General features: G+C 46.1%; 51 protein-coding genes, 1 tRNA gene and 1 pseudogene (1 of these 53 running past the window's edge). 32 read left to right on the top strand and 21 right to left on the bottom strand.

Features of this window, described 5'->3' with window-relative positions; genetic code table 11:
- Positions 1 to 589: 589 nt before the first annotated feature.
- From ACFI32_RS11870 to ACFI32_RS11880, 3 genes are all read right to left on the bottom strand, one after another.
- Positions 590 to 1,237: an anthranilate synthase component II gene (locus ACFI32_RS11870; protein WP_462626807.1), complete on the bottom strand. Its 648-nt coding sequence runs from the start codon at positions 1,235 to 1,237 to the stop codon at positions 590 to 592.
- A 56-nt stretch (positions 1,238 to 1,293) separates the two neighbouring features.
- The gene (locus ACFI32_RS11875) at positions 1,294 to 2,712 is read right to left on the bottom strand and encodes an anthranilate synthase component I family protein (RefSeq protein ID WP_462626808.1); all 1,419 of its coding nucleotides are present in this window, start codon (positions 2,710 to 2,712) and stop codon (positions 1,294 to 1,296) included.
- A gap of 83 nt (positions 2,713 to 2,795) precedes the next feature.
- Positions 2,796 to 3,071, bottom strand: coding sequence for a Trp family transcriptional regulator (locus ACFI32_RS11880; protein ID WP_462626809.1), 276 nt, complete (start codon positions 3,069 to 3,071; stop codon positions 2,796 to 2,798).
- 371 nt (positions 3,072 to 3,442) lie between these two features.
- On the opposite strand from ACFI32_RS11880, the gene ACFI32_RS11885 reads away from it, so the two are divergent.
- From ACFI32_RS11885 to ACFI32_RS11900, 4 genes are all read left to right on the top strand, one after another.
- Positions 3,443 to 4,705, top strand: coding sequence for a PepSY-associated TM helix domain-containing protein (locus ACFI32_RS11885; RefSeq protein ID WP_462626810.1), 1,263 nt, complete (start codon positions 3,443 to 3,445; stop codon positions 4,703 to 4,705).
- A 322-nt stretch (positions 4,706 to 5,027) separates the two neighbouring features.
- Positions 5,028 to 6,002, top strand: coding sequence for an energy transducer TonB (locus ACFI32_RS11890; protein WP_462626811.1), 975 nt, complete (start codon positions 5,028 to 5,030; stop codon positions 6,000 to 6,002).
- A gap of 109 nt (positions 6,003 to 6,111) precedes the next feature.
- Positions 6,112 to 6,792, top strand: coding sequence for a MotA/TolQ/ExbB proton channel family protein (locus ACFI32_RS11895; protein WP_462626812.1), 681 nt, complete (start codon positions 6,112 to 6,114; stop codon positions 6,790 to 6,792).
- A 61-nt stretch (positions 6,793 to 6,853) separates the two neighbouring features.
- Positions 6,854 to 7,255 carry an ExbD/TolR family protein gene (locus tag ACFI32_RS11900; protein ID WP_462626813.1) on the top strand — a complete coding sequence of 134 codons (402 nt, stop codon included), beginning with the start codon at positions 6,854 to 6,856 and terminating at the stop codon, positions 7,253 to 7,255.
- A 220-nt stretch (positions 7,256 to 7,475) separates the two neighbouring features.
- Here the strand turns inward: ACFI32_RS11900 and ACFI32_RS11905 are convergent, their stop codons facing one another.
- Positions 7,476 to 7,985: a DUF2799 domain-containing protein gene (locus tag ACFI32_RS11905; RefSeq protein ID WP_462626814.1), complete on the bottom strand. Its 510-nt coding sequence runs from the start codon at positions 7,983 to 7,985 to the stop codon at positions 7,476 to 7,478.
- 230 nt (positions 7,986 to 8,215) lie between these two features.
- On the opposite strand from ACFI32_RS11905, the gene ACFI32_RS11910 reads away from it, so the two are divergent.
- A complete protein-coding gene (locus ACFI32_RS11910; RefSeq protein WP_462626815.1) occupies positions 8,216 to 8,770 on the top strand; it encodes a hypothetical protein in 555 nt (184 codons plus the stop codon).
- Between the two features lie 287 nt (positions 8,771 to 9,057).
- Entirely contained in the window at positions 9,058 to 11,709 is a 2,652-nt protein-coding gene (gene topA, locus ACFI32_RS11915; protein ID WP_462626816.1) for a type I DNA topoisomerase, read from the top strand.
- Positions 11,710 to 11,839: 130 nt separating this feature from the next.
- Here topA and ACFI32_RS11920 read toward each other — a convergent pair whose 3' ends face one another.
- From ACFI32_RS11920 to lon, 4 genes are all read right to left on the bottom strand, one after another.
- Complete coding sequence (locus ACFI32_RS11920; RefSeq protein ID WP_462626817.1) at positions 11,840 to 12,400, bottom strand: superoxide dismutase family protein; 561 nt, start codon at positions 12,398 to 12,400, stop codon at positions 11,840 to 11,842.
- Positions 12,401 to 12,605: 205 nt separating this feature from the next.
- Positions 12,606 to 13,688 (bottom strand): hypothetical protein, encoded by a 1,083-nt coding sequence (locus ACFI32_RS11925; RefSeq protein WP_462626818.1) that lies wholly within the window; start codon positions 13,686 to 13,688, stop codon positions 12,606 to 12,608.
- Positions 13,689 to 13,700: 12 nt separating this feature from the next.
- A complete protein-coding gene (locus ACFI32_RS11930) occupies positions 13,701 to 14,762 on the bottom strand; it encodes an META domain-containing protein (RefSeq protein WP_462626819.1) in 1,062 nt (353 codons plus the stop codon).
- A 395-nt stretch (positions 14,763 to 15,157) separates the two neighbouring features.
- Positions 15,158 to 17,653 (bottom strand): endopeptidase La, encoded by a 2,496-nt coding sequence (gene lon / locus ACFI32_RS11935; RefSeq protein WP_462626820.1) that lies wholly within the window; start codon positions 17,651 to 17,653, stop codon positions 15,158 to 15,160.
- Between the two features lie 391 nt (positions 17,654 to 18,044).
- Here lon and ACFI32_RS11940 point away from each other — a divergent pair, with 391 nt between their 5' ends.
- Positions 18,045 to 19,406, top strand: a complete 1,362-nt coding sequence (locus ACFI32_RS11940) for a Na+/H+ antiporter family protein (RefSeq protein WP_462626821.1) — start codon at positions 18,045 to 18,047, stop codon at positions 19,404 to 19,406.
- A gap of 77 nt (positions 19,407 to 19,483) precedes the next feature.
- Here ACFI32_RS11940 and ACFI32_RS11945 read toward each other — a convergent pair whose 3' ends face one another.
- Positions 19,484 to 19,738: a hypothetical protein gene (locus tag ACFI32_RS11945; RefSeq protein WP_462626822.1), complete on the bottom strand. Its 255-nt coding sequence runs from the start codon at positions 19,736 to 19,738 to the stop codon at positions 19,484 to 19,486.
- Positions 19,738 to 20,418, bottom strand: a complete 681-nt coding sequence (locus ACFI32_RS11950; RefSeq protein ID WP_462626823.1) for a 5-formyltetrahydrofolate cyclo-ligase — start codon at positions 20,416 to 20,418, stop codon at positions 19,738 to 19,740. The genes ACFI32_RS11945 and ACFI32_RS11950 overlap by 1 nt, the downstream gene beginning before the upstream one ends.
- 143 nt (positions 20,419 to 20,561) lie before the next feature.
- On the opposite strand from ACFI32_RS11950, the gene fumC reads away from it, so the two are divergent.
- From fumC to ACFI32_RS11975, 5 genes and pseudogenes are all read left to right on the top strand, one after another.
- Complete coding sequence (fumC, locus tag ACFI32_RS11955; RefSeq protein WP_462626824.1) at positions 20,562 to 21,965, top strand: class II fumarate hydratase; 1,404 nt, start codon at positions 20,562 to 20,564, stop codon at positions 21,963 to 21,965.
- A gap of 363 nt (positions 21,966 to 22,328) precedes the next feature.
- Positions 22,329 to 23,255, top strand: coding sequence for a DUF1311 domain-containing protein (locus ACFI32_RS11960; RefSeq protein WP_462626825.1), 927 nt, complete (start codon positions 22,329 to 22,331; stop codon positions 23,253 to 23,255).
- Between the two features lie 187 nt (positions 23,256 to 23,442).
- The gene (locus ACFI32_RS11965) at positions 23,443 to 23,679 is read left to right on the top strand and encodes a hypothetical protein (protein ID WP_462626826.1); all 237 of its coding nucleotides are present in this window, start codon (positions 23,443 to 23,445) and stop codon (positions 23,677 to 23,679) included.
- 153 nt (positions 23,680 to 23,832) lie between these two features.
- Positions 23,833 to 23,988: pseudogene (locus ACFI32_RS11970) on the top strand (transposase); the annotation flags it as partial.
- Positions 23,989 to 24,061: 73 nt separating this feature from the next.
- Complete coding sequence (locus ACFI32_RS11975; protein ID WP_462626827.1) at positions 24,062 to 25,516, top strand: lytic murein transglycosylase; 1,455 nt, start codon at positions 24,062 to 24,064, stop codon at positions 25,514 to 25,516.
- Positions 25,517 to 25,625: 109 nt separating this feature from the next.
- Here the strand turns inward: ACFI32_RS11975 and ACFI32_RS11980 are convergent, their stop codons facing one another.
- The 3 genes from ACFI32_RS11980 to ACFI32_RS11990 all read right to left on the bottom strand — a co-directional run bounded on the left by ACFI32_RS11980 (position 25,626) and on the right by ACFI32_RS11990 (position 28,171).
- Positions 25,626 to 26,693 (bottom strand): hypothetical protein, encoded by a 1,068-nt coding sequence (locus tag ACFI32_RS11980; protein WP_462626828.1) that lies wholly within the window; start codon positions 26,691 to 26,693, stop codon positions 25,626 to 25,628.
- Positions 26,694 to 26,867: 174 nt separating this feature from the next.
- Entirely contained in the window at positions 26,868 to 27,287 is a 420-nt protein-coding gene (locus tag ACFI32_RS11985) for a hypothetical protein (protein WP_462626829.1), read from the bottom strand.
- A gap of 71 nt (positions 27,288 to 27,358) precedes the next feature.
- The gene (locus ACFI32_RS11990; protein ID WP_462626830.1) at positions 27,359 to 28,171 is read right to left on the bottom strand and encodes an alpha/beta fold hydrolase; all 813 of its coding nucleotides are present in this window, start codon (positions 28,169 to 28,171) and stop codon (positions 27,359 to 27,361) included.
- Positions 28,172 to 28,348: 177 nt separating this feature from the next.
- On the opposite strand from ACFI32_RS11990, the gene ACFI32_RS11995 reads away from it, so the two are divergent.
- Complete coding sequence (locus ACFI32_RS11995; protein ID WP_462626831.1) at positions 28,349 to 28,858, top strand: winged helix-turn-helix transcriptional regulator; 510 nt, start codon at positions 28,349 to 28,351, stop codon at positions 28,856 to 28,858.
- Between the two features lie 176 nt (positions 28,859 to 29,034).
- Here ACFI32_RS11995 and ACFI32_RS12000 read toward each other — a convergent pair whose 3' ends face one another.
- The 4 genes from ACFI32_RS12000 to ACFI32_RS12015 all read right to left on the bottom strand — a co-directional run bounded on the left by ACFI32_RS12000 (position 29,035) and on the right by ACFI32_RS12015 (position 32,473).
- The gene (locus ACFI32_RS12000; protein ID WP_462626832.1) at positions 29,035 to 29,841 is read right to left on the bottom strand and encodes a MipA/OmpV family protein; all 807 of its coding nucleotides are present in this window, start codon (positions 29,839 to 29,841) and stop codon (positions 29,035 to 29,037) included.
- Positions 29,842 to 29,897: 56 nt separating this feature from the next.
- A complete protein-coding gene (locus ACFI32_RS12005) occupies positions 29,898 to 30,812 on the bottom strand; it encodes a rhomboid family intramembrane serine protease (protein ID WP_462626833.1) in 915 nt (304 codons plus the stop codon).
- A gap of 124 nt (positions 30,813 to 30,936) precedes the next feature.
- Complete coding sequence (locus ACFI32_RS12010; protein ID WP_462626834.1) at positions 30,937 to 32,145, bottom strand: alpha-hydroxy acid oxidase; 1,209 nt, start codon at positions 32,143 to 32,145, stop codon at positions 30,937 to 30,939.
- Between the two features lie 7 nt (positions 32,146 to 32,152).
- Positions 32,153 to 32,473, bottom strand: coding sequence for a glutaredoxin family protein (locus ACFI32_RS12015; protein WP_462626835.1), 321 nt, complete (start codon positions 32,471 to 32,473; stop codon positions 32,153 to 32,155).
- Between the two features lie 283 nt (positions 32,474 to 32,756).
- Between ACFI32_RS12015 and mtgA the strand changes: the two genes are divergently transcribed.
- From mtgA to ACFI32_RS12045, 6 genes are all read left to right on the top strand, one after another.
- The gene (mtgA, locus tag ACFI32_RS12020) at positions 32,757 to 33,455 is read left to right on the top strand and encodes a monofunctional biosynthetic peptidoglycan transglycosylase (protein ID WP_462626836.1); all 699 of its coding nucleotides are present in this window, start codon (positions 32,757 to 32,759) and stop codon (positions 33,453 to 33,455) included.
- Positions 33,456 to 33,823: 368 nt separating this feature from the next.
- Entirely contained in the window at positions 33,824 to 35,971 is a 2,148-nt protein-coding gene (gene ppk1 / locus ACFI32_RS12025; protein WP_462626870.1) for a polyphosphate kinase 1, read from the top strand.
- A 283-nt stretch (positions 35,972 to 36,254) separates the two neighbouring features.
- Positions 36,255 to 36,425, top strand: coding sequence for a hypothetical protein (locus ACFI32_RS12030; protein ID WP_462626837.1), 171 nt, complete (start codon positions 36,255 to 36,257; stop codon positions 36,423 to 36,425).
- An 84-nt stretch (positions 36,426 to 36,509) separates the two neighbouring features.
- Entirely contained in the window at positions 36,510 to 36,752 is a 243-nt protein-coding gene (locus ACFI32_RS12035; RefSeq protein ID WP_462626838.1) for a hypothetical protein, read from the top strand.
- Between the two features lie 161 nt (positions 36,753 to 36,913).
- Complete coding sequence (locus tag ACFI32_RS12040) at positions 36,914 to 37,309, top strand: hypothetical protein (protein WP_462626839.1); 396 nt, start codon at positions 36,914 to 36,916, stop codon at positions 37,307 to 37,309.
- Between the two features lie 152 nt (positions 37,310 to 37,461).
- Positions 37,462 to 37,659: a hypothetical protein gene (locus tag ACFI32_RS12045; RefSeq protein ID WP_462626840.1), complete on the top strand. Its 198-nt coding sequence runs from the start codon at positions 37,462 to 37,464 to the stop codon at positions 37,657 to 37,659.
- Positions 37,660 to 37,765: 106 nt separating this feature from the next.
- Here ACFI32_RS12045 and ACFI32_RS12050 read toward each other — a convergent pair whose 3' ends face one another.
- A complete protein-coding gene (locus ACFI32_RS12050) occupies positions 37,766 to 38,443 on the bottom strand; it encodes a MiaE family protein (protein WP_462626871.1) in 678 nt (225 codons plus the stop codon).
- A gap of 505 nt (positions 38,444 to 38,948) precedes the next feature.
- Here ACFI32_RS12050 and ACFI32_RS12055 point away from each other — a divergent pair.
- The 12 genes from ACFI32_RS12055 to ACFI32_RS12110 all read left to right on the top strand — a co-directional run bounded on the left by ACFI32_RS12055 (position 38,949) and on the right by ACFI32_RS12110 (position 53,997).
- A complete protein-coding gene (locus ACFI32_RS12055; RefSeq protein WP_462626841.1) occupies positions 38,949 to 41,147 on the top strand; it encodes a malate synthase G in 2,199 nt (732 codons plus the stop codon).
- Positions 41,148 to 41,644: 497 nt separating this feature from the next.
- On the top strand, positions 41,645 to 42,703 hold the full coding sequence (locus tag ACFI32_RS12060) for a porin (RefSeq protein ID WP_462626842.1): 1,059 nt from the start codon (positions 41,645 to 41,647) through the stop codon (positions 42,701 to 42,703).
- Positions 42,704 to 42,949: 246 nt separating this feature from the next.
- Positions 42,950 to 43,969 (top strand): porin, encoded by a 1,020-nt coding sequence (locus tag ACFI32_RS12065; RefSeq protein WP_462626843.1) that lies wholly within the window; start codon positions 42,950 to 42,952, stop codon positions 43,967 to 43,969.
- Positions 43,970 to 44,187: 218 nt separating this feature from the next.
- The gene (locus tag ACFI32_RS12070) at positions 44,188 to 45,822 is read left to right on the top strand and encodes a CTP synthase (RefSeq protein ID WP_462626844.1); all 1,635 of its coding nucleotides are present in this window, start codon (positions 44,188 to 44,190) and stop codon (positions 45,820 to 45,822) included.
- A gap of 322 nt (positions 45,823 to 46,144) precedes the next feature.
- Positions 46,145 to 47,005: a 3-deoxy-8-phosphooctulonate synthase gene (kdsA, locus tag ACFI32_RS12075; RefSeq protein WP_462626845.1), complete on the top strand. Its 861-nt coding sequence runs from the start codon at positions 46,145 to 46,147 to the stop codon at positions 47,003 to 47,005.
- A gap of 74 nt (positions 47,006 to 47,079) precedes the next feature.
- Complete coding sequence (locus ACFI32_RS12080) at positions 47,080 to 47,328, top strand: hypothetical protein (protein ID WP_462626846.1); 249 nt, start codon at positions 47,080 to 47,082, stop codon at positions 47,326 to 47,328.
- A gap of 64 nt (positions 47,329 to 47,392) precedes the next feature.
- Positions 47,393 to 47,617 (top strand): heavy-metal-associated domain-containing protein, encoded by a 225-nt coding sequence (locus ACFI32_RS12085; protein WP_462626847.1) that lies wholly within the window; start codon positions 47,393 to 47,395, stop codon positions 47,615 to 47,617.
- 277 nt (positions 47,618 to 47,894) lie between these two features.
- Positions 47,895 to 50,231, top strand: coding sequence for a heavy metal translocating P-type ATPase (locus tag ACFI32_RS12090; protein WP_462626848.1), 2,337 nt, complete (start codon positions 47,895 to 47,897; stop codon positions 50,229 to 50,231).
- Positions 50,232 to 50,453: 222 nt separating this feature from the next.
- Complete coding sequence (eno, locus tag ACFI32_RS12095; protein WP_462626849.1) at positions 50,454 to 51,770, top strand: phosphopyruvate hydratase; 1,317 nt, start codon at positions 50,454 to 50,456, stop codon at positions 51,768 to 51,770.
- 174 nt (positions 51,771 to 51,944) lie between these two features.
- Entirely contained in the window at positions 51,945 to 52,253 is a 309-nt protein-coding gene (locus tag ACFI32_RS12100; protein WP_462626850.1) for an FtsB family cell division protein, read from the top strand.
- 6 nt (positions 52,254 to 52,259) lie between these two features.
- The gene (gene ispD, locus ACFI32_RS12105; RefSeq protein ID WP_462626851.1) at positions 52,260 to 52,994 is read left to right on the top strand and encodes a 2-C-methyl-D-erythritol 4-phosphate cytidylyltransferase; all 735 of its coding nucleotides are present in this window, start codon (positions 52,260 to 52,262) and stop codon (positions 52,992 to 52,994) included.
- Positions 52,995 to 53,373: 379 nt separating this feature from the next.
- Entirely contained in the window at positions 53,374 to 53,997 is a 624-nt protein-coding gene (locus ACFI32_RS12110) for a BLUF domain-containing protein (RefSeq protein WP_462626852.1), read from the top strand.
- A 190-nt stretch (positions 53,998 to 54,187) separates the two neighbouring features.
- Here ACFI32_RS12110 and ACFI32_RS12115 read toward each other — a convergent pair.
- From ACFI32_RS12115 to pyrC, 3 genes are all read right to left on the bottom strand, one after another.
- Positions 54,188 to 54,263: transfer RNA gene (locus tag ACFI32_RS12115), tRNA-Glu, on the bottom strand.
- Between the two features lie 550 nt (positions 54,264 to 54,813).
- Positions 54,814 to 55,521: a ribonuclease T gene (gene rnt / locus ACFI32_RS12120; RefSeq protein ID WP_462626853.1), complete on the bottom strand. Its 708-nt coding sequence runs from the start codon at positions 55,519 to 55,521 to the stop codon at positions 54,814 to 54,816.
- 85 nt (positions 55,522 to 55,606) lie between these two features.
- Complete coding sequence (gene pyrC / locus ACFI32_RS12125) at positions 55,607 to 56,686, bottom strand: dihydroorotase (protein WP_462626854.1); 1,080 nt, start codon at positions 56,684 to 56,686, stop codon at positions 55,607 to 55,609.
- 489 nt (positions 56,687 to 57,175) lie between these two features.
- On the opposite strand from pyrC, the gene ACFI32_RS12130 reads away from it, so the two are divergent.
- Positions 57,176 to 57,671, top strand: partial view of an argininosuccinate synthase gene (locus tag ACFI32_RS12130; protein ID WP_462626855.1) — the beginning only. It continues 743 nt past the right edge of the window; the window shows 496 of its 1,239 coding nt (coding positions 1-496); it begins with the start codon at positions 57,176 to 57,178; its stop codon lies beyond the right edge, outside the window.

Genomic DNA, 57,671 nt, shown 5'->3' on the forward strand with positions numbered 1-57,671 from the left:
GTACATATGACTTGAAAATTAGATTAAAGCTTTAAGTGGTTATTAACAGGTGATCCTATTCAACGACGTTTTGTTGATCTCGCAACACTTAACTACAGCCCTATATTAAAAGACTCTAACACTACCTTAGATTGTTTAAGATGGTATTTCTAAAATATTTCCTTCTCAATCACCTACTAATAATAATCGGATAAGAAACAACCCGTGACCGAGGTGGTGGCGCAGTTCGCACTAACTCGGTCACGGGCTTATCTGTCGCTTTGTTCTTAATCCAAAAGTCAACATAGCTGTCTCTACCAAACCATGGCGTACCAATATCAGTAGCGAAGTCTAGCTGATAGTTAGTGTTTGCTTTGTTATAGTCAATCCACTATAAAAGTGTTACAGCGTTAACCTCGCTTGAAGTATGACGTATACATCTGCACTCGGTTGCCTTGTACCACTCTTAAATTGGATCAACTATATTAAAGGTAATCTTGGTCGGCAAAAACCATGATAAAGACGATACGAGAAAAGCACAGGTTGTAGTCTGTGCTTTTCTTTTACCTCGCTATCATTCATCACTGACAATTGGCATAAAACGCAAATCTTACACCTGCAATAAAAAATTACTTAGCAACCGCTTAGCGCCTTCAGTGGCAAACGACTCAGGGTGAAATTGCACGCCTTGAATCGGATAGTCTTTGTGCGCCAGTCCCATAATCTCATCGCCCGTCAGCGCAGACTCATCAAAGCTCAGATCAGCACGGCTCTCATTGGCGACGACTGAGGTAATCGTTAGGCAGCTTGGGATCGTATCGGCTTTTACTACCAGTGAGTGATAGCGCATGATCTCAAGCTCTTGTGGCAAGCCCTGATAGATACCCTTGCCATCATGGCGAATAGAGGATACTTTGCCATGCATCGGCACACTGGCACGTACCACATCACCGCCAAACACATGCGCGATGCCCTGCATACCAAGACAGACGCCGAGCAGCGGAATGGTTTTGCCTAATTTCTCAATGACCTCGCTACAGATACCAAAATACGCGGGATCATCAGGGGAGCCAGGGCCTGGTGAGATGATGATTCTATCCAGATTCATCGCTTCTACGTCAGCTAGGGTAATCTCATTATTGCGCTTTACGGTGACGCGGCTCTGTGTCTCATCACCCAATGTTTGCAAAATCTCGCCCACGTATTGGTAGAGATTGAAGGTAAACGAGTCGTAGTTATCAATAATTAAAACATTCATGGTGTATAAGCTCTTTAATAAAATAGGGTCAGTTGGCGTATGACGTTTCGTATAAATTACGGCATCATAAAGCTGTCTAATACGACTTTCATCGCTGACAGTTTGCGCTGAATCTCTAGATACTCATCCGCTGGGTTTGAGTCATAGACATTGCCGCCGCAGGTTTGAGCGTAGGCTGACTCGCCGCTGATAAATAGGCTGCGAATAGGAATGGCAAAGATACAATCACCGTTAAAATTAAAGGAGCCCAGCGCGCCACCATAAGCACCGCGACCATCTGGTTCTAGCTCATTGATGACTTTAATGGCTTCCACTTTGGGTGCACCTGATAGCGTACCTGCGGGAAAGTTGCTGGCAAGTGCACTGAACATATCTTCGTCAGGGTGCAAGATACCAACGATTTCAGAGGAGATATGCTGCACATGTGAGAAGCGTTTGATGTCCATCAAACTACGCACTTTTACGGTGCCAAATCGTGCCACGCGGCCGATATCGTTGCGATGCAGATCGACCAACATGTTGTGCTCGGCAATTTCTTTGTCATCGTTGAGTAGGGCGCGAGCAAGCTTACGATCTTCGACCACATCGACGCCGCGCTTGGCCGTCCCTGCGAGTGGGTAAGTTTCCATCTCTCCCTGACGCAAGCGGAATAGCAGCTCAGGAGACGCGCCAATGATGCACTGCTGGGCAAATTTCATAAAATACATATGCGGCGATGGATTGACCGAGCGCAGTTTTTCGTAGATGGGCATTTTGTCGCCAGCAATACGATATTTGGACTTAAACCCAACCTCGCACTGAAAGATGCGACCAGAGATGATGTCTTCTTTGACCTGCATCACTACATTGGCATGTTCTTTTTGACTCATGCCATCACCCAAAAATTCAACGTCAGGTGCTTCATAACTTGGAATAGGTTCATCAAGTAGCGCTTTGATTTGCTCAATGCGATTGTCTTGCTCGGCAGTGGGGTAGTAAAAATAAAAAATCTCACCCGTCATTTTATCGAGTGTCAAACCATCCAAATACACGCCAAACTTAAACGGCTCAAAGTCGTCACTGGCTTTGGCCTCCAAACTTGGCTCAAAGAAATTCACACAGTCATAGCCCAAATAGCCGACTAGGCCGCCGCTTTGATCACGGGCGATGACATGCTGCGGCGTGATGGCGCGCAGTAGCTCATAAGGGTTATCGGTTTGATAATGGGCGGTTTCAGCCGTTTTATTATCCGTGATAGCGAGCGTGTTGCGGTCAATAGCGGTGATCGTCGTCACAGGGTCAAAACCAATGGCATGATGGCGTGAGATGTGGCTGTCTTCGCCCAACGATTCGAGCAAATAACAGGTATCAAACACGCGCTCGATGCGTTTGAATAGCGCAAAAAAATCAATATCTTGCGTCAGTTTGATGCGCTGCGGTTTACTCGGGATATCGATTGGCGCAGGTTGATTATTTATAGGCGTACTAGCAGTCATAACAGAGTCCAAAATGATTCAAATATAGGTCAATAGATAAAGGAGAGAATAGATAAAAGGATCAAAATATACGGCGTTCAGGCTTAAGAGCGTCGCCAATGGGTGGCAAGGAGGGCGCTGACATCGTGATGCTGCGCGGCTCTAGCGCCGCGAGAGACGGTAGCGATACCAACGCCTAATTGTTCGGAGATTTCACGCTGTGTGATACCGCGATCAAGCAAGTCAAAGATACGAATACGATTGGCAATGTCGTGCTGCTCTTTATCCGTCAGCAGGGCACTGAGCAACTTTTCAATCTCTGAGCTGTCGGTACAGTTTGCCAGATGTATTAGTAAACTGTGATAAGGATCGGTACTCATAATTTATCGTCTTATAATCAGTCGTCTTAATCAAAAATAGTCAGGGTAGCCATGATACTTTTGGCTTGTATCAGTATTCTAGTACAGTAGTACAAAAAACACAAGTATCAGCAGATATTGATGTCTTTCATAGTAATGATTGCCAAACTATCGATACTCCTTTATCATGCGCCTCACTTATCAAATGATAACTATTATCGTTTATAAAATTGTATCAATAATAATTTTACCGTTATTACATCTAAATGTTTTAAAGGGAAGGGTCATAAAGCCTAAGCAAAAAATAACAGCCAAGCAATACAAAGACTGTGTCAGTCACAATGATGACCCAAAAAATCAATAGTCAATAAATCAACAAAGAACCAAAACCAATGATGACATTCACTCCTCGCCAAGCCTGCCTATGGATTCATCGCTATACTGGGCTCGCTATGGCGGGATTTTTATTGCTCGCTGGCCTAACAGGGGCGCTGCTCGCTTTTCACGATGAGTTGGACGATATCTTTAACCAGCGTTTGGCAACTGTAGAGGTGCAAAACGTGCCCATGCTGAGCATCGCTACATTAAACGATAGTGCGATCAGAGCCTATCCACAATACAGCTTTTCAAGCCTACCGACGTCTATTGAGGCTGGCAAGTCAGCAGTATTTGAAGTGGACAGATGGCGTGGTAGCGAGCGGGTCATACCTGAGCCTATTTTTAACGAAGTCTATATCAATCCTTACAATGGCGCGATTGTCGGTACTCGTAATAAAGATACTTGGGCATGGCACAACACCATGTGGAAAGTGTTTTGGCTGCACCGCGACTTATTGCTGGGCAATATTGGCAAATGGATATTGGGCATTGTCTCCTTGGTATGGACGATTAATTGCTTTATCGGCTTTTATTTAACCTTTCCGCGTGCTACCAAAAAACGCGCTTCGGTGTCGCCAGTCAAGAAAAAACGCGCGTCTTTTTGGAAGCGTTGGCTACCTGCATGGAAAATCCGTACCAAGACTAATACCTTTAAACTCAACTATGACTTGCATCATGCGTTTGGGCTATGGTTATGGGCGATGCTGTTTGTGATTGCGTGGTCGAGCGTTGGGTTTAATCTAAAGTCCGTTTACCAACCTGTGATGCAGGCGGTGGTTGGGCTTGAAGCACCAAAGTTTCGCCCTAGCAATAATCAAGGTCAAGCTAGTGCGGTGCAAGACGGTCAAGGATATGCGGTGACCAAGGCCAATAGTATTGATTACCTAAGCGCTCAAGCCGATATTGCTGCTCAGCAAAATGGCGTGGCTGTACAGCAACTATTGGGGATTCGCTGGGTTGCAGAAGATAAGCAGTGGCAGATGCGTTTTAAAACCGACAAAGACATCGGTACGCATGGCGGTGCCTCGTCGATTACGGTTGATGCGGTAACTGGTAAGGTCAAGCGCGTTCATTTTGGTTATCAAAGCAGTTTTGGCAATCAAGTAGACCAATGGCTGTCCACCTTACATATGGGGCATATCAGTTATGGCTGGGGTCACCGATTGTACCAAATCTTTTTGGCGATGATAGGCTTGGCGGCGGTCATCTTATCGGTGACTGGCGTATATTTGTGGTGGAAAGGGCGACAACAGCGCTCAGAGCGACGGAATGATTGAAGTTTACCAACAGTAAAAATTATTAATTTTTTATGTCAAAAAAATAATGATGATGCTAACAAGGATACTGTGAAATGTCAGCCGATAAACAGACTGGTAAATAAAATAAAATATTGATTTTGTTTGTGATTTTGGGTGTATTATTAGGAATGATGGCTGGGGTTGGCAGTGGTTTATCTGGCAATACAAAAGTGGTCAATACAGTGTTAATAGCGTTCTAGCCATCAATAATAATAAAATGATTTATTGATAATGGTTATCGTTTGTATTAATATTAAACCTAATTTTGCTCACCGCTATTGATGCTATCGATGATAAAGGTATGACCGCTTTGACCAACATAACCGCCCTGTCGCGAAAACTGATACTGATTATAATAGGGCTGGTCGTGGGTGTGCACTTGCTGACAGGGGGTGCGTTATCGCAGATCGCACCAGCCATCCCGCCACAGCCAGATTTGCCAAAGCCAAAGCCGATCGAAATTGAACTCATCACGCGTGCGCCTATCGAAAAAAAAGAACCTGAGCCTGAAGTTATCAAGCAAAAAGAATCCGAAACTGTGGTACGCCGTGCCTCTGCGCCAAAGGTAGTCAAAAAACCGCCGACCAGTACGCGGCAAGCGCCAAAACCACGACCAAAAACGCAAACACAGCGGCAGTCAAAGGCAGAAAAATATCAGCCTCCTAAGAAGGTAAAAAAAACGCAGCAAGCAACCACCACCAATCCCGTGACAACAAAGCCGACAACAACGGTTGTCAATGAGCGAACCATCACTACTACAGATACCAATGTTAGTGATACAGCGCCTGCATCCGCAACGAATCAAGGTAAGGTCACTGATAACAGTGCTGCTCAATTAAAGGCGCAACAAGAGGCCGCAGCACAAGAAGCACGAGAGGCAGAAGAAAGAAAAAAACAAGAAGCGATTCAGGCTGAAGAAGATAGACGTGCCGCAGCAGCAATTGCCCAAGCAGAAAAAGATGCCGACGCAACAGCTGCGAAGAAAGCTGCCGACGATGCGGCTGCCAATCAAGGCCCTGTTGCTTTTAGTATTAATGATGCGCGTTGGATAAAAGCGCCTAATTTTGATGGCTTAAGTGATGAAAAGGGTACATTAAATATAGGGTTTACAGTCACCAAACAAGGTAAGATCAAGGATATCAGCGTCAGCGGTGTAAAAAGAAAAGAAATAAATAAATTTGAAAAAAGAATAAGAAGAGCCAAGATTAAACCATTTATAAAAGATGGTTCACCTGTTGTAGGTACCGTGAATTTTTCTATCGACTTGAATCTTTAAAAATGACATGTCTATACTAAAAATTGATTTTGCCTTTCGTTAAGCATGATATATCAACTGAATGGATCACGGTTACCTAAATACATACAATATCTTTAAGGACATAACTATGGACTTTGCAAGTTACTGGCAATACAGCGATTTGGTGACCAAAAGCCTGTTTTTTATACTACTGCTGCTGTCGCTACTGTCATGGGTCACGGGTATTATTCGCGTGCTCCAAAGCCGCAAGTTGGCAAGCAGTGTGGCAAGTGATATTGAGCAGGCGGTTCACAGCAAGCAAGCAGGACTGTCTGCCGCCGATGCCGCTTCTCGCCGCATGGTTATTGAGCAGGCGCTACTACAAAACATCGGTCGCTATCGTTATGCCAGTGAGCGCGGCTTACCGATTCTGGGTACGACCGCGGCGATTGCCCCATTTATTGGTCTGTTTGGTACAGTGTGGGGCATCTTCCATGCGCTGCATAATATTGGTACTTCAGGACAAGCAGGGCTTGGTCAAGTGGCGGCACCTGTCGGTGAGGCGCTGATTATGACAGGCTTAGGTATCGCTGTGGCGATTCCTGCGGTGGTGTTTTATAACCTTGCGGTGCGTATTAACCGCCGCGTCATGTACCATGCCAATGACAAAGCCCATGACCTGCTCGCGCAGTCCATCAGCCGCGAGGACGATTCTGTATCTGGTTCGGTTATAGGGACACCGAGTGGTACTGTACGTGGCTCAAAAGCAGCCAAGACCAGTGCCGATGACCATAACAGCCGCTATGTTGCCTCTACGTCCTCCCGGTAAAGACGACTCGCAGCGCCAGTGGCAATAACCCATAGACATACAAGACACGGTTGACAGAATTATGGCATTTCAATTAGGTGACGATGACGGCCAAAGTATGAATGAGATGAACCTCATTCCGCTTATCGACATCATGCTGGTGTTGATGATTATCTTTTTATTGACGGCAACGGTGCTCAATCCCACTGTGCCCCTAGAGCTGCCAAAGACAGCGGCAACGGTCAGTGAACAGCCGCCTGAGGTGATTCAGATCAGTATTGATAAAGACGCAAGGATTTTTTGGGACAGTGATCCCATTAGCCTTGAGACACTAAATGCGCGTCTGGCCGAGCAGGGCGCTAGCGGTGAAGACCCTACCATCCAGCTGCGCGCGGATAAGGACAGCAAATATGACACGGTTGCGCAAGTATTGGCCGCAGCCAGCCAAGCGGGAATGAGCAAAATTGCTTTTGTAAACGAATAAGCGGCAACGCAATAGGCGACCACGCACCGTGACCAGCTGGCGTTTTTGCCTAAGCTATATCACATAACAATAACAATAATCATAATAATAACATAGCATTGTAGCGGTTTTCTCTGGCCTCGTTTGGGCAACTAAGCGGGGTTTTTTTATTCAATAAATATCGTGTCCCAAGGACTGAGGTGAGAAAAAATCGCCAAGGTGACCTATATTGTGATGGTCGTTACCACGGATAACCAAAGCGGCCGTAGCCAAAAGGATACGGCGAGCTTAGATAGTTTAAGTCACGATGGCGCAAATAATAGTAGCGTCCTTGTGCGTAGGCCTCTTCGAGCTTATCGATACCCTCAAGTGGACATACTGGCTGCCAGTCATAACCCTCGCGCCCAAGCTTATAAGCATTGAGCGGAGTACAGTATTTGCCAAGGCCTGCTTGCCGTCCCGCCTCCCAGCGCACGCGGCTGGGTACAGCGGTACCGACAGTGGCGCAGCGGCTCATATAATGACCAAAATAAGCGCCAGAGCGGCCGCGCAGGCCATCTTGATAACCGACCTCATGCCAATTGCTGGCTTGGCATTGTGCAGGCGTCAAGCTTTGAGTGGTTACGCAGCCTGAGAGCAGCAGTAGGGCGGCACTGACGGCAGACGGTATAAGTAGGGGACGCAGTCGATTGACTATCGGTTTAGATGACAAGGTCGCCATTATGGCCTGTGGCTTTAGAAGATAAGTCATAATAAACCTGCGCGCGTTTAAAATTATGGTTTATCATAGCACCTTTTTGACGCCGTGGTCTGCAGGCTAACATGGATTTGATTTATTTTATGGTGGCTAACGCTTTGATATCACTGTATAAATAGTCAAGCAATATGAGCAAGCGTTAGCGCTGTGCTTGATTTTTCATGGTTTGCGCTCATTATGAGTACGTGCTGTCATTTTTTATTCATCGATAAGGCCAAGTGACTATGGGATTATGGATCGTCATTGCCATTGTACTATTCGTATTAGGGAGTATGATGGCGCTCAAACCCAGCGGTATTGATCTGCGCTTGGACAAACTGCGCATGACGGCACGCCGTTTACAGCTCAATCCCAAACTGGTGGCTTGTCCTGACTGGATCAAAGGCAAAGACAACGAATATGGTCACGGCATGCTGGGTCAATATGGCTTGGTACTGGAAAACAAGCAACTACCGCATGCCCGTTATCAAGTGATTGATGGCCAGTGGCGGGCGATGACAGCGACAGAAGGCGCGACTGCGGCTGGCAATATATCAGCAGACTTTCGGCTAGACAATGTACCTTTAGAGCTGCCAGCGACCATTGAACCATTTGTCAAAGGCTTACTGATTAAGGCCAATAGCATTATCATTTATTGGGAAGACATCGCTTATGTCCGCCCTGCAACCAACCCCAGTTATCAGGTCAGCGATATTGAGCCTGACTTATTGGCACTTAAGGCAAGTCTTGAGGCTTGGACGCTACAAATGCAACAAAAGCCCAGCAAAAACATTGAGTGAGATGGTGCTGATACGTCATGATATTCATACAAATAACAGGTATAAACTTGAATCAATGAGCCGCCATATCGGGTTTGAGCGCGCTTTTACAGTTGACAGCCCAGCCGCTAGCAGTGTAACGTCGGGATAGGTTGACATCTGGGAAATGGCATATTGTCAGCCTTTTTATTTCGCAGGTATGGACGTACGCATGGTGAATATTGTTACCAATAGCAGTCAACGCATGCAGTAATCACATTGCTGGACCCTTATTTATAATCAATCAGTTTATTATGGTGTCGTCACATATGACAAAAACCGCAAGTACAACCAACGCTACCGCAACCTCTGACAGCAGCAAGGGCAAATCCTTGGTCATTGTCGAGTCGCCTGCCAAGGCAAAAACAATCAACAAATATCTTGGCAATGACTTTATCGTACGCTCAAGTATCGGGCACGTGCGCGACCTGCCTGTGGGTGCCAGTAAAAGCAACAAAAAGACCACCAGCAAAAAAGACGAGACCCTGTCAAAAGAAGAAAAAGCGCAGCAAGCGCTGGTACGGCGTATGGGGGTCGATCCTGAACATGACTGGGCTGCGGTCTATGAAGTGCTGCCCAACAAGACCAAAGTCATCAAAGAGCTCAAAGCACTGGCTAAAGACGCTGACAAAATCTATCTGGCGACGGATATGGACAGAGAGGGAGAAGCGATCGCGTGGCACTTAAAAGAAGTCATTGGCGGCGCGGACAGCAAATACCAGCGCGTGGTGTTTAACGAAATCACCAAATCCGCCATCCAAAGTGCCTTTAAGCAGCCTGCTAAGCTCGATATTGACCGTGTTAATGCCCAGCAAGCGCGCCGCTTCTTGGACCGTGTGGTGGGCTTTATGGTCTCGCCACTATTATGGCAAAAAATCGCGCGCGGCTTGTCCGCAGGTCGTGTGCAGTCGGTCGCCATGCGTTTGGTGGTCGAGCGTGAGCACGAGATTCGCGCCTTTATCCCTGAAGAGTATTGGCAAATCCATGCTGACACTCATGTGGGCGCGACCAAAACAGACGATGATATCAATAACATCCGCCTAGAAGCGCTCAAACAAGGTGGCAAACCGCTCAAATTGGTCAACAAAGCGCAGACTGATGCCGTACTCGATATCCTTAAAATAGCGGATTTTATCGTCAAAGAGCGTGAAGAAAAACCCACGCAGTCACGTCCAAGTGCGCCATTTATCACCTCAACCTTGCAGCAAGCGGCGAGCACCCGTCTGGGCTTTTCGGTCAAAAAGACCATGATATTGGCGCAGCGTCTGTATGAAGCAGGTCATATTACCTATATGCGTACCGACTCGACCTTCTTGTCAGGTGATGCCATCGCGGCAGTGCGCGGTCATATTGAAGAGGCATACGGCGCAAAATATGTGCCAGAAACCCCCAACTTTTATGGCAACAAGCAAAACGCGCAAGAGGCGCATGAGGCGATTCGCCCCTCAAACGTCAATATGAAATCGACCCAGCTAAAAGGGGTGGAGCGGGATGCCATTCGTCTGTATGAGCTGATCTGGCGTCAGTTTGTCGCCTGCCAAATGCCGCCTGCCAAGTACCTATCGGTCAATCTATTGGTTAATGCAAATGATGTGGAGCTCAAAGCGCGCGGTCGTACCATGACATTTGATGGCTATACCCGCGTCCTATCGCCTGCAAAAGCCGACGACACCTTGTTACCTGATGTCAAAACAGGTGACAAGCTGACCTTAGATAAGCTTGACCCCAGCCAGCATTTTACCAAGCCGCCACCGCGTTATACTGAGGCCAGTCTGGTTAAAGAGCTGGAGAAAAAAGGTATCGGTCGCCCATCAACGTATGCCTCGATCATCTCGACCATTCAAGATCGCGGCTATGTGAAGCTTGAAAACAAGCGCCTGTTTGCTGAAAAAATGGGCGACATCGTCACCGACAGACTGACCGCCAGTTTTCCTGACCTGATGGATTATACCTTTACTGCGGCGCTTGAGGACAAGCTTGACCATGTGGCTGAGGGTGAGCAGGATTGGAAAAACGTACTGGATAACTTTTACGTCGATTTTAAACTCAAGCTTGAGCATGCCAAAGACAAAGACGGCATGCGCCCCAATGACCCAACCGACGTCCCTGATGTGCACTGTGATTTGTGCGCGCGTCCGATGCAGCTGCGCACTGGCTCGACAGGGGTGTTCTTAGGCTGCACAGGTTATAACCTACCGCCAAAAGAGCGCTGCAAAGGCACCAAAAATCTGATGCCAGTCGAAGCCTTTGCCCATCTTGATGACAGCGATGCTGCTGATGACGCCGCTGAAGTCAAAGACTTGATGGAGAAAAAACGCTGTCCAAAATGTGCCACAGCAATGGATGGCTATATCGTCGATGGTGGCCTCAAGCTACACATCTGCGGTAACAATCCAGACTGTGACGGCTATATCTTAGAAGAAGGTAAGTTTGAAGTTCCAGGGTCAGACACGCCAACCATCGACTGCAACAAGTGCGATGGGCAAATGGAACTTAAAACAGGCCGCTTTGGGCCTTATTTTGCTTGTCAAAAATGTGACAACACTCGTAAAGTGCTCAAAACAGGCGAGCCTGCGCCGCCACGTATGGACCCGATCGACATGCCTGATCTCAAATCGACCAAGCATGAGGATCACTTTATCTTGCGTGAAGGGGCAGCGGGGATGTTCCTTGCGGCATCCAAGTTTCCAAAGATACGTGAAACGCGTGCGCCAAAGCTGGCTGAGCTACGTCCGATCAAGGAGCAAATGGAAGATAAATTTCATTATCTGTTTGAAGGGCCAGACGAAGACCCTGATGGTAACCCAACCATCTTGCGCTGGTCGCGTAAGAAAAAAGAGCAGTACATTGGCTCTGAGAAAAACGGCAAGGCCACGCGTTGGGGTGTCTACTGGCGTAAAGGCGAGTGGATAGAAGAATAGGCTCTTGCCACTACCAGCAACCTATCTTGTTGCAATAAAAAAACCTCTTAATCATTAAGAGGTTTTTTATTGCTTGATAGAGATAGGGGTTAACCTACCTCAGTCAAGCCGTAACGTAATCAGTGAAACGTTATGATTTCATTGTGATGATACCACAAGCGATACGAGCACCTGCGTCACCTGCTGGCTGGCTGGTATAGTCATCAGCGCCGCCATGGACGATAAAGGCGCGGCGATTCACGCTATATTTCCCTGCTTGGGCGGCAGAGATTTTTTTATTCACATAATTGATGGTTGCAACCCCATCTTCGTTAGCAGTCAAGTTCGGCAAATCGCCTGCATGACCGTTCATATCATCAGGGTTTGAATGTGGGTTGTTGTCAGGGTTAAAGTGACCACCCGCTGCTTTACCCATGTTATCGCAGCTGCCTGTCTCATGAATATGCAGGGCAACTGTCTGACCGGGTTTGAGGTTCATGAGCTTACCGTAGACTTGGACACCGCCATCAACAGGACGCAAATACATTTGACCCACTTCAGTATGATCTTTATCTACGGTGTGAATCGTTGATTTGAGTGCAGGCTGATTGATGGGATTGCCTGTTTTTAATTGGCCTTGGGTGCTTTGACAGCCTGTTACAGCGAGGGCAGAACCACAAAGTAGTGCACTTGCAAGCATCATCTTGTTCATTGTTTTCTCCAATAGTACTTATCATTGTATGTTGTCATGATTATGAATGCTGAAATTGTTAACGCTTAAAGGGCTGTATTTATTTTTGAGTACCCAATCTTGTTAACACTCCAATGAGTATAACGAAGCAATGACCAAGGTTATTCACCAAAACAGCAACAATCGGTTAATAAATGTAAAAGATGTTGGCTGTTGATAGCGTTGTTTACTTTGTCTTATCAAGTCGCGGTGTGTTTTGCCATACCAATGTCTCACCCGTCGCCATGGTTTGTAGCAGGTTGTAGCGCGGGTAATCGCGTGCGGTATTGCCTTCTTTATTCTCCGTCTGTGATTGATGACTGAGCGTCAGCATACTGCTGCTGTTACGCATCATGTTGACTAAGGTGCCCTCGATGCGGTTGCTGGTTTCTCCGCAGCTCATGGCGGTCTGGATGATGTGCCCAAGCACTAGAATGTTATTGTCCATCAAAAAATAGTACCCCAAAATTTGATTGCAGTTTTTGTCAAAGGTCATGAGCGACTTGGGCATATAACCGTTAAAGCCAAAAGAAATGGGATGCTTGGGATGATAAAAGTCACTGATTGGTTCTCTATTAATGCGTTTTCCTTGCTCGTCATAATGATTGGCAACCGCGCTGACCAGATGCCAGTCAAAGCGCTCTAACAGCTCAGGGCTTAGTGGTAGCCCTTTGGTTGCAGGCAGCGTCTTCGCTGTCCCTGTAAAGATAAACTGATCACCATTGCTTAAAATAATCGCCAAGCGTTTGGGCGCGGCTGGGGCATCACCGTTTGCCTTTAGTGCGGCATTGACCGTTAGTAATTCAAGGCGAAAAGGGCGCTCAGTCATAGGTTGCAATAGTGCGTGCATCGAGGGCGCTTGAACAGTACTGCCTGCTCTGCAGGATGCTGGTTGCGCCGTTAAGCTGCCTTGATAACCAAAGCTCGATACCGCCGCACTGGGTCGCAGCGTTAATACCTCATGTGTGCAGCCTTGATAAAAGTGTAGTTGCTTGGGCGCAACCTCCAGCCGAATGGTATCTGTCAGCTTGGCGGTGACGGGTTGACCATCGCCGCGTTTGACCTCGGAGAGTTGCCAGTGATAATGGCTGCTCCATGGTATGACTTGGTTACTTGCAATCTCGGTTTCATCGACCATTGCTGGTTTGGTGGTGGTCGGTACGGCTGCGGGTGTCTTCGTGTGAGTAGATGGCGGATTTTTCATCGACTGACAGCCTGATAGTGCAAACGTGGTGCACAATACCGCGCTGGCGAGTAGGGGTGTTTTCATAACTATCCTTGTTTATTTATTGTTGTTATTGTTGGTGGGTGGATTAAACACTTTTTTAGGCACGTTTTGCCATACCAATGTCTCTCCACTGTCCATGGTTTGCAGCAGGTTATAGCGCGGATAATCACCTGCGCTATTCGATGCTGATTGAGGCTGCATACTTAATGTTAAGGTACTGCTGCTTTCCTGCATCAATCTAAATAGCGCTGTTTCGATCTTATTACCTGTAGGGCCACAGCCCATCTGGGTGCTAACAATCACGCCAACTTTCAACGTGTTGTCTTTAGATAAAAAATAAGGTGCACCAGAGCCATTACAACTTGAGCTAAAGGAAATGTGTGAGTTTTCAGTTTGACTAAAGGTCGTGAACGAAATGGGGTAGTCAGGGTGATAAAAATCACTGATTGGCGCTCTATCTATTCGCTTGTTTTGCTCGTCATAGTGATTGGCAACGGCGCTGTCTAAATGCCACTTATAACGCGCCAGTAGTTCGGTGCTGATCGGTATCCCTGTAGGTGGTGCCAGTGGCGTCTTTGTCGTGCCTGTGAAAACAAATTGATTGCCATTTTCCATAATAAACGCAAGGCGCTTTGGTGCGGTGGCGAGATGGTTCTGTATGGTTAAGGGCGTTGTAGGGAGTAATTTAATCCCAAACATATACGTGCCATAGTTCTCAAACAATGTATGAATGTTATGGTTGTCAGTGCTACTATTCGTACAGGTCGCAGGTAATGGCACAATATAACTGTCATAACTGAACGGCTGCCTACCAGAGAATAGGTCGATTTTATCGTGCGTGCAACCTTGATAAAAATGTAGTCTACCAGGGTCAATAGCCAGACGGATGGGGTTCGTACTTTGAATAGGGATAAGCTGACCATCCTCTCGCGTTACCTCTGACAGCTGCCAGTGGTAGCCACTGCTCCATTGCATCACTTGATTTTCTGGAATATCGAGCGTATCGGCTGGCATTGTGATGGTCGCCATGGGTACAGTATTTTTACTCATCGATTGGCAACCTGATAGCACAAGTGCCCCGCAAAATAACGCGCTGGTGAGTAGGGGTGCTTTCATAACTATCCTTTATTCATTATTGTCGTTAATGCTGGGTGAATGAGTGATTGGCTCACTTTTCCAAATTAAGGTTTCACCAGCATCTAGTTGTTGGGTGAGTAAATAATAGGCGGTATCAACACTTTCTTTATCCGTGCTTTGGTGCTTCGTTAGCTGATACAGGTTCACGTTGATTGTGATTGGTTGTCTGACACCCTGCTAAAAAGGTTATGGATAAGAGACCTACAAATACTGATAAAGCGAGTGATGATAAAGTCATTATTATTCAAAAATAAACATTTGTCTAAAATATATCATAGTATGTTAGCGATAGTGTCTTTTATTGTCACAAAAAAAAGCCGCCCATCATAGTGATGAGCGGCTCCTGTTTTCAGGATTGACTAACGCATACGCAATTAGTTGTGTAGCGCTTGTCCCGCAGTCTTATCAACGGTGACCTTAGTCGGTTTTAGCGGTGTTGGCATACTGACCAGCGCTTCTTTTAATACCTCGTCAATGGTCGCAACGGGCTGAATGGTCAAGCCTTCTTTGACATTGTCAGGGATATCAGCCAAGTCGCGCTCATTACCTGCAGGAATCAAGACGTGCTTGATGCCACCGCGATGCGCCGCGAGCAGTTTTTCTTTGAGGCCACCGATCCGTAGGATCTTACCGCGTAGGGTGACTTCACCAGTCATAGCGATATCAGGGCGAATGGCAATGCCCGTCAGCGCCGAGACCAGCGCGGTGGTGAGTGCGCCGCCTGCTGATGGGCCATCTTTTGGTGTTGCACCTTCTGGCATGTGGACGTGAATGTCCGTGGTTTTGACCGTTTCGTAGTCAATACCCAAGCTGTCACCGCGTGCACGTACCACGCTCATGGCGGCACGGATCGACTCTTTCATCACATCGCCCAGTGAGCCTGTGTAAACCAGCTCGCCTTTACCTTTCATGCCGACCGCCTCGATGGTAAGTAGCTCACCACCGACTTGGGTCCACGCAAGGCCAGTGATACGACCAATCTCAGGATTTTCTTCGGCCAGACCATAGTCATACTGATGCACGCCTAAGTAGTCGCCAATATTGTTGTCATCAACGGTGACCAGTTCACGCTCTGCTTTTTTCGGTGCGCGTGCGCCGTGCGCCTCGACCGAGTCGCGTACCACTTTGCGGCAGATTTTGTTGACTTCGCGTTCAAGGTTACGCACGCCTGCCTCACGCGTGTAGCTGCGTACGATGCTGTGTAGCGCCGCTTCCACAATTTCAATCTCACCTTCTTTGAGACCGTTTTGCTTCACTGCTTTAGGCACCAAGTATTTTTGGGCGATATTCACCTTTTCTTCTTCGGTGTAGCCCGGCAGACGGATGACTTCCATACGGTCAAGCAGTGCAGGTGGAATGTCCATGCTGTTGGCAGTACAGATAAACATCACTTGCGACAGATCCAAATCCATATCTAGATAATGGTCGTTAAAGCTGTTGTTTTGTGAGGGGTCAAGCACTTCAAGTAGCGCGGATGCTGGGTCACCGCGGAAGTCTTGCGCCATTTTGTCCACTTCATCAAGCAAGAACAGTGGGTTTTTGACTTCGACTTTGGCCAGCGATTGGACGATTTTTCCCGGCATCGCACCAATATAGGTACGGCGATGACCGCGAATTTCCGCCTCATCACGGACGCCGCCAAGCGCCATACGTACAAACTTGCGACCTGTCGCACGCGCGATAGACTCACCCAGTGAGGTTTTACCCACACCTGGTGGGCCAACGAGGCACAAGATAGGACCGCGTAGCTTTTTCACGCGCGATTGCACGGCGAGGTATTCTAAAATGCGGTCTTTGACATCTTTTAGGCCGTAGTGATCTTCATCCAGTGTGGTTTTGGCTTTATCAAGGTTAATAGACACCTTAGTGGTGACATTCCACGGCGTGTCCAAAATCCACTCAATGTAGTTGCGTACCACTGATGACTCTGATGATGCAGGTGGCATCATTTTGAGTTTTTTCATCTCTTGTTCGGCTTTTTTGCGCACATCGTCAGGCAAGTCCGCGTCTACCAAGCGCTGTTCAAGCTCACCGATGTCATCTTCACCGTCAAAGGCGCCGTTGCCCATATCCGACAGCTCGCTTTTGATGGCTTTCATCTTTTCATTTAAGAAGTATTCGCGCTGATTGTCTTCCATTTGCTGGCGGACGGCTTCTTGAATGTCTTGCTCGATGTTTTGTTCGGCACTTTGTTTGACCAAGTATTCGGTCAAGGTATTGATGTGCGTTTTAAGATCATTATTTTCCAAAAAGGATTGTTTGATCTCTAAGTCCATCGACACACGAGTCGAAATGAAGTACACCAGCTCAAGCAAGTCATCAATACGTTTGGCCACACGGGTCAACTCGCGAGAGTTGCGCAGGCGAGCATCGGCGTAGCCTTCAAACAAGTTGGCCAAGGCGTTTATGGTATTTTTTTGCTGGCTCTCATCCATGTCTATGTCGATATCGGCGCGCTCAAAGTTCGCCATCAACACCGCATCATGATCTTCTAGCGTGTCGACACGAGCGCGGTACTGACCTTCGATCAGCACTTTAATGCAGTTTTCATCGCTGTCATGCGGCATGGTGCTGACGATGCGGCAGACTGTACCGTATTGATACAGGTTGTCTTGATCGATATCTTCGGTGAGCGAATCCTTTTGGGCGACGACCAGTACTTTGTTGCCATATTCCGCTTGTGCCAGTTCCACTGCTTGTACAGAGGGCGCACGGCCAACAAACAGGGCAATCTGCATGTGCGGATAAACCACCACATCTCGGAGCGCCAACAGTGGCAAGTAGGTGTCAGGCGTATCGTCCTCAGGCGTTACTTCTTCGGTATCGATATCAATGTCGATGTTTTCTGGTTCGATTTTATGTTCACTCATATATTTTTCCTCGTTAACCAGACTTGTAAAGTCAAGTTCGTGGCTTATGTCTAGATAAATGGTGTCCCTAGATAAAATTGCAAGGCTCAAGCTTTAGGTGATGACAAATAAGTCGCGACTGATGCCCCTATGGTGGTGTCAAAAAGCGATCGTTACAGGCATTTGGCGATCAGTCGGTACGTCTGGTGCGTTCTGCGCATAGGTTTTGGTCGCATAATCAGGTAAACTGGCGCGCGATATGGCATGGGCTAGGCGCAAAGGCGATCCAGATCTATCTTTTAAAGAGGTAATAACGGATAAATGAGTCGCGCCAGTCGTATCTAATCAGGTAGCCAATAGTTGATGGATACCTCATGCAGACAGATAATATAAGGCAACAAGGGGCGATAAAATGGCAATCAATGCGGTGCTACTGGCAGTTATAGTGATGCTGGGACTGTCACTGGCACGGGTACACGTGGTACTGAGTTTATTAATTGGGGCGCTGGTTGGTGGCTTGATGGCAGGGTTGGGGTTAACTGACACGTTGGCCGCCTTTCAAGAAGGCATTCGCAATGGCGCCCAAATTGCGCTCTCATATGCGCTATTGGGAGCGTTTGCGGTGGCAATTGCGCATTCGGGGTTGCCGCAGTCGTTGGCAGGTGGGGTGATACGGCGTATTGATGCCGCGGGCACCAGTGGCATGATCAAATACGTGCTGTTTGCCGGCCTAGTGCTGATGAGCTGCTTTAGCCAAAACCTCATCCCCATTCATATTGCCTTTATCCCGCTACTGGTGCCGCCGTTGCTACTGGCGTTCAACCGTATGCACATTGATAGACGCCTGATTGCTTGTCTGATCACCTTCGGTCTGGTCACCACCTATATGTTTATTCCGTATGGGTTTGGTGATATTTATCTCAACCAGATCATGCTAAAAAACGTAGGCGAGGCGGGTATTGATATTGCCAATATCTCCGTGACGCACGCGATGGCGATTCCTGCAGTGGGTATGCTACTTGGTTTGATCGTGGCAGTGTTCTTTAGTTACCGCGCACCGCGCACTTATCAGCAGTTGACCATTGACAAAGACGCGCATGATGCGGCAGCAAATAGCGATGCGCTGAGCAAAACCGCCGCCGCTGCCAGCACGCAAAGCAAGGCTAAAACCATTGTGGCATTGATCGCGATTGTCACCGCGTTTGTGGTGCAGCTCTATACTGACTCGCTATTGCTTGGCTCGATGTTTGGCTTTGGCGTGTTTATGGCGACAGGCGTGGTGAAATGGCATGAGGCCGATAGCGTCTTTAATGACGGTATCAAGCTCATGGCGATGATTGGCTTTATTATGATTACCGCGCAGGGCTTTGCGGAGGTGATGAAAGCCACTGAGCAGATTCAGCCACTCGTTGATGGGGCGGCGTCATTGTTTGCGGGTAATAAGGCGATGGCAGCATTTATCATGCTGCTGATTGGTCTGATTGTGACCATGGGTATCGGCTCGTCATTCTCGACCATTCCTATTTTGGCCGCGATTTATGTGCCGCTGTGTATCTCTTTAGGGTTTTCACCACTGGCGACGGTGGCGATTATCGGTACGGCTGGCGCGCTGGGTGATGCCGGTTCGCCTGCATCAGATTCGACATTGGGGCCAACGTCTGGTCTTAATGTTGATGGTCAACACGATCACATCAAAGACAGCGTGGTGCCGACCTTCTTGCATTACAACATCCCACTACTGGCCTTTGGTTGGATTGCGGCGATGGTGTTGTAGTAAATAAGTTGAATGGTTGGGTTTGATATAAAAGGCGGGTATGGCAACTATCACGAATAGTAGCTATGTCCGCCTTTTTAATAATCTTCATCAAAATCTTTTAGTTCCCTGCTCAGTCCTTGCAAAAACGCATCACTGTCTGCCAGCAGCGCATTTAAGCGTTCTTCATTGACCAGCCGTGTCATCTCATCAGCGCTAAACGGCTGCTCTTGGCTGTAGTAACGTTGCTCTCTAGCGTCTTCATTGCCTAACGTTTGCAAATACGCATCCACACTATCTGCACTGGAATCAGCAGCGCTAGAGTCTTTTTTAGACTGTTTATTATTTGTCATCAAAACCACCTTATGCCATTTGGCGTAATGAGTGCATCTAACGGCACATCCCACGATTGACGTTGTAACGCCTCAACCACCTGAAAATCGTAACACCAACCAATTTTAATTGGCCTTGACGCCCCTGAGCGATAGCTTTTGCCAAGCGTTGTGTCATAAAAGCCGCCACCCATGCCCATACGGTTGCCACATTTATCGACTGCGACTAACGGACAAATAATCACATCCAACTCTGTTGCCCATAGCAAGGCGCGGCTATGATTTTGTTTCATGCCAAGCTGATGAATGCGGGTAGGGAGGTTGACCAGTTTTGAATGATAAACAGGCACAAAGCGCAATCGTTTATCATCACTGCCGAGCGAACCAACGACAGGTAAATAAGGAAAATAGCCTAAGCGTTTACACCAATCCAGCAGTGGCTGAGTAGGTAATTCACCAAAACCATCGTAATATAAGCCAATACGTGCCTTTACTGGCAAACGCTGCTGTAGTTTGCTCAAATGTAAGCTCGCTGCTTGCGCCAAGTTTCTACGGGCGCTTTCACTCAACTGACGACGCTGGCGGGTAAAGTGGCGTCTGGGTGGATTGGCAAGTTTGGAGGTTGTCATTGCACTTGATGGGCCACAACGTTCGGCATCAGTAATGCCACGCTCCTGCGGCGCACTTAAATATTCGGACATCAGTTACCCTCGCAGACGGTGAGAAATTTGTGATAAGTCATGCTATCATAATGGCGCTTTACATCCTATATACCTTATATTCTCTAGTAGGGGCAACGTGCGTTGTCTCCATTATCACGGATAAATAACAAAAGAGGACAGACATGTCGACACAGAATCAGGCAACTCGTACCGAAAAAGACACCATGGGCAACGTAGAAGTCCCAGCTGATGCTTATTGGGGCGCGCAAACTCAGCGTAGCCGTGAGAACTTCAAAATCGGTGGCGAAACATTGCCGCGTCCAATGATTGAAGCGATGGCACTGGTCAAAAAAGCCGCTGCGATTACCAACGCGAGCCTAGAGCGTATCGAAGGCGATAAGCGTGACCTCATCGTACAAGCCGCTGATGAAATCATCAACGGTGGTCTGGTCGATCAGTTCCCACTCGTTGTATGGCAGACAGGTTCTGGCACCCAGTCAAACATGAACATGAATGAAGTGCTTGCTAACCGTGCTAACGAAATCGCTGGTTCTGAGCGTGGCAGCTACACGCCAATTCACCCAAATGACCATGTCAACCATGCTCAGTCTACCAACGACAGCTTCCCAACGGCGATTCGTGTGGCGGCTGCGCGTCAGATCAACAGCTTATTGATCCCAGCAGTACAAGCACTACGCGATACCTTGGACAAAAAAGCCAAGGAATTCGATAGCATTGTGAAAATCGGTCGTACGCATTTGCAAGACGCGACGCCATTGACCCTAGGCCAAGAGTTTAGCGGCTATGTGAGCCAACTTGACCATGCATTGACTCGTATCGACAATGCGCTACAAGGTCTATATGAGTTGCCACTAGGCGGTACTGCGGTCGGTACCGGTCTAAACGCCCATCCTGACTATGCGGTAAAATCAGCTGAGCAATTATCAACGTTGACTGGCTTGCCATTCGTCACGTCACCAAACAAGTTTGAAGCGCTAGCTGCTCGTGATGCCGAAGTATTTGCGTCAGGCGCACTCAAAACGCTCGCCGCTAGCTTAAACAAAATCGCGAACGACGTTCGTTGGTTGGCATCAGGTCCTCGCTGTGGTCTTGGCGAATTGACGATTCCTGAAAATGAGCCAGGCTCTTCTATCATGCCGGGCAAAGTCAACCCAACGCAGTCAGAAGCAATGACCATGGTGGTCGCTCAGGTTATGGGTAACGACACCACTATCAGTATGGCTGGCGCGTCAGGTAACTTTGAGCTAAACGTCTATAAGCCAGTAATCGCCTTTAACTTATTGCAGTCTATCAAGCTGCTTGGCGATGCGTGCAACAGCTTTAATGAGAACTGTGCGGTGGGTATCGAGCCAGTAAAAGAAAAAATCGATGACTTCTTGCACAACTCATTGATGCTAGTCACGGCATTAAACCGTCATGTCGGTTATGAAAATGCGGCAAAAATCGCTAAGACAGCGTATAAAGAAAACAAAACCTTGAAGCAAGTGGCGGTTGAGCTAGAGCTATTAACTGAAGCGCAGTTTGATGAGTGGGTGACGCCTGCTGATATGGTACATCCTAAGTAAGTTGTTAAAGAGTTTGATTGGTATTGTCAAGCAAGTTTAGTTTGCGAGTGTTAGAACCTGTATTAAGTAACCGCACTATTCAAATTTCAAAGTTAGTATTTCGATTTCTAAAAGGGCTTTGTCGTTTAATACGATAAGGCCCTTAACTTTTTTAAATACTTTATATGACTCTAATTACTACAAATTTTATTGAAGTTAGTGTTATAGATGCTTTTTCGCATCACTGTGGATTGAAATTGAATGCTAATTAGGGAGGTAACGTATTCCATCAATATGTGTTTTTTGTTACTATACTATTGTTTGTATGTAATTTTAGTGTATCAAGATTTTGTCTTTAAATAATCGTTAGATTAGGAATAATTTATGCGCGTAAATATTTCGAAAGTAGTTCTAATAAGTACTATTTTAGCAGTTGCAGGTTGTAGCAAAATCTCAAACATGGGTAGTAATAAGATTGATTGCGGTGATTCGGATGCTATAGTTTTGTTAGAGGAGGCTCTACAGAAATCGATTGATTCAGATGCTAAGGATTATAGTCGAGATTTCGAAACTAGGACATCAGGATCAAATATACGCGCTAGTATCAACCAATTGACCACAAGCCTTTCACAGATACGTACTACAAAAGAAGATCCTCAAAGTACTAAAAATTTCTGTATGGGAACTTTGAAAGTCACTATTCCTGTAGATATGATAGAAAATGCCAATTTTACTCGAGAATATTACAGCGAATTAGATATCGAAGAAGATGCTTATCAGCAAGACATAGACTTGGATGCTAATGCCTTGACTTATACGGCAGAATATTCAGTACAACCGACAGACGATGGCAAATTTGTTTTTGTAGAAATGCAGAATGGAGGTGATTTGTCTAATTTTTTAGCTAATATCGTTATTGATGCCAATCAGAAAAGTAACGTAAAAAAGCAGAAAGCCTTACAAAATAAATCAATAGCTCAAGCCGCTATTGATGCTGAAAAGGCTGAAGAATCTGCAGCTATTGCAGCCCAGAGCGCATTAGCTAGCATAGCTGCAGAGCAAGCTGCTGTCAAAGCTGAAATGGACTATAAACGAAACGAGTTCAATACATTATGGAAATCAGCTTCTACCTCAGCTCAAGAGTCATTGACAGACAATCAAAAACAATGGGTTAAGTATCGTAATGAGTCTTGTATAGATGAGGCAAAAAGTGCTGAAGCTGTTCGGCAAGAAATTGTCAGAATGGAATGTATTACCAAAATGCTAGGTGAACGTTATTACGAGGTCAAAAATTATTTTGATAGCTACTAGGACGTGTTCTTAATCTGAAAAAGTAAATTTAAAATCTTTAAAATATAGAGACTGTTGACAACATGGTTCTATAGAATATGGCAAGAATAGTGCTCACAGATAATGCATGGGAATAACTCCCAAGCACCATGAAGGCGCACGGCTGTCACACTTGGAAGAATGATAGGCAAGTCATGGAAGCCATACTATGGAAACTTTCATACTGGTACGCCATGGCGTGACACACCGAGTGAGTTATATTCTTAGAAAACTGCCTATAATCGTTTCAATAGGTTATCAAAGAAGGATTTGTGGCAGCAGTTTTTTTGACTTACGAGCAAGTATTGATGAAAAATGGGTATTCGCAGATGGAAGCTATATCCGCTGTTATCAGCATTCAAGCGGCGAAAGACGAGAAGAGCTTCGAGCTATTGAAAAAGCTTGAGGTGGCACTACCACCAAGATACATCTCGCCGTCTATTCGCATGGAAACCCGATTGATTTTAAAATCACTGAGGGTGATGTCCACGACAACCAAGCGATAGATGACATTATAGAAATGCTGGCGCAGGCCGCTAAACAACTAGATTTCGCGTTTGATTACTACTTATACAAGCTACGGCACTTGGTCGAAAACACGTTTGCAAGGCTAAAGAACTTTCGTAGTATTACAACTCGCCCCAAAAAACTGGCTCGAAATTATAAGTCTATGCTGTATTTGGCTTGCACTATGATTCATTGCAAACTGAATTAGGGATACGCCCTAATAAATACGTCTTACTTTCTGTTAATATATGGTCAGATTACCACTTACTGAGCGTGCTTTTATGCCTTCGTTTCATCTATTACCTATCTATACATTTTTATCGTTTAGTGTGCTATCAACAATAAATATTAGCCAGGCAGCACAAAGCGAAACCTCTATTACTAATAACGAGGATTTTAAGATATGTTTGGATAACCTAGGTCATTCTGCATCTTTTTCAAATGTTAAAAATGTCTTTAATAAATACCGTCCTGCAAATAGTGATCCAAGCGTTCTGGAAGCGCTAAATTATCAACCTGAATTCTCAAAAGAGCCATGGGATTATCTAGCTAGTCTTGTCGATGAACAAAGGGTGATCGATGGTATAAAAGCTAGTGAACAATACGCTGATATCTTAAAACGTATTGAATTGCAGTATGGTGTCAACCGTTATCATGTCTTAGGTGTTTGGGGCGTAGAATCAGATTTTGGTACTACTCTTGGCAAAAAAGATGTTATAACTTCATTAGCGACGCTGTCATGCTTTGGACGGCGTCAAAGCTATTTTCGTGGTGAATATATTAGCGCTCTAAAGATTCTTAAACAAGGTGATATTTCACCTATTGATTTTAAAGGCTCATGGGCAGGCGCTTTTGGACAAACACAATTTATGCCTTCTACCTTTTTACAATTAGCACAAGATAATGATGCTGACGGGCGAAAAGATTTGGTGAACAGTCAAGCAGATGCTCTAGCTTCTACAGCTAACTTTTTAAAAAATAGCGGGTATCAGCCTAATGAGCTGTGGGGTTACGAAGTACTTTTACCACCGAATATCAATTTATCTAGCGACCGTAAAAATAAACGATCTATTTCACATTGGAGAAATTTAGGCGTTACCATGACAGATGGTACATCTCTACCAGACTCGCTAAACAAGGCAGGGCTATTCTTACCATCAGGCAAACAAGGTCCTGCTTTTCTGGTAGGTCGTAATTTTGATGCTTTTTATGCTTATAATGCCTCGGAAAACTATGCTTTAGCTATTGCCCATCTTTCCAGACTTATAGAAGAAAAGAATATTAACGTCAATTTTATGACACCTTGGCCAACTGATGATCCAGGATTAAGCCGAAAAGAGTCTAAAGAGGTGCAAGAAGCGTTAAATCTACTGGGTTACAATGTTGGTAAAGTTGATGGAATTATCGGAGATAGCACACGTAGTGCTATCCAAGACTATCAGGAAGATAACGAGCTAAAAACTGATGGTAAGGCGGGTAAGAAAATTTATCAGCACTTATTGAAAAGTACTAATCATCTTGATGTTGTTCCAGTACAAGCACACAATGATACCCCTCAAAGTGTAACAGAAAATACTAATAAAACACTATCCAAAACTGGCAACTCCTACAGCGCAAGTAAAAGTATAACTGAGTTTAAAATGCCTTGGTTCTTTGATATTAAAGTTTTCATAGCTATCATGATAAGCTTGTTCCTGTTATTAATAGTAGCGCTGACGAATAGAAATAGACGTTAGTTTCAATGAATATCTATTTGTTGAAAATTTATTAGTTATATTCATTACTAGGGCGTGTTTTCATTTGGAAAATGGTGATAAACGTTTGAATTAGAAACACGCCCTAGAGTCATCTAAATACAATGCTTAATAAAGATTTGAACCAACTGTTTGAAACAAAGTTTGTCTCAATTATACCTTTTTCAGCCATCAATCGTTTTTCTAATTCGTTCGATTCTAACGCTAACGCATACTTTTCGGCAGCTTTTATAGCAATTTCAAGACCAGCGTAAGGAAGATCACATTTCATTTCGCCCAATCGTTGGTATGCAATATTAAAGGATTTAATACCATACTCTGTGCGGTCAGTCAGCAAGCTAAATTCAAAAATCTGCTCAATCGTCATACGACCTAGACCCACATTCTTCCAGTCGCTAAATTGTTCTAATTCCTTATCAATACAGTTAATGGTTCTTAAGGCATTTTCTGATTGCTCTGTTTTGGTATAAAATTTCAACAAATTGCTATAGCAGCTGACGTTATCCCAATGCGAGTCACTGGCTGCCAGCTCTTCTTTTAGCAATGCAATGACTGATAGGTATTCCTTTAGCTCGATATAGGCATATTTTAAGGCACTCTTTTTATTGACCGAATCAGGGGTTGCCTCATTCCATGCTTCAAGATAGTTTTTAGCGAGCTTGTAATTCTCTAAGTAGACATGGCGCTGGTATAGCGTATATAAGTCCTCATCAGTCTTTTGTTTAGGATAGTCATTTGATAGGTGCGCCCACCACGCTTCTAATGCGCCATCGTAATTACACAGATCATAAACTCCTTGCAAGTCATCATAGATCTCTGGAAAGTTGTCTTTGACAAACATCTCTGTTTTATTCTCTAGCGCATAAAACATAAACTCGTTATCGATGACAAAGCTGGCATCAAAACTTGAATGTTTGGCATTATAAAAAAGCAGGATATCGTCTGGATTCTTAAAGCTAGCGAGTAAATAAGCATTGAGAAGAAGCTCGTCACTCACGCCTCCCATAGAGGCTTTCTGATACTTAAAAATCTCTTGTGTGAATAAATATCTGACCAAGGCTTCATCCTGCGCCTGTAAGTCATATTGAAGCTCAATCAACAGGGCATAACGCGCTTTTCCCTGCCTATCATAACTGACATCGTAACCATCAGCAGACATAAGCGTTGACGGCGAGTAGGCGAGCTGTTGCCATAGGGTGTTATCGTCACGATATAAAGGTAGTTGCTGCATCTTTCATGTTCCAGCTTAGGTATAATTGAATCATAAATCATTTGCCCTATCAGTGTGCAAAACAGCACCCTACCAGCCAAATAATACGAAATGACCGTATATTTATAAACTTGTCCATTGCTGCTGGAGACCGATCAAATGAATGGCACCGATCACTAGACACACAGCCGAACTCCATAGCCAAAACTGAGGACTTCGTCCCATAGGGTTATTGATAAAGAAAAATCCAAGGATGCCACGGCTACAATAGATAAGAATAATCATGATGAGCGCTGTGCGTATGAATGGGATTTGACCAATCAACCCTGCCGCAGAAAAGGCATATAATGCCCAAACGGCTAGAGTAAGTGTGATTATTGAAGTGATAATAGTGGGTTTAATGCTGCCACGCTCAGAGAGTCGCGCCATTTGTTCTCCAGCACCAAAAAATCGATACCAAGGAGCGCCAAACATAATACAACCTACATGAAGCGCGGCGGCAATAGCGCTGAACATGCCTGCCAAAATCAAATAAATATTCATATTTTAAGCATTCCTATCACTCATTTTAGCGTCAAACCTCATTTTATGTCTCAGTTAAGTATAGAATGCTTTTAGCCGATAAAATCAGCCACTTTTTGTAAAACTATCTCAGACTTCATGATTTTTCTATGGCCAAGATTTTGAGTGGCAAAAAACTCGCCATTGATGAGCTTGCTTTTATACCTGTACCCTTGTGTGAAGGGTATTTCCAAATCATTTCTGTCATGAATAATTAGGATTGGCTTATCTAAGCGATCTACTCTAGCTACTAAATTTATTTGAGAGTAAGGCAATTGAACTTCTTGCTCTATTTGTTTCATAAAACTGCCTAGCACCTTACCGCGTAAACCAAAAAGAGTAGCGAAGGATTCAATATTATCCTTAAAGTTAGATGGCCCTGCTATGGAGATTACTTTCTCAACATTTAGGCCTTCAATACCAGCATACACGGCTGCACCGCCGCCCATTGAATGACCTATGACCGCTTTCAATGCTCCGAAGTGTTCTTGGGCATCAAAGATGGCTTTGATAAATTTTTGTGGATTACTTCTGGTTTCTTCGCTATCGCCATGAGCTGGTGCATTGATAGCAATTAACTTATATTTGTCAGACAAGTAGGGTAAAAAGACAGACATCTGACTGGCTCTACCTTCCCACCCATGCATGAGTAAAATAGGTTCACCTTCACCCCAAACTAAGCACTTAACACCGCTACTTAATATGCATATTTCAGCTGTATCCATGGCTGCTAATTCCCATGGCTTTTGCGCATGCCTGTTTGGAGTAAAAAAGATATCCTGTGCCTTTTTAGCAGCTCTCTTAGGCGCCACATATCCCAAAATATTTATGTAGCTTTTTAATAAGGTGAAACTCACATTATTCATATTACAGTTAAACCTTTTGGTAATTTGGTATCTTAAAGATACTAAACTAATAATCTGCTACCTTCAAGATTTTAATTTCAAGATTCACTAAATATTAAAGTAAGAATATTTTTTTGATTGTGAAAGGCCAGAGCATGCGATAATAGTAATATTTATACAGATATATATCAGGCCATTATGACTAGAACATCATTCAGCGAATTTAATTGTAGCTTAGCGAGAACAGTCGATATCATTGGTGATAAATGGACGCTGCTCATTATCCGCGATGCCTTTTTAGGTGTGCAACGATTTTCTGAATTTCAGGAAAGATTGGGAGTGGCTAAGACTGTATTATCTAATCGTTTGGACATGCTAGTCGAAAACGAAATATTGAGGAAACAACCCACCAGTCCAGAAGTAGAGCGATTTTTATATAAACTGACGCCAAGAGGAAAAGATCTGTTTGTAACGGTTGTCTCCCTAGTACAATGGGGCGACAAATGGATTTTTGGAGAAGGACACGAGCCGATAGAAATATTAGATAAAGAAGAGTGTATATCGATTCAACAGCTAGGGGTGCAAGCGCAGTCAGGAAAATTTTTGGATGCACGTGATGTGGTTTATAAGCCAGGATCTGGAGCAAATTGTCAAATGTTATCACTGTTTGAAAACTATGAGTTACAACAGTCGCAAGAAGACAGCTAGGTGTCATAAACCAGAAGCGAATGTCGCCTTTCACTCACCAATTTCAAAAACCATGTGTTTATAGATTCATAATGCGTACCCTACATTTGAAGCTATTCAATATAAAGCTATTAAACAAAAAAGACCCTACCACATCACGCGGTAAGGTCTTTTTTACATCAAAGATCTAAACTCACTTAGAACTTATATAACAAACCAAGCGTGGTGCGCGCTTCGGTGCGTGAGTCGACCATTGGGCTGTCGTAGGCTTCATCAGACAGATAGTCTAGGCTTTGGCTGGCAAATCCTGCCCATTGATCATTAAAGTCATAGTTAGCGCTGACGCTGACATACGGGTGAAAGCTCTGATCGGGCGAGTAAGCGGCCACACCTGTGTCTGTAGACTCGCCACTGCTAACGCCATAATAGTAGTCGTTATAGTCTTCATCGTGCCATTCGATGCCCACGCTTGGGTAGACCGTCAGGCGGTCTTTAGTAAACTTGGCCAAATAGGTTAGGCGGCCAATGTTGCCATCGTTACGCCCGAGGATGTCGGTTGCGATCTGGCCGCGAAAGCCACCAACAGGGGTGCGGCGTAGATAGGTCAGACCAGCGGCGGCTGAGATTTTGCGCTCATCCAAGCCGTCCAGGGCGTCATTGGCATCGTCAGGGTCAAAGTGGCTGCCCGTTGGTTGCGCGTAGACAGACAGCTGACTCTTACCATCATTAATCAGATATGCACCCACTTGTGCGCCGCGTGCATAGACGCGATTGTTGTCATAAAACAGCCCTGGTAAGACTCTAACCTCATTGTCATCAGTATCATAAGCGGTGCTGGCATACATGACGTTTGCACCGATACTTAAGCTGGCATCTTGATCAACAGGAATGTTTTGAAAGGGGGCAGCGCTGGCAATACCTGCGCAGCTGAGCAAGGCCACAGCGGTGACACTGGTCACTAAGGCGCGGCGATTGGACAGGGTGGTCAAAGAAGGTGTTAGCATAGTCAGGCCTTATCAGCGAATAAAAGAAAAAGTCAGTCGGGTCTGGATAAAAGAGTTTATGGCTGCGCGGCGATATCTGCCAGCACTTGCGAGATTTGCTGGTGAATGTCTTGCCACCACCATACAAAGCCAATCGCCACCACGATCACCGCCAGCCACGGGAGCAGTTGCCAAATCAAAGCAGGTTTTGCTACCTCTGGTACTGGGTTGATCATATTCATCGTAGAGTGTACAGGGATAGGCGCGGACATATCAGTATAATTATTGCGACCAGTGTTGTCAGCGCGGCGATGGTAACGTGTTTGATGGGGTGCCAGTACCGCCGTATGTGCTTTGGCCTGCATTGCCATATGGCGCCGACGACTGACCACAAAGGCTAAGGCCAGCACCAGCCCTGTTAGTGCGCCGCCAATATGACCCGCATTATCAATATCTGGTACGGCAAAGCCGTAGACCAAATTGATGCCCATAACGATGATCAAGCTGTTGAAATTGAGCACTCTGCCATTTACCGATATCTTAAACATGGCCGCGATCAATAACGCCGCACCAATGCCCATGATGCCGCCAGAAGCCCCCGCTGATAGCCCAGGCTGCCCCGTCCCATCCAAAATTCCCTGCCATGTGACATAGTTATTAAGCAGGTTGCCACCAACCGCTGACAACAAAAATAGCGCCAAAAACTTGCTTGAGCCAAACATCGGCTCGGCAATTTGCCCAAAAAAGTACATGGCAAAGCCATTAAACAACAAATGCATCAAGCCAATATGCAAAAATGCACTACTGATCAGTCGCCACGGTTCATCAATCATGGTGAAAGGCAGCGCATTGGCACCCCAGTCAAGTAGTGCTTGGGTCGAAGGCTCGTTGGCATCAACGCCTGAGAAAATTTGCACCGCATACAGACCGATAAAGGCCGCCAATAATAAAGTGGTCACAGGCGCAGTTTTGAGCAATTGCTGGATGGTCATGGCTTAATAATTTGTATGATCAGAATATAGCTGCAATGAAAACACAAATAATAAAGTGCCATCAATGGTAAAACCGTATACAAGCTGCACGCCCTAACATATCAGCGGCTGATTACTGACACTATTACCAGCGCATAGGCGCAATATAAGGCAAGCTGGATTTGAGGTGCTCATAAGTGCCTTTAACTAAGATATCGGTATCGACCTGCTCAATATTGGTATGACCACAAAACGCCATACTGATGTCACACTCTTTATAAATCAGCTCCAGCGCACGGCGCACACCATCCTCACCATAAGCACCAAGGCCGTACAAAAACGCGCGGCCAATCATCGTACCAGTCGCACCAATGGCTTTGGCTTTTAGCACGTCTTGACCCGAACGAATACCACTATCCAGCCATACCTCGATTTGGCTGTTTTCGCTACGCACCGCTTGCACGATATCGGCCAGTGCGGCGATCGAAGAGGGCGCACCGTCCAGTTGTCGCCCACCATGGTTGGATACGACCAGCGCATCAGCGCCGCTACGGGCGGCCATGATGGCGTCTTCAGGCTCCATGATGCCTTTGATGACCAGTTTACCACCCCACATGTCTTTGATACGTGCCACATCATCCCAGCTCAGCGCAGGATCAAACTGCTCTGCGGTCCACGCGGACAGTGATGAGATGTCTTCGACGTTTTTGGCATGACCGACGATGTTGCCAAAGGTACGCCGCTTGGTGCCGAGCATGTTCTTGCACCATTCAGGTTTGGTCATGAGATTTAAAATATTGGTTAAGGTGGGCTTTGGCGGCGCAGACAAGCCATTTTTAATGTCTTTGTGCCGCTGACCAAGCACTTGTAAGTCGGCGGTTAAGATCAGCGCTGAGCAGTTGGCGGCTTTGGCACGGCGGATAAGATTGGCCATAAATTCTTGATCGCGCATCACATACAGTTGGAACCAAAACGGCTGGCTGGTATGGGCAGCCACATCTTCGATAGAGCAAATGCTCATGGTGGATAGTGAAAACGGCACGCCAAACTTTTCGGCAGCGCGTGCGGCCTGTATTTCTCCATCAGCCCACATCATCCCTGTGAAGCCTGTTGGCGCTATCGCCACTGGCATATGTACGGGTGTCCCGAGCATGGTGGTTGTAAGCGAGCGGTTTTCCATATTGACCAATACGCGTTGGCGTAGTTTGATACGGTCAAAGTCGCTTTCGTTATTGCGGTATGTGGTTTGTGTCCACGACCCTGAGTCGACATAGTCATAAAACATGCGCGGCACTTTGCGCTCGGCCACGCGTCTTAAGTCTTCAATTTCGGTAATTTTGCTCAAATCTTTCATGATGGTCTCATTGCTCAATTAGTAACCGTTGCAAGTCCATGAGCGAAAAAGGAAAATCAAGCCGCTCATTAGCCGTCAATAGTACAGGAATAGACGTTGCAAACACAATCATTAATGTATCATCAAAATCGGCAATATCGACATACTGGTAGCTGACTGGATAGACGCATTGAAACTGCGTCAGGAGATACTGGGCATCTGTGCATAGATGGCAGCCTATCGTGCCCAGCAGCCATGGTGCCTCTTTGGCCTCGTCAGCAGCCAATCGTGGTACGGCGTTGATAATACGTGCGCGTAGAGTTTGAATGTCGTTTTGGTCATTTGTCATGGCAGTCATCACTATTTTCTGTTATCCGTTGCTGGCATTAGCGCATCGGCGATTGCCCAAATGCGGCTAAGCGGTTGATACATGATAAAGAAACGGTGCAAATAATGACAGCGATTGTGAGATTGGGTAAGATACCCTGTTATTGAGCACCGTTACTGACGCGTGCTTTTTACCAGTCCTTTTTATTAGTACCTTTCTTTATTATCATTTATCAATCGTAGCGCATCAGCCGCAGATAGTGTTTAATGATTTAACGTGTTTTTTAGACATTCGGATACCGCGCATGACAAGTTTTGGCAAATTTATCAAACGACTGCTGCTGGCTATAATGCTGGTGGTGGTTGCTTTTCATGTGTTGGTCGCCTCGTTGCTACTGCTTTGGAAGACTCAGCCCATCGACCACAGCATGTTTATGCTGACGCACCAGTTAAAAGGGGGCAGCGTGACACAAACATGGGTAGATTATGACGATATTGCCAAATCTGCCAAGCAGGCGGCCATTGTTAGTGAAGATGCAAAGTTCAGTCAACATAATGGCTTTGATATTGAGGGTATTGAAGCGGCGATGAAAAAGAATGAAGAAAGTGGCAAGACCAGTGCAGGCGGCTCGACCATCACCCAGCAGTTGGCAAAAAACTTATTTTTGACCTCGCACCGTTCTTATGTACGCAAAGGAGAAGAGGCAGTTATTACCATCATGATTGAAAATATGTGGGATAAAGAGCGTATTTTAACCGCATATTTGAACGTGGCTGAGTTTGGCGATGGCATCTACGGCATTGATGCTGCCGCGCATCATTATTTTGACAAATCCGCCGCTAACCTCAGTCGCGATGAGTCAGCGCTGTTGATCAGTATGTTGACCAATCCAAAATATTATGAAGACAATCAAGGCAATAAGCGCTTGCGTAACAAGCAGCGAATCATCAAAAAACGTATGAAAAATGCCATGCTACCCAAGCCTGAAGAAGCGTCCGCTTAAGCCTATCATATTCGTATCTGATAACTTGATAAAGGTGTTGTCATCACCGCCGTTAGCGCTTAGAGTAGATGAGGGTCGCCGCGCCACTTTGAGCAGCGGTACTTTGTGCAGCGGCGCTATGGGGTCGCAGTCATGACCCCAAACCATTTGGATGATGTGGACGACAAGCCGCTACAGCGCCGTGCACATTGACCAAGCGCACGCAGGCGCGGTGTAAAAAAATTAAGGGCTATTTCATACGGATAATAATAAGGGAGCAGGGCATGACCAGCACCAACCATATCAGTACCAACAACCAGCAAGACAACAAAAACACCGATCAAGCAGCAGACAAGCAAAAAACAGCAACCCCGCCAGCCGCACTGCCAATGGATAACGCCAGCACGGCGCTGACGACAGATATTGTGTGGCAACGCCATGAAGACGGCAGTTACTCACCCAGCAGTTATATCAACCGTGAATTGTCGTTACTACAATTTAACCTGCGTGTATTGACACAAGCGGCCAGTCCGCGCCACCCGCTGCTTGAGCGTCTGTTTTTCTTGATGATCTTTTCATCAAATATGGATGAGTTTTTTGAGATTCGCGTGGCTGGCATCATGCAAAATCTCAACCTGAGTGATGTGGGTAATAGTCCAAACGGTATGCGCCCAAGTGACGTGCTCAAAGAAATCTCCGTGGTGGCGCACCAAGCGATTGAGCGTCAGTATCAGATACTTAACGAAGAGATTTTACCATCGCTTGCCGAGCAGGACATTCGCTACCTCAAGCGCGATGAGCTAAACGCCGAACAGTCTGCGTGGATGAAGCGCTACTTTACCGAGCAAGTCTCGCCTGTACTGACGCCGATTAGTATTGATCCTGCCCATCCATTCCCAAGACTGGTGAATAAAAGCCTTAATTTTATCGTCACGTTAGAGGGCAAAGATGCCTTTGGCCGCGATATCAATTTGGCTATCGTCCCTGCGCCGCGTAGCTTACCACGGGTGATACGCCTACCTGATGAACTGACGGGCGGCAAAGAGCATCACGTCATGCTTTCTGCGATCATTCATGAACACATTGGTGAGCTATTTCCAGGGATGAGTGTCACAGGATGCCATCAATTTCGTTTAACGCGTAATGCCGATTTGGATTTGGCGGACGATGTTGATGACATTGCCAAAGCGCTTGAGGGCGAGCTGGAAAACCGCCGCTTTGGTGATAAAGTTCGTCTTGAGGTGACCACCGACTGCCCAACGCACATCAGTGATTATTTGCTCAATGAGTTTGAGTTGCATACCAACCAACTCTATCGCGTCAACGGCCCTGTAAACCTCACCCGCTTGCTGTTTGATTTTAACATTCCAGAATTGCGCTATCAGCCATTTACCCATATCGTGCCCAAGGCGTTTCGCCGCGAGGTGGACAAGTTAGACAGAAGTACCAGCATGTTCGCCGCGATGCGTAAAGGCGATGTACTGGCGCATCATCCGTTTCACGCCTTCTCACCGATTATTAACTTATTGTGGCAAGCGGCAAGTGACCCCAAGGTACTGGCGATTAAACAAACCTTGTACCGCTCAGGTACCAATTCAGAAATCGTCAAAGCCCTCGCCGCCGCCGCCCGTAATGGCAAAGAAGTCACCGCCATCATTGAGCTGCGGGCGCGCTTTGATGAAGCGTCCAATATTGCCGTTGCCAACTATCTGCAAGAAGCGGGTGCAGTGGTGGTATATGGCATCGTTGGTTATAAAACCCATGCCAAGCTGATGCTGATCGTGCGCCGTGAAGATGACCGTATCCGCCGCTATGTGCATTTGAGCACGGGTAACTATCACGCAGGCAATGCTAAGATATATACCGATTATGGCCTATTTAGTGCCGATCCTGATATCTCAGAAGATGTGCACAAGATTTTCCAAGAATTGACTGGTATGGGCAAACCAGCCAACCTCAAAAAACTGCTGCATGCACCCTTTACGCTGCATGAAAAGTTGATGGCTTTTATCGATGATGAAATATGCCATGCTAAAGCAGGATGGCCTGCGCACATCATCGTTAAGGTGAACGCACTTACCGAGCGCCGTTTGATTGATAAGCTGTATGATGCCTCTCAGGCAGGCGTGAAAATAGAGCTGATACTGCGCTCTATTTGTTGCCTGCGTCCGCAAGTGCAAGGCTTGTCCGAAAATATCACCGTGCGCTCAGTGATTGGCCGCTTTTTGGAACACACGCGGGTTTATTACTTTTATAACAATGGTGAGCAGCGTTTGTATTGTGGTAGTGCTGACTGGATGGATCGCAACTTGTTCCACCGTGTTGAAGTGGCTTTTCCGATCGAGGACAAAAAGCTGTTTGCGCAGATATACGAAGATGGCTTGATGAATTATCTGCAGGATAATGTGCAAGCATGGACGTTGAGTGGTGATGGTAGTTGGCAACAGGTGCAGCCAGCTGAAGGCGAATCACTGCATATTGCGCAAGATCATTTGCTAAAGACCATCAACCGTGTGGATGAGTCGGTTCAGCCTTAACCATCAAATACGAACGCCGCGCATGTTATCGCATGCCGTGTATATTTAAAGGTGACAAAATACCCCAGCATCTGACATGCTGGGGTATTTTTTTGCCGCAATAGCGCAGACACCGCGAAAATGAGTTACAAACTGTCTTGCAACCTCACATTTATTCACATATTGATACCCCAGCACACTGGTTCGTAGGTCAGCCAAGCTTCTATACTGGATGGATAACGTGATTACAGACGCACCCAATACGCATTTCCCTACATATTCCATACGGACTGGAGATAAATTGATGAGTAGCACCAACGATGATACCTCAGATGTCAAGAAAGCAGCAGAAAAAGCAAACAGTCAACACATTCAACAAAATCTGAACGAAGACAAAGAACCCACCAGTCCTGAAACACTGACTGAATCAGAGCAAACGCACTTTATCGACGAAGATGTACGCACAGACAAATAGAGTGCCATTTTTATATTGCTGCCAAACAAGATAGCTCGATAATATATGACAACTATCCAATAATGAAATAGCGAGGGACTAGTCATGACAACGATCAAACATCCAGACGATGGCAAAGTGGTACGCGAGGACAAAACTGGCGTAGACCAAGTAGAAAATCCTAAGGACAGCTATGAAGGGCGTAAGCATGAGCCAGAAATAGACGGACCTGAACAAGCATCACAAGAGACAGACGAAGTCTATGTTGATCCTCGTGACACAGAGAACCTACCAGCAGGCGGTAAAAACGTGGGTGACTTAAATGCATATGATTTGGATAGAGATTAAGTCTGGTCTTATTGAATCTTGTCTTAACAGATAATGACTTTGATAGTAGCCGTTATAACAACAGCTGCGACCACAACAGCAATGCGACGGCTATTTTTAGTACTAATCACCTTTTATAACTGATAACCAAAAATTTTGTAACCAATATTGAGGATAACTTCATGGAAACCAGAGACCCTGCATTGACCAAAACACCAGTGACTGAATCATCAGACGAGCAGGTCACCGTCGACAGCACACAGGCGGTTCATGCTGAATCGATCCGTACTGACGAGCATGTTGAGAACCATGACGAACTAGAAGAAGACACCAGCGTCAACAAAGGTACTGATACCTTTGAGGAGGGCGTAGTCGAGTCTAAACATGTCAACGATGATGACAATCCTGCGCGTCAACCAGATCGCCGCGACCAAAAGGGCAATCCTTTTGATGATGGTATCAATGAGCGCAATGTTGGTAGTGAGGCACAAGACAGCGATGCTATTACTAATAGGAACCGTTACGCCAGTATTGATAACGCCCAAACCCGTGTACTGAACCCAGATTTTAAAGACTGATCGCTTGGTAAACTGAGCTATAAACCAGTAGGTACAGACGCGTTCGATGATAAAGGCGACAAGCTGTGACACTTTAGTGCGTCTATATAAGGTAGCTTATCGAGAAAGGCTGCGGACGCATCCTCAATGATAACAATAAATAAGGATTATTTATGAGTTCTGAGCACGACAATAAGTTGAATGACCAAGTGGTCAGCGATTCTGATTACACCTTGGAGGATGCAGATGACAATGATGGTATCGTTCCAGATGATGCTTTGCAAAAGGTGAATCCTGCTGCTGCTGAACGTGCCACGGCTGATCATGACCCGCATCATGTGGCTAAAGATCATACTCAGTACGACAAATAACTGGTTGTAGCGCTATAAACGAAAAGTAGTCGTTTTGCCTTTATTACAATTTAATAAGGGCAAAGCGGCTGCTTTTTTATAACGACTATATATAGTGCATAAGATGCTAGGCAGGTACGCCACTATGAAAGCGCAGCGTTTCATCGGGACTGCTGATAAGGACTGCCTCCACCTCCTTAAATAAGTCCACGCGCTCAGTGATGTCTTCCTCAGCCAGTGACTGCGCCAGCGCCAGATAATCTTCAAAATGCCGACTTTCTGACTTGAGCAAATAGCGATAGTATTTTGCTAAGCGCTCATCTTCGATCACAGCGGCCAGTGCCGCGAAACGCTCACAAGAGCGCGCCTCAATAAATGCTCCGATAATCAGTACATCTACCATTGCTGCAGGCTCATAGGTACGCTTATGCTTCAGCATACCTTTAGCATATCGCCCTGCGCTTAAGTATTGCCACTCTTGGCCGCGCTCATTCATGATGCCGAGCACTTGCTCGTAGTGCAGCATCTCCTCCCGAACCAGTTGTGCCAGCTTACGCTGTAAATCGTACGAAAACTCATAACGAAACATCAAATTCATCGCCGTACCTGCGGCTTTTTTTTCGCAGTTGGCATGGTCTTGAATAATGAGTGGTAAATGGGCAATAGCAGCATCCACCCATTGTTGTGATGTGCGACTGCCTAAAAACTGATAAATGGGTGACAAATCAACCTTGATGGGAGTGCGCAACTTGGCGATATCGACGCTGTCCTCAGACAGATTGTCAGTGGGTTGATCGTCAGTCATGTTCAGAGTATCAATAGAGTCGTGGTGGCTGTTGGTCATATTAAAAGTCTGTATTGGTGGGTGTAAATCAAAAAGACGGCGCTGCTATTGCGGGCACTTTGTAATAGATGATTGATATCGTAAAAATTATAAAGTATTTTATATCTCTACATCATCATTATGTGCAAATTATTGCGCTAACGCTGTGCCTACTATGTGATTACTTTCAAGTCACATCATTTGGCGATGGCTATTATAGCGCTTAGGGTAGGCAGCTTATAGAGTATCATTCTGGTGAAGCACCATTATTTATATAATAAATGAATGGCGGTTGTTTATTTTAAATTTTGATAGTAGGATGATGTTTTATCAACAAAATACAATAGTCATTGATAGACAGCAGCGCGTAACGGTTGCTGGTTTTTTTTGATACGTTATCAAGACAGTGTGCTTTGTATAAAGCGCTGTCAAGATCGTTATTGGTCATCACTCCCATTATAAGTTATAAGCAGATAAGGAAAGCATTATGAGCCAAATGTCTCAAAGCAATCGCATTCAAAAGGGTATTCTTGCTATCGATCAGCAGCTATATGATTTTATCGAAAATGAGGTCTTGCCAAAAGTGGGTATTGACTCAGCACAATACTGGTCAGGGTTTGAAGACGTGGTCAAGCGTTTTACCCCGCGCAATAAAGCACTGCTGGCCACACGTGATGACTTGCAAGCAAAAATTGATACGTGGCATCTTGAAAACCCTGCCAAAAATGGCGAAATTGACTACCCAGTCTACAAACAGTTTTTACAAGATATTGGCTACCTATTGCCAGAAGGTGATGACTTTACCGTCACTACCAAAAATGTGGACGATGAAATTGCACAGATTGCAGGGCCACAGTTGGTTGTCCCCGTACGTAACGCCCGCTACGCGCTAAACGCCACCAACGCCCGTTGGGGCAGCCTTTATGATGCGCTGTATGGCACCGATGTTATCAGTGAAGATAATGGTCAAGAAAAAACCCGCGCATACAATCCAGCTCGCGGCGCTGCCGTTGTGGCCTATGCCAAGCAGTTTTTGGATGACAACTTCCCATTAACATCAGGCAGCTACAGCGAGGTGACAGGATTCTCGGTTGCTGAGGGCACGCTACAAGTAATGCAGGGTGACACGCAGACCGCGCTTAAAGATGCCGCACAGTTTACAGGTCTTATCGGCGACTCAAATAGTCCATCTGCCATTTTGCTTAAAAATAACAACTTACATGCCGAAATACAAATCGATGCGCAAAATACCATCGGTAAAGATGATCCTGCCAATATCAAAGACGTACTGCTAGAGTCTGCCATCACCGCCATTCAAGATTGCGAAGATTCAGTAGCCGCCGTCGATGCAGAAGAAAAAATCGAGGCTTATCGCAATTGGTTTGGTCTAATGAACGGCGATCTGCAAGAAACCTTTGAGAAAAGCGGCAAGCAACACACGCGCGCCCAGAATGAAGACCGCTGTTATACCGCGCCAGATGGTAGTACCTTGACGCTACCTGGCCGCTCTTTGCTCCTGATCCGTAATGTTGGGCATTTGATGCAAAATCCTGCGATATTGGTGGATGTGGGCGAGGGTCAAGAACCTATCTTTGAGGGTATCATGGATGGTCTGATCACCCCGCTACTGAGTCTCAATGATATTAAAGGACAAAACACACTCTCAAACTCGCGTACAGGCTCGATGTATATCGTTAAGCCAAAAATGCATGGCCCTGATGAAGTGGCCTTTACCAATGATTTGTTCGATGCCGTCGAAGATGTGTTAGACCTACCGCGTAATAGTATCAAGATGGGCGTTATGGACGAAGAGCGCCGTACCACCATCAACCTTAAGGCTTGTATCCGTCAAGCCAAAGACCGTATTATTTTTATCAATACTGGATTTTTGGATCGTACTGGCGATGAAATGCATACCAGCATGAACGCAGGTCCATTTGTGCGTAAAGGCGATATGAAGTCGCAAGCGTGGCAGCCAGCCTACGAGCAATGGAATGTAGATATTGGTCTTGATGTTGGTCTACAGGGTCATGCCCAAATCGGTAAAGGTATGTGGGCGAAGCCTGATGAGATGCAAGAGATGATGGATACCAAGATTGCTCACCCCAAAGCGGGCGCGACCACCGCATGGGTGCCCTCACCAACAGGCGCCACGCTGCACAGCATGCATTACCACACCGTCAACGTTACTGACGTCCAAGATTCACTAAAATCACGCCCGCGTGCCAGTTTGGACGATATCTTAACCATTCCATTAGCCACTGACACCAACTGGACAGACGCCGAAAAGCAGCAGGAACTTGATAATAACGCACAAGGCATCCTTGGCTACGTGGTGCGCTGGGTTGATCAAGGCGTGGGCTGCTCAAAAGTACCAGACATCAATGATGTGGGCTTAATGGAAGATCGTGCAACGCTGCGCATTTCAAGCCAGCATATCGCCAACTGGCTGCATCATAACGTGGTCAGTGAAGCGCAAGTGATGGATACCCTACAGCGTATGGCAAAAGTGGTTGATGAGCAAAATGCAGGGGATCCCAGCTATCAACCGATGGCGCCTGATTTTGATCGCTCTTATGCGTTTCAAGCTGCCTGTGACTTGGTCTTTAAAGGCCGTATGCAGCCCAGCGGATATACGGAGCCACTGCTTCACCAGGCGCGTTTGGATCTAAAAGCAGGCGCGTAAGCGTACAGAAACATTTTTTTTAATCACTACGCCGCCAGCAGGGTAACGCCATGCCTGCTGGTAGGTTATACCTATCTATTCATTTTTTTGTAACATAATTATTGACTAAACTATCAATTTAATTCACTATTTTGAGGTTTGAAGCCAATATTTGTGCAATAAAGCAAGTGATATAAATCGCGCTAGGAAATAATAAAAAAAGTGTTGCAAATTATGACAAAGTTGTTATGCTTGTATCCGAAGTATGAGTTTGGTAACGGATGTTACACACTAGAGCGATAAAGACCTAAGCCTACATATGCGTTACGTGTTCGGTTTCTTCTATGTAACTTCTGGTTTTTTCATCTTACGGTAATAGTACTTAGCCACACTTGTTCCTGACGAATATCGGTAGCCAGTTGCACATTATATCTTTGAGGATTTGTAACGATACCATTAAGGGCACCAGCTAATCATAGCCAGCCTACTACTAAAATTGTACAGTGGAGAGATTCCCCATGAAAAAACTACTTTTAGCTTCTGCCGTTGCTGCCTTATCTGTATCTGCAGCGCAAGCAGCCCCTACTGTCTATGGTAAAGCATTTGTTACTGCTGACTATGTCAACACTGAGTTTGATGGTGTGAATAATGCTAGTGATTATGACAATGACACAGTAGAAATCAACTCAAACTCTTCACGCATTGGCCTTAGAGGCTCTGAAGCCATGACTGCCAATACTGACGTGATCTATCAGTTAGAGTATGGCACTAGCGTTGATGGCGAAACAGATGGCTTGAGCAACCGTGATACCTATCTTGGTGTGGTCAACAAAGATCTTGGTGAATTCCGCGCTGGTAAAAACCAATCTACGCTAGATTATGTCAACAACGTTATCGTCAACAACGGTTACTGGGATAACCTAGGTGGCAACAAGATTGAGGACAACGAAAAGCTAAGCGGTCTGAACATGTCAGACAGCGGCCGTATCAACAACTCTATCGTTTGGAAAGCACCTAAATACAACAACATGCCACTAGATCTAGCGGTAATGTATAGCTCTGACGAAGAAAATGGTAACGATAATGACGGTTTTGGTGCGGCATTGTCATTTGACCAAGGTACAGGGTTTACCGTAGGTTTGGCTTATGATAAAGATCAGAACATTGCTGGTGATATCGTTCGTGGTTCAGCAACTGTCGATCTAGGTAAATTCGTTGCTTACCCTGTAACTTTAGGTGCGCTATATCAGCAAGCTGATTTTGATAACATTTCTGAAGACGAAAAAGGCTTCATTCTTAGTGCAAACATGGGTCTAACCAACTTTGCGCGTCCAGCATCTGTATATCTTCAGTACAACAACACTGAAAGCCTAGGTGGTGTTAAAGATTCTGATTCAGATCAGATCGTTGTTGGTGGTAAGTACATGTATAAAGACAACATCATCATGCATGCTTATGCTGGTGTAAACAGTGCTGATGACGTTATGCCTACAGGTACAGACGACAATGCATACACAGGTGGCGCAGGTGACGTTGATGTCGTTGCTGTTGGTGGTGGTCTAGAATACTTATTCTAATATACATTAGAATCTGATACTAAAAAACTCATCCTTCGGGGTGAGTTTTTTTATGGATAGCCCGCTAGTAGGTCATACAGTACCAACGTGATTGAGTAACCCTCAGGATCTTAAGCCTTATAGAATTGAGAGAGGATTATGAAGACTTTATGTTTAGTTACCGTGATAACGATGCTACCTCTAGTGGTAGCCCATGCTGCCCCAGAGATATATGGTAAAGCATTTGTGACTGCCGATGGCGTTGATATGAGTATGGAGACTGACGATGACCAAAATCGTGTAATGCTTAAAGACGATGGTACTTTACAGATCAATTCAAATTTTTCGCGACTGGGCTTTCGTGGTTCTGAAGCGCTGACCAGTGATACCGAGCTGGTTTATCGCCTAGAATATGGTATTCAGATTGACGGTTCTGACGGCGCAGCATTGAACAGTCGAGACACTTATTTGGGTCTCAAGCACGATAAGTTTGGTGAGTTTCGTCTGGGGCGTAATACCTCAGTACTTGGCTATACTTATGGCCCCATGGTCAATCGAGCCTATTGGGACAACTTAGGTAAAACCACACTTGCCTCAAATGAAATCGTCTCAGCGCTTAACATGCTTGATTATACCCGTAAGTCAAACTCGCTCGTCTGGATTGCTCCGCAGTTTGATGATCTGCCCTTAGACGTGGTGGTGCAGTATGCCACCAACGAAGACAGTGAAGATCGCGGCGCAGGTTTTGGTGCTTATGTTAAGCATGTATCTGATAACGGATTGAGCACTGGTATTGCTTTTAGCCATGACATTGAAGCGAACGGTAGTATTAATGCATTAAATTTTGTATCCGCTGACAATCTTGAGGGACGCGCCAATTATGGTGGTGATGTGGTTCGCGGTACCATGACACTAGACCTTGATCACCATATTGATATGACCGCGCCCGTACAGCTTGGTGCCGTTTACCAAAGAGCCGATTATGATTTTGATGGAGCGACCACAGAAAAAGGAATGATTGTCAGTGCCAATATGGACATACAATCATTTGCCAATCCAGCGTCGCTTTATGTGCAGTACAATCAAACTGACAATTTAAATGGTATTTCTAACAATGAATCCAAGCAGATCGTGCTAGGCGGTGAGTATGAGTTTAAGGACAATATTATCGGCCATGCCTATATCGGTCAAAACTCGACCGATTATACCAATCCGATGGACAGCTCATACCAAGCAACTGAGACCAAGGTGGCAGCAGCGGGTGGCGGCTTGGAATACTTATTTTAGTAAAGTGAGCGGTTAGGATAGGGTCTCACGATGGTTGATGCCTTATCGCCGTGCTCTTACGCTTGAGAACGACTTTTTGATCTTTTACGCTATAGTTTATGATCCGATATCGAAGTCGATAACTTGAGCGAAAACTTTAACCGACTTTGTGCTTTTGCCCTATATTTTATGCTGCATTTTTAGTAAAATCCTCTTTTACCAATGACCGACAGAGTACTATGACCAAGTTTATATTTGTGACCGGTGGGGTAGTGTCCTCACTAGGAAAAGGTATCACCGCCGCCTCTCTTGCTGCTGTACTTGAAGCCCGCGGCGTTAAAGTCACCATGACCAAAATGGATCCATATATCAATGTTGATCCAGGCACCATGAGTCCTTTCCAGCATGGGGAAGTTTTTGTCACCGAAGATGGCGCAGAGACGGATCTGGATTTGGGTTATTACGAACGCTTTTTGCGCCATTCAAAAATGAGCAAAAGCAATAACTTTACCAGTGGTCGTATTTACCAAACCGTATTAAACAAAGAGCGTCGCGGTGAGTATCTTGGTGGTACGGTGCAGGTGATTCCGCACATCACTGATGAGATCAAAAACAAAATCCTTGCCAGTGGCGAGGGCTATGATATTGCCATTATCGAAATTGGTGGTACGGTTGGTGACATTGAGTCGCTACCCTTTATGGAAGCAGTACGCCAGATGCAAGTCGAGCTTGGCCGTAATCGCGCCATGCTGATGCACTTAACGCTGGTGCCTTATATTGCCAGTGCTGGTGAGACCAAAACCAAGCCCACACAGCATTCTGTCAAAGAACTACGCTCGATCGGCTTGCAGCCTGATATTCTCATTTGCCGTTCTGAGCATCATATTTCACCTGACAATCGCCGTAAAATTGCGCTCTTTACCAACGTTGAAGAACGGGCGGTCATCATGTGTGAAGATGCTCAAAGTATCTATCAGATCCCGCGCGCTTTATATGAGCAAGATCTGGATGACTTGATCTGCGAACGCTTTGGTTTGGACTTACCTGAAGCGGACTTGAGTGACTGGGACAGAGTGGTTAAAGCTCAGCTCAATCCTGAGTCAACAGTGACAGTTGCGATGGTTGGTAAATATGTTGAGCTGCCTGATGCGTATAAGTCGATTAACGAAGCGTTGCTTCATGCGGGTATCACGCACCAAACAGCGGTCAAAATCGACTATATTGATGCTGAGCGCTTGGAAGAAGATGAGGCGCTATTTGCCCAGCTTACCAAGGCAGATGCCATCTTGGTACCAGGCGGATTTGGCGAGCGTGGCACAGTAGGCAAGATCAAAGCCGTCACTTATGCGCGTGAAAACAAGGTACCTTACCTTGGTATTTGCTTGGGCATGCAGCTTGCTGTGATTGAATATGCGCGTAATGTGCTGGGTATTAATGCTAACTCATCTGAGTTTGACCGTAAGAGCGCCGAGCCAATCATTGGTCTCATCACCGAGTGGCTCGATGAGCGCGGTGAGTTACAGATTCGCAGTGATGACTCCGATCTTGGCGGTACCATGCGGTTGGGTAGTCAGCAGGCTGAGCTGGTTGCTGGTAGTAAGCTGGCGCAAATATACGGCGCGCATCACATCACTGAGCGCCATCGCCATCGCTACGAGATGAACAACCGTTATATCGAGCCATTAGAACAAGGGGGCATGAACATTTCAGGCTACTCAGCCAAGCAGCACTTAGTCGAGTCAGTTGAAATCGTTGATCATCCTTGGTTTGTTGCGGTTCAGTTCCACCCTGAGTTTACCAGCTCACCACGTGGTGGCCATCCACTATTTAACAGCTTTGTGAACGCTGCCAAAACGCACAGCGCTCATCAGTAGTCTTTACGCATCGCTGAGCTTTGCCTGATACCACATATGATATTGGGTATGGCTAGATAAAAAAGATCAATCTTCGGATTGGTCTTTTTTTGTGCGTATTTTATACGTAAACGTTAGATGGCTAGGGTTTAATTATTCGAGTAGGCTGTCGAGGCAGGCGATTTGCAATCACTCTGATCTACATATCAAAGCGTACCAGTTATAGGTTTTACCTGTTGCATTGGCAAATTGTGGTGAATCGGTAGGGCTTACTTTTTTTTCATAGGCGATGGGGTACAATATTGATGGAAAAATTGATAACAAGAAATAGGATACCTATTGTATGGATAAGTTGCTAACCGCGCAGTCACACATCACCCTTAACGATAATTGTATTGGTAATGATCAACCGTTTGTCCTCTTTGGTGGCATGAATGTGCTTGAATCCAAAGAGATGGCCTTTGAGATTGCTGAGCAATATATTGATATCTGTCAGCGTTTGGGTATTGGCTATGTGTTTAAGGCCAGTTTTGATAAGGCCAATCGCTCAAGCTTATATTCGTTTCGCGGTCCCGGTCTGGAGCAAGGGGTCGACTGGCTTGGTCAAATCAAAGAGCGTTACAACGTACCGATTATTACTGATGTGCATGAGCCGCATCAGGCCGCACCTGTCGCTGAAGTGGCAGACGTGATTCAGCTTCCCGCCTTTTTATCGCGTCAAACCGATTTGGTCCATGCTATGGCTAAGACTGGCGCGATTATCAATATTAAAAAAGCGCAGTTCTTAGCGCCGCATGAGATGCGCCACATCGTCAATAAATGCCTAGAGGCAGGTAATGACAAGATCATCTTGTGTGAACGCGGTAGTGCGTTTGGTTACAATAACTTAGTTGTCGATATGCTTGGGTTTGATACCATGAAGCAGATGGACGTACCTGTGTTTTTTGATGTGACGCACAGTCTACAGCAGCCAGGCGCGCGCACTGACAGCGCAGGCGGTCGTCGTGAGCAGATCACTACCTTAGCGCGAGCAGGTATGGCAACGGGTATTGCGGGGCTGTTTTTAGAGGCGCACCCCAATCCTGAACAAGCAAAATGTGATGGCCCTTGTGCGCTGCGTATGAGTCAAGTAGAGCCGTTCTTGGATCAGTTGAAACAAATTGACGCGCTGGTAAAAGGGTTTGAAGTGTTAGACACACATTAAAATCATTTACTACAGCGTCCAGCCAGTGAAAGTAGCTGTGTCAGCTTTGTCTTATTATTGCATGGAGTCTTAGTATGAGTATCCAAACAGCAAAAGTCAGTATCGAAAATATTGACGATAGCGACGGTCTTGAGAGTTTGATGACGGCGCTTCGTAATATCACTGGAGTGATGGATATTGAGCTGAATCCGCAAGACAACACAGCGTTGATACGCTATGAAGATACGGATACCAGTATCCATGCGCTGACTGCAGCGATCAGCATGGTGGATTATGTGACTCAGCCCTATCCTGTAGATGCACCGCAAAACCCGCATCATTAATCAGTGGCATAGTACGTAATACTGCTGATATTTTATATTGACTAATCATAATAAGGAGCCAATCATGGCAGAACAAACACGTATCATTAATATCGACGGCATGACTTGCGGCGGTTGCGTAGCAAGTGTTCATACAGCAACGGCTGACATTGACGGTCTACAAACCATGACGGTTGATCTTGAGGACAATCTGGCGACGGTTACGTTTGATGACAGCAAGACCAGTGCCCAAGCCATTGCTGATGCGATTGCTGACGCAGGATTTGACGCCAGCGTAGCAAATGCTTAAGCAGGTTAAAATCTGAAAAGATAACTGCTGATATGATTTATCACGATAAAAAACCAGCTGCGATGGCTGGTTTTTTTACGAGTGTGTATTAGGGCGTGTCATTTTGAGCTGGCAAAAGGCTGGTCTGTGGTATGGCTGCTTGGGTGAGATATAATGTCTACCCTCAGTCAACGCTTGAAAAATGTCCCAATAGCCTTATGTATAGAGAGTCTCGAACCCTTTTAACGCTATTGCCCTCGTATTTCCCCCCTTTCTGATCAGCCTACCGAGTTTTATTATGAATGATGCATCAAATCCCATCGAGCAGTCCGATGTTGTAGAGACTGATATCGAAGCCAATGAATCAGTAGCTCCGCAGCGAGCGCACCTACAGCTGGCGATTGATGGGATGTCGTGTCAGGCCTGCGCATCACGTATCGAAAAAGTGCTTAATAAAAAGCCCAGTATTTATGAGGCCAGTGTCAGCTTCGCTGGCGAGACGGCCAACATTGACTATAATCCTGCGCAAACCACTCCAGATCAGGTGACTGAGTGGGTCAATAAGACGGGCTTTGTGGCCAACTTGCAAGCTGACGACACACTGTTTACGCCGTCAAAGGATGAGGAAAAAACATCAGTGCCATGGCGACTCATAGCGCTTTGGCTCTGCTTGCTACCATTTTTGGTTGGTATGGCAGGCATGATCGCGGGGCAAGGCATGGCGTGGATGCCGCCAGTATGGGTGCAATTTGTGCTGGCGACGCTGGTACAGTTTGGTTTGGCACTGCCATTTTATAAAAGTGCATGGGCATCGATCAAAGGTGGCCTTGCCAACATGGATGTCCTTGTGGTGCTTGGCACAGTGACCATCTGGGCTTATTCGACATATATTTGGCTCACGTATGGCGATGGCAGTATGATGTCAGGTATGGCACATCATGCGCCTGTGTATTTTGAGGCAGGGGTGATGGTGATTGCCTTTGTGCGTACAGGTAAATATTTAGAAGAGCGCACCAAAAAACACAGCTTGAACAGTATTGATTTGTTGTTGTCACTGACTCCAGACGAGGTTGAGCAGCAGCAGCCCAATGGCGATTTTCATCAAGTATCATTACAAGAGGTGCAAATTGGTGATATTTTGCGTGCCAAGCAGGGCAGCCGTGTGGCAACGGACGGCATGGTGGTTGATGGGTCTGGCTGGTGTATTGAGAGTCATTTGACAGGCGAGTCGGTGCCGCTGAAAAAAGAAGTCTCTGATCCACTGCTGGCAGGGGCGTTGGTCGAAAATGGCAGCTTGCTGTATCGCGTACAAGCAAAAGGCAGTGATACCAAGCTGGGCGATATGGTGAAAGCGCTCAGTGATGCCCAAGGATCAAAAGCTGATTTGGCAAGGCTTGCTGATCGGGTCACGGCGGTTTTTGTACCTGTTGTGGTGGCGATTGCTGCTGTGACCTTTGGTGTCACGTGGTGGGTGACAGGTCTGTTCGATACCGCTTTGATGCATGCTGTATCGGTGCTGGTGATTGCTTGTCCTTGTGCGCTGGGTTTGGCAACGCCAGCGGCTATTATGGCAGGGATGGGTGTGGCGGCAAGGCATGGCGTTTGGTTCAAAGACGCGCAGAGTTTGGAGTCGGCGGGCACTGTTGATACCGTGGTACTGGATAAAACAGGAACGCTAACGGTGGGTAAACCAAGCATCGTGGATCAAGTGATGGTGGATAAATCACTCGATAGTGATGATGTCTTGCAACTGGCGGCCAGCGTTGAAGCGCATGCCAGCCATCCGCTAGCAACTGCCGTGGTTAATGAAGCCAAGTCACGTCAGTTACCGCTACTGCCTGTGACTGATGTCAGTGTGGTGAGCGGCTCAGGTATTGCAGCCGTCATCGAGGGTCTGGGTACGGTGAAGGTTGGCACGCCAGAATTTGCTAACTTGTCACTGCCCAAATTAATGCCAAAGGTATGGAACATTGCCAGTACGGTGGCGATCAGTATCAATGATGAGCCGCTGGGTGCTTTTGCATTAGCTGATGACCTCAAAGACGATACTGCGCAGGCGATTGCTGCGCTACAAGCAGATGGTATTGAGGTCATTTTGATGAGCGGTGATAAGCAGTCGGTGGTCGACCATGTGGCAGAGACTTTGGGTATCAAAGCAGCTTATGGCAAGATGAGCCCGCGTGATAAGGCAGCTGAGATCGCTAAGTTACAAACGGCTGGCAAGCATGTGGCTATGGCCGGTGATGGGGTCAATGATGCGCCTGCTATGGCCACAGCTGATGCCAGTTTCGCCATGTTTGAAGGCACCGATGTGGCTCAGCACAGCGCCTCTGCACGATTAATGGGCGAATCGCTGATGCACATTAACGCGGCACAAAAAATTGCTCAAGCCACCTTGCGCAATATCAAACAAAATCTATTCTTTGCCTTTATTTATAATTGCTTGGGTATTCCGCTGGCCGCTTTGGGATTTTTAAACCCGATGATTGCGGCAGGTGCGATGGCGCTCAGCTCCATCTCAGTGTTGATGAATGCCTTACGGCTGACCCGTTTTAAAACTACAGCGGATGGCGGCGCACACAGTGAGTCACCAGCAGACATGCAGACGGCAAGTAAGCCGCCGCAAGTGGTATAAATCGCATGACAGTCGCTATGAATTTGGGCGATGTTTGATCAAATTTATGCTATGATGCCAAACACTATAGCCGACTGTTTATGCGCCGCTGCAGCGTCTATAGATGCGATTGTATTCCATCTGATTTGCCCCAAGCGGCAACCGATAACAGTCGTGTCATACCCCTTATTATCCCTTTTTTATCCCACAAACTTGGCATGACCAAAGGAATTTACAGACACCATGTACGCTGAAGAAACCAAGAACGTCACCGAAATTAAAGACATCCGCGCTCGTGAGATTTTAGACTCGCGCGGTAACCCAACAATTGAAGCCGATGTTATCTTAGCTGATGGCACCATCGGTCGTGCCGCAGCGCCTAGTGGGGCATCAACTGGATCACGCGAAGCGCTTGAGTTACGTGATGGCGATCAAAGCCGTTATATGGGCAAAGGCGTCAAAAAAGCGGTCTCTAACGTTAACAGCCAAATCCGTAGCGCTTTGATGAACACTGATGTGACCGAGCAGCAGCGCATTGATGATGCGATGATTGCGCTTGATGGTACTGAAAACAAAGACAGCTTAGGCGCAAATGCCATGCTAGCGGTCTCATTGGCCGCTGCCAAAGCTGCAGCAAAAGCACAAAGCTTGCCGCTACATCAGTATATCGCCAATCTGCGCAATCAAACCTCACTCACCATGCCTGTGCCGATGATGAACATCCTAAACGGCGGTGAGCATGCGGACAACACGGTTGATATCCAAGAATTCATGATTGAGCCAGTTGGTTTTAGCAGCTTCTCAGAAGCGCTACGTGCGGGCACCGAAGTATTCCATAGCCTAAAATCAGTACTAAAAGCGCAAGGCCTGAACACAGCAGTAGGCGATGAAGGCGGTTTTGCACCAAACTTGCGTAGCAACGAAGAAGCCATCACCGTTATCATGCAAGCGATTGAGCAAGTCGGCTACAAAGCGGGTGAAGACATCCATTTGGCTCTTGACTGCGCGGCGAGCGAGTTTTATAAAAATGGTCAATACATTTTGGCAGGCGAGGGCAACAAAGCCTTTGACAGCCAAGGGTTTTCTGATTACTTGGTCGGCCTTGCGCGTCAGTATCCGATCATCTCTATCGAAGATGGTCTTGACGAGTCAGATTGGGACGGTTGGGCGTATTTGACTCAGCAATTGGGCGATAAAGTACAATTGGTTGGTGATGACCTATTTGTAACCAATCCGACAATCTTGCAAGAAGGCATTGATAAGAAGATTGCGAATGCGATTTTGATTAAGTTTAATCAGATCGGCACGCTATCAGAAACCCTTGATGCCATCTACTTGGCCAAGAAAAACGGCTATGCGACCGTCATCTCGCACCGATCAGGCGAAACCGAAGACAGCACCATTGCTGATTTGGCAGTGGGTACCGCTGCTGGTCAGATCAAAACGGGTTCACTATGCCGCTCAGACCGCGTTGCCAAATACAACCAGTTGCTACGCATTGAGCAGCAGGTACGTGCAAGCTACCGTGGCCGTGCAGAGTTTATCGGTTTACGTGGCTAATTGGTCGCTAGAGGATCAGAACCGCTTGATGGTGCCGCGTGCATCATCAGGTGGGGCTATTATCAAGACCGATTGTTTTTAAAAAAGAGGGTCGAATGGCGCTTCTTTTTAAAAACGATGGATGTTGATACCACTTTTTATTCTTTCATTTTGTTAGTGTGCGGCGCAATTTTTATGAAATACTTTAGCCAGTTTATGTTGCTTGCCTTAGCGGTTGTGATGCTGGCCGGACTACAGTACCAGTATTGGTTGGGTGAAAATGGTCACTTTCAGCACAATCAACTGCGCGCTGAGATGGCGGAGCAGCAGCGCTTAAACGACAGTCAAATGGCGGCCAACGATTTACTTAGAACCGACGTGCATGATCTGAAAAATGGCCTTGAAGCCGTCGAAGAGCATGCGCGCTTGGATTTGGGACTTATCAAGCCCAACGAAACCTTTGTCCAAGTCTCAACCGCACCAACCACACACAGCCGCTACTAACTGCTTATGACGATCCAGTCCCCTCGTATACATACCATGATTGTGGCAGCAGGTCGCGGTAGCCGTTTTGGTGCTGACGTGCCTAAGCAGTATATCAAGTTCAATGATCAAACCTTACTCCAGCATAGCGTGGCGCGGCTGGCGACCAGTCGGTATATTGACGATTGCGTCTTGGTGCTTGCTAAAGACGATACTATCGGTAGTGCCTTAGATTTTGCGTTGCCTATCTGCTATGCAAACGGCGGTGCTGAGCGCTGGCAGTCAGTGCAGGCAGGCCTGCAAGCCATTATCGAGTCTGGCGCTGATGCTCAGGACTTGGTATTGATTCATGATGCGGCGCGGCCAGCCGTGCCGACCGCCGATATCAATAACGTCATTACCGCTGCTATGAACGAGCCTTATGGCGCCATCTTGGCGGCACCTGTTGCCGATACCCTAAAGCAAGCTCAGAAAACGGTGTCAGGCGTCTCTATTGGACATGATTATGCGTGGCGCACTATTGACCGTACTGGCATGTGGCAGGCGCAAACCCCGCAAGTCTTTCGTATAGAGTCACTGCGTCAGGTATTAGACCATGTGACCACGCACGATCTAAATATCACCGATGAAGCCAGCGCTTTTGAGCTGCTCTCATATCCGATTCGCTTGGTTTCGGGCAGTCGCCAAAATATCAAACTCACCTATCCTGATGATGCCATATTGCTCAATGCCATCATCGCCGCTCAGCAGTTATCCCAATAATTCGTTAACCGTGCCTACTTGGTATCACCTCTTTTCACAGTCAGCGTCTTCTTTTTATTAGGTATCGCTGTGAGCTTTGTCTTGCCTTATCTTGATAATTTTGCGTAAATACCTTGCTTAGCCCATGCGCATCATGTGCTGGCAGAGACAGCTACGATGATTACAAAGTGGCAAAATGCCGGATAAAATAGCAATAAAACGCTACCATCCTTTAATCTCAAGTTGCTTTGATGACTAAACTGTCCTATGATGTAACTAAGTTCATACATCCTAAATAAATACCTATTATATCAATCACGTATCACAAAAAATCTCGATGAATATTATATTTTTACCCATTTAATAAGCGCACAGTTGCTTAATAATAAGGAGGGACTGGTTGTTTACAGTCACTGACATGAAGCATTCAGAAGAAGTGACCGATCTCTATCAATTTGTCTATATAAGCCGTATTACCTCTACTGGCCTATCAGGGGCGAGTACATTAAACGATATTGCCAAATCTTCTATCACGGCTAACAAAGAAAATAACATTAGTGGCATTCTTTGCTACGGTAACGGCTGTTTTTTTCAATGTGTGGAAGGAACAGAGCAAGCACTGACCAATCTTAAAAATAAGTTACTGATGGATGAGCGTCATAAAGATTTGCAGACCATCGATTTTTCTGCCATTATTGAGCGTCGTTTTCAGGGCTGGTCGTTACGCTCAATTGTACTGGAGCGTTGGTTATTTAAAGATTCAAGAGTCAAAGCATTGATGCCATTTAAACCATATGAGTGGAGCGAGGCAGAAGCGGATTCGTTTTTGGCATTGCTACAGCAGTATTACGAAAAGCAAGAGCAGCAAGGTGATATCGATGTGCAACCGATTAAGTACAACGCATTAGGTCTGACGCTGACCAAGGTTATCGGCGAGCATCAAGCGTTCTTTTTGATCCAAACCATACTTGGTACGCTGATCATTTTTGCGCTATTGTGGTTTATGCTTTCAAGCAATTTTTAAGATAGAGACAGTCTTTAAGATAGAGACTACCTACGAGATGAATTGCATCGTTAAAGCCAGCATCACGCTGGTTTTTTTGTGCTTAAAAATGGATAGGGCGGTCGTCATTGAAGAAAATATAAGCATAAAAAAACCCTCAAAATCATATTGATTTTGAGGGTTTTAAAAGTACGTATTGTACTTTTGAATGTGGCGTCCCCAGGGGGATTCGAACCCCCGTTACCGCCGTGAAAGGGCGGTGTCCTAGGCCTCTAGACGATGGGGACCAGGAACAACGCTTCAGCTGCTTTCACCTTTATGCTGAAGTGGTGCGTATTTTAGTAACCTTTGCGCCTCCTGTCAAGCCTTTTTTTACGTCTTTTTAAGGTTAGATATCTTTTTTTGATGGCGCGGCGTGGATGTAAATCTTTACGCTTTAAATGATACCGTATCCAGAGCGATGTCACGGCACTGATGGTCAGGGCGAGCATGATGTAACCGATGATGGTTGACCATAATATGTGATGTGGTTGCATGGCAAAGTCCCTCCTATGGTGCCTACGATAGCGCGCTATCTATAAGGCGTGAGCAACTTAGATCATCTACAAAATATCACTGTGTCATGTCATGCGTGCCTATAAGTTAGTGGTAGACCAACCAATCGGTCAGTAGACTGAGCATCTGACGATGGGGTATACAGACAAGGCATTATTCGCTGTTGGCACCGCATTATGTCAATCATATCCTTGTTGATAACAAAATTGAGATGAGAAGTTTGAACGCACTGTTCCTGAGTCAATGATTTGTGAGTCAAACTTCACATTTACGCGCTATTGTTTATTCATTGTCGTCTATTAACTCTACCTTTGTTTGCTCAGTATGTAAAGCATTCGGTAACATAGGGTAACTATTTAGAATATGGCAAAACAGTTCGGCGGTTTTTTGCGTGTCGTAAAGGGCGGAATGGGCGTTACTGCCATCAAACTCAAGCCCCGCTGCTTTGCAGGCGCGCGCAAGGACGGTTTGACCAAAGGCCAGCGCCGACAACGTAACGGTATCAAAGACAGAAAACTGATGAAACGGGTTGTGGTTTTTGCTATTGGTGCGTTCGACAGCCGCATTCAAAAAGGCCAAGTCAAAATGCGCGTTATGGCCGACCAATACGCATTGGCGACATTCGGTACTGCGGCGCACTTCTTTTAAACCTTTAAAAATACGGCGCATAGCTTCTTTTTCGTCTTCGGCAATGGCTTTACGCATGGGGTTGCTGGGATCAATGCCGGTAAAGGCCAGCGCTCTGGGCTCAAGGTTGGCTCCCTCAAAAGGCTCAATATGGGCGCTAAGCGCGTCGCCTGCGTAGAACACACCATCGTCGTTGAGCAAGATTGGAATACATGCAATCTCAAGTAAGGCGTCGGTCTGGGCATTAAAGCCTGCGGTTTCGACATCAACGATGACGGGCATAAACTTGCGAAAGCGCTCTTTTAGGCCCATTGGAGCGTCATCGGTGTTGTCTGTTTCGGTCGTACTGTTTTGAGTGGTCATATCAAGTAAAGTCACTTTTATTTGGCTTGCTATTGGTGTTGCTTTGGTTGGGTCGTCGATAGGCGGCTGATTGTGTTTAGCCGCGTTAGGCTTTGAGTGACCATGGTAAAGTATCACCAGCCATGAGCGGGGTGAGCGATTGACCATCGAAATACGGATAATGGCTGGGCACTTGCATGGGTGTCTTCACCAAGGTGATGCTGCTCGTATTGACAGGTAAGCCATAAAACTGTGCCCCAAAATGGCTGGCAAAGCCTTCTAGCTTATCGATTTTACCAATACTATCAAAAGCAGTGGCGTACAGGGGCAGTGCCGTATGGGCGCTATAACAACCTGCGCAGCCACAAGCGGCTTCTTTTTTATCTGTGGCGTGCGGCGCTGAATCGGTACCTAAGAAAAATTTAGGATTGCCGCTGGTGGCTACTTTTAATAGTGCTTGCTGGTGTGATTGACGCTTGAGGATAGGCAGGCAATAAAAATGGGGTCGGATACCGCCAAGCAATAGGTGATTGCGGTTGAACATCAAGTGCTGCGGAGTGATGGTGGCGGCAACTTGGCTGCCCTGTGCCAGTACAAAGTCTGCAGCCTCACTGGTGGTAATGTGTTCCATGACGATTTTTAGCGTTGGAAAGTTACTGATAATTTTGCTCAGTACCTCATCCAAAAAGCGCTTTTCGCGATCAAAAATATCCACATGGTCATGAGTCACTTCGCCATGCAGCAGGAGTGGCAAATTGTACTTTTCCATAGCCGCGAACACGTCCGCGCAAGCTAAAATATCGGTAACACCATCAGCCGAGTTGGTGGTGGCACCTGCTGGATAGAGTTTGACTGCTTGAACGATACCAGACGCAGCCGCCAGCTCAATATCTTGAACGCTGGTATTGTTGGTCATGTAGAGGGTCATACGCGGATCAAATGCCGCTTTGCGTGTATCGCTGAGCGTGCTGTCTTGCAAGTGCTGCAAAATACGCGCGCGATAAGCACGGGCATCATCCGTGTTTTTGACAGGTGGTACCAGATTGGGCATACAAATCACGCGGTTAAAGCTGTCCGCTGCGTGCGGTACTGTGGTGGCCAAAGCCGCCCCATTGCGCAAGTGAATGTGCCAGTCGTCAGGCTGAGTGATGGTGATGGTCTGAGGTAGATCAGTAGTAGAAGTCATGGCGCTCTATATCAGTAGTGAAAAAAGAAGGAGACAGTGATTGGTTACAGTGGATGATTATGTCTGGCTTGTACAGTTGAATCCAAATAAAAACAATGCGGAATAATCGCTTTAATCTTGATGTATCGATTTTATCTCAAACCGACGATATATGGGTGCAGCGCCCAAAAAATAGTGATCGTAATTTATCATACCGCACGCTCATGGTTACCACACATGAGGTACAAAATATGAATAATGACACACTTATTTTACCGCGCAAACATGCAGCGTTATGATAACAGGTTTACCCGCGCGGCTAAATATAACGGCACAAAATGTTGGCGGCAGGGACAGCTGTGGCAAATAAAGCCAAATAGCGATAAAGGGGCGGCTGTGGCACTTTTGCCCATTGTCAATATGATGTACACTGGGCAGGCATTCTATCTATTGCCGCAGCAGTGAGCAGTATTACTTTTCATAAATACAGTTCTACATTAGGAGTTATTCATGGCTCAACTTGATCCAAAAAATATTAATAAAATCGTTTTGGCCTATTCGGGCGGTCTGGACACCTCAATTATCGTGCGATGGTTACAAGAGACCTATGATGCCGAAGTGATTACTTTTACTGCCGATATCGGTCAAGGTGAAGAAGTCGAGCCTGCACGCGCCAAAGCTGAAGCAATGGGTGTCCAACACATTCATATCGAAGACTTGCGCGAAGAGTTTGCCCGTGATTATGTGTATCCCATGTTCCGTGCCAATGCCATTTATGAAGGCGAGTACTTACTCGGCACCTCAATCGCCCGTCCACTCATCTCTAAGCGTTTGGTTGAGATCGCCAAAGAGCATGGCGCAGATGCCATCAGCCACGGCGCTACTGGTAAAGGTAACGATCAGGTACGTTTTGAGCTTGGCGCCATCGCATTGGCACCAGATGTCAAAACTATCGCCCCTTGGCGTGAATGGGATCTATCAAGCCGTGAAAGCCTCATGAACTATG

The sequence above is a fragment of the Psychrobacter sp. PSi21 genome (genome assembly GCF_054960615.1).

Coding starts and splice junctions, on each gene's coding strand:
- ACFI32_RS11870 (WP_462626807.1), bottom strand. CDS start 1,237: ATGAATGTTTTAATTATTGATAACTACGACTCGTTTACCTTCAATCTC.
- ACFI32_RS11875 (WP_462626808.1), bottom strand. CDS start 2,712: ATGACTGCTAGTACGCCTATAAATAATCAACCTGCGCCAATCGATATC.
- ACFI32_RS11880 (WP_462626809.1), bottom strand. CDS start 3,071: ATGAGTACCGATCCTTATCACAGTTTACTAATACATCTGGCAAACTGT.
- ACFI32_RS11885 (WP_462626810.1), top strand. CDS start 3,443: ATGATGACATTCACTCCTCGCCAAGCCTGCCTATGGATTCATCGCTAT.
- ACFI32_RS11890 (WP_462626811.1), top strand. CDS start 5,028: ATGACCGCTTTGACCAACATAACCGCCCTGTCGCGAAAACTGATACTG.
- ACFI32_RS11895 (WP_462626812.1), top strand. CDS start 6,112: ATGGACTTTGCAAGTTACTGGCAATACAGCGATTTGGTGACCAAAAGC.
- ACFI32_RS11900 (WP_462626813.1), top strand. CDS start 6,854: ATGGCATTTCAATTAGGTGACGATGACGGCCAAAGTATGAATGAGATG.
- ACFI32_RS11905 (WP_462626814.1), bottom strand. CDS start 7,985: ATGACTTATCTTCTAAAGCCACAGGCCATAATGGCGACCTTGTCATCT.
- ACFI32_RS11910 (WP_462626815.1), top strand. CDS start 8,216: ATGGGATTATGGATCGTCATTGCCATTGTACTATTCGTATTAGGGAGT.
- topA (WP_462626816.1), top strand. CDS start 9,058: ATGACAAAAACCGCAAGTACAACCAACGCTACCGCAACCTCTGACAGC.
- ACFI32_RS11920 (WP_462626817.1), bottom strand. CDS start 12,400: ATGAACAAGATGATGCTTGCAAGTGCACTACTTTGTGGTTCTGCCCTC.
- ACFI32_RS11925 (WP_462626818.1), bottom strand. CDS start 13,688: ATGAAAACACCCCTACTCGCCAGCGCGGTATTGTGCACCACGTTTGCA.
- ACFI32_RS11930 (WP_462626819.1), bottom strand. CDS start 14,762: ATGAAAGCACCCCTACTCACCAGCGCGTTATTTTGCGGGGCACTTGTG.
- lon (WP_462626820.1), bottom strand. CDS start 17,653: ATGAGTGAACATAAAATCGAACCAGAAAACATCGACATTGATATCGAT.
- ACFI32_RS11940 (WP_462626821.1), top strand. CDS start 18,045: ATGGCAATCAATGCGGTGCTACTGGCAGTTATAGTGATGCTGGGACTG.
- ACFI32_RS11945 (WP_462626822.1), bottom strand. CDS start 19,738: ATGACAAATAATAAACAGTCTAAAAAAGACTCTAGCGCTGCTGATTCC.
- ACFI32_RS11950 (WP_462626823.1), bottom strand. CDS start 20,418: ATGTCCGAATATTTAAGTGCGCCGCAGGAGCGTGGCATTACTGATGCC.
- fumC (WP_462626824.1), top strand. CDS start 20,562: ATGTCGACACAGAATCAGGCAACTCGTACCGAAAAAGACACCATGGGC.
- ACFI32_RS11960 (WP_462626825.1), top strand. CDS start 22,329: ATGCGCGTAAATATTTCGAAAGTAGTTCTAATAAGTACTATTTTAGCA.
- ACFI32_RS11965 (WP_462626826.1), top strand. CDS start 23,443: ATGGAAACTTTCATACTGGTACGCCATGGCGTGACACACCGAGTGAGT.
- ACFI32_RS11975 (WP_462626827.1), top strand. CDS start 24,062: ATGCCTTCGTTTCATCTATTACCTATCTATACATTTTTATCGTTTAGT.
- ACFI32_RS11980 (WP_462626828.1), bottom strand. CDS start 26,693: ATGTCTGCTGATGGTTACGATGTCAGTTATGATAGGCAGGGAAAAGCG.
- ACFI32_RS11985 (WP_462626829.1), bottom strand. CDS start 27,287: ATGAATATTTATTTGATTTTGGCAGGCATGTTCAGCGCTATTGCCGCC.
- ACFI32_RS11990 (WP_462626830.1), bottom strand. CDS start 28,171: ATGAATAATGTGAGTTTCACCTTATTAAAAAGCTACATAAATATTTTG.
- ACFI32_RS11995 (WP_462626831.1), top strand. CDS start 28,349: ATGACTAGAACATCATTCAGCGAATTTAATTGTAGCTTAGCGAGAACA.
- ACFI32_RS12000 (WP_462626832.1), bottom strand. CDS start 29,841: ATGCTAACACCTTCTTTGACCACCCTGTCCAATCGCCGCGCCTTAGTG.
- ACFI32_RS12005 (WP_462626833.1), bottom strand. CDS start 30,812: ATGACCATCCAGCAATTGCTCAAAACTGCGCCTGTGACCACTTTATTA.
- ACFI32_RS12010 (WP_462626834.1), bottom strand. CDS start 32,145: ATGAAAGATTTGAGCAAAATTACCGAAATTGAAGACTTAAGACGCGTG.
- ACFI32_RS12015 (WP_462626835.1), bottom strand. CDS start 32,473: ATGACAAATGACCAAAACGACATTCAAACTCTACGCGCACGTATTATC.
- mtgA (WP_462626836.1), top strand. CDS start 32,757: ATGACAAGTTTTGGCAAATTTATCAAACGACTGCTGCTGGCTATAATG.
- ppk1 (WP_462626870.1), top strand. CDS start 33,824: ATGGATAACGCCAGCACGGCGCTGACGACAGATATTGTGTGGCAACGC.
- ACFI32_RS12030 (WP_462626837.1), top strand. CDS start 36,255: ATGAGTAGCACCAACGATGATACCTCAGATGTCAAGAAAGCAGCAGAA.
- ACFI32_RS12035 (WP_462626838.1), top strand. CDS start 36,510: ATGACAACGATCAAACATCCAGACGATGGCAAAGTGGTACGCGAGGAC.
- ACFI32_RS12040 (WP_462626839.1), top strand. CDS start 36,914: ATGGAAACCAGAGACCCTGCATTGACCAAAACACCAGTGACTGAATCA.
- ACFI32_RS12045 (WP_462626840.1), top strand. CDS start 37,462: ATGAGTTCTGAGCACGACAATAAGTTGAATGACCAAGTGGTCAGCGAT.
- ACFI32_RS12050 (WP_462626871.1), bottom strand. CDS start 38,443: ATGACTGACGATCAACCCACTGACAATCTGTCTGAGGACAGCGTCGAT.
- ACFI32_RS12055 (WP_462626841.1), top strand. CDS start 38,949: ATGAGCCAAATGTCTCAAAGCAATCGCATTCAAAAGGGTATTCTTGCT.
- ACFI32_RS12060 (WP_462626842.1), top strand. CDS start 41,645: ATGAAAAAACTACTTTTAGCTTCTGCCGTTGCTGCCTTATCTGTATCT.
- ACFI32_RS12065 (WP_462626843.1), top strand. CDS start 42,950: ATGAGTATGGAGACTGACGATGACCAAAATCGTGTAATGCTTAAAGAC.
- ACFI32_RS12070 (WP_462626844.1), top strand. CDS start 44,188: ATGACCAAGTTTATATTTGTGACCGGTGGGGTAGTGTCCTCACTAGGA.
- kdsA (WP_462626845.1), top strand. CDS start 46,145: ATGGATAAGTTGCTAACCGCGCAGTCACACATCACCCTTAACGATAAT.
- ACFI32_RS12080 (WP_462626846.1), top strand. CDS start 47,080: ATGAGTATCCAAACAGCAAAAGTCAGTATCGAAAATATTGACGATAGC.
- ACFI32_RS12085 (WP_462626847.1), top strand. CDS start 47,393: ATGGCAGAACAAACACGTATCATTAATATCGACGGCATGACTTGCGGC.
- ACFI32_RS12090 (WP_462626848.1), top strand. CDS start 47,895: ATGAATGATGCATCAAATCCCATCGAGCAGTCCGATGTTGTAGAGACT.
- eno (WP_462626849.1), top strand. CDS start 50,454: ATGTACGCTGAAGAAACCAAGAACGTCACCGAAATTAAAGACATCCGC.
- ACFI32_RS12100 (WP_462626850.1), top strand. CDS start 51,945: ATGAAATACTTTAGCCAGTTTATGTTGCTTGCCTTAGCGGTTGTGATG.
- ispD (WP_462626851.1), top strand. CDS start 52,260: ATGACGATCCAGTCCCCTCGTATACATACCATGATTGTGGCAGCAGGT.
- rnt (WP_462626853.1), bottom strand. CDS start 55,521: ATGACCACTCAAAACAGTACGACCGAAACAGACAACACCGATGACGCT.
- pyrC (WP_462626854.1), bottom strand. CDS start 56,686: ATGACTTCTACTACTGATCTACCTCAGACCATCACCATCACTCAGCCT.